Source organism: Pseudarthrobacter leeuwenhoeki (assembly GCF_055412885.1).
On the sequence record NZ_JBVAYY010000009.1, the window covers coordinates 110,116 to 166,900 of the forward strand.

The window sequence follows — 56,785 nt, forward strand, 5'->3', positions numbered from 1 at the left end:
GCGGGTGCTCAGGTAGTCCAGTACTGTGCCGTCGTAGTGGTCGGGCAGTGACGGGTCCAGCTGGTAGCTGCGCCACTTCACCTCCACAGTCTCGCGGTGCGGGAAGGCCGCCAGTGCGGTTTCAAAGCGGCGTTTGCCGATGTAGCACCAGGGGCAGGCGACGTCGGACCAGATCTCAATCTTCATGCCTGCCACAACCCCGACGCGGCCGGCTCCATTCCCCGGGGGGCTGTCTGCTTGGTCACGGGATCGGCCGGAGCGGGCGTTCCAGAACGAAGTCGTGCTCCACAGTGTTCCCGAGCGTGAAGGACTTGGTGCCGACCTGGCGGAAGCCTGACTTCGCATAGAACCGGATGGCCCGGGCGTTCTGGTTGTTCACGCCCAGCCAGAGCCCGCGGGCGCCGGCCCCCGCGGCAGCGGCGATGCTCGCCTGCATCAGCTCCGCTGCAGCGCCCATGCCGTGGTGGTCAGGGTGGACGTAGCACTTGCTCAGTTCCGTGCACGGCAGTTCAGCCAGGACCGCGGCCACGTCCGGGTCCCGGGTGGCCCGGGCGACCAAGAGGCTGTAGCCCAGCAGCTCGCCGCCGGCGTCGATCACCAGGACGGTGACGTCAGGATCGGCGAGATAGGCGCGGAAGTTCGACTCGCTGAGCGTGGTGGCGATGTGCGCAGCGATATCTGCGGGTGGCGAGCCCGGCGGACAGGCCAGCGGGAAGGTCACGGCCGCCAGCGCGGCCAGCCTGCCGGCGTCGTCTGCGGTTGCCGTTCGGATTACGTGCGTCATGCCAGAACCCTAATCTGAGGAGGGGGCCGTCTTCGCTTCATGAAGTGTTGTGGCGGCAGGCCGCAGCAGCGCGGGAAATTTCACAGGGCCATTCTCCCTCCCCGGCGGCGCTGCGATGCTCCCGCCCAGTTACTTTCGACCGCACCACTCCGCGCCCTCGGGATCCTGCGGTCTCATGGGCCGATGCGGGGCCAGACACCGAGTAACTGGGCTGGAGCGTCGGCGGCCGGGAAGGCCGCCGGCAGCTCCTGCTAGTCGGCAAAGCCCGCACCCGCGCCGGGCTGCCCCGTTCCGCCGGGCTGGCCCCCATCAATGTGATGGTGCACCCCGGACTGGTTGGGCCGGCGGGATCGGCCTGCCCGGCCCGGCGGAACATGCCACCGGGATGCCGGTGATGCCGCCGATCATTCTGTGCGGGTGTCATAATCGCCGGGTCCGGCGGGGGCCCGTGATAGCAATGGGACTAATGAAAGCATATTTCCGCCCGCTGGCCGAGCCGGGGCACCCATGAGCGCCAACGTCCCGGCGAACGTGCCGCGCGGCTGGATCCTGCTGGCCGCCATCGGGCTCATCGCACTGAACATGCGCGGCCCGTTCGTGGCCGTGGCGTCAGTGGTCGGCCCGATGCAGGCGGACCTCGGCTTCTCCCCGGTGGAACTGGGTCTCCTGACCGGCATCCCGGTGCTGTGCTTCGCCCTTGCCGCGCCGCTCGCCTCGCTGACCGGACGCAAGCTCGGCGCGGAAGTCGCTATCATGCTCACCCTGCTGGGGGTCCTGCTGGGCGTGATGGTGCGGTCGGCGGGCAATGGTGCGGTCGTCATGCTGGGCACGGTGATTCTCGGTGTCGCCATCACGATCGGCAACATCGTCGTACCGCTGATCATCCGGCGCGACTTCGCCCCCGCCCGGCAGGGCACGGCGATGGGCATCTACACCGCCGCCCTGAACATCGGCTCCTTTGTCACCGCCATGGTGATGGCGCCGCTTGCCGCTCTGTTCGGCTGGCGGCTTGCCCTGGCCGCCTGCGGGCTCTTCGCCGTCGCGGCACTCCTGGTCTGGGTGCTCGCCTTCGGCAGCCGGGCGTTCCGGCCGGAACCAATTCCGGCCCCGGAGCCGGCCCGCGCCGGGATTAAGCGGGCGTCGCGCTGGATTACGGTCGGGCTGACCGCAGGATTCGCCGGACAGGCGTTCTCCTACTACGGTGTGACCGCCTGGCTGCCCAGCATCCTTGCGGACGAACTCGGCATGACGGCCGCGGAAGCAGGCGCCGGCTCCTCGCTGTTCCAGATCCTCGCCATCGTGGGCGGCCTGGGCGTTCCGCTCGCGGCCCGTTTCGCCAGCACGACGACGGTGGGACTCACCCTGGGGCTGTTGTGGTTGACCGTTCCGGTGGGCCTGCTGCTGGCGCCGGAGCTGTGGTGGCTGTGGTCCTCGTTGGGCGGCATCGCCCAGGGCGGCGGTATTACGCTCATCTTCATCGCCATCATCCGGCTGGCCCGGGACCAGGCCTCGGCCAGCCGGATGTCCGCCGTCGTGCAGGGTGTGGGCTACTCGTTCGGCGCCCTGGCGCCAACCCTGCTCGGTTATGTTAACGGGGTCTCGGAATCGTGGACCGGGCCGCTGCTGATGGTGCTCGGCTCAGTCGCGATGTTCATCCTCGGGACTGCGCTTTCCCTCCGCCACGTCCCCAAGGCGCACTGACCTACGCAACCGGCGGCGCCATCTCATTTTCCCTATCCGGGCTGGATGAGGACGCGGTCATTCGGCGTCGCACGCCACCGTTCGTCCCGGTCCGTACGCTGGATACTTCGCGACGGCGGGCGATGATCCGGTCCACCGCGAGCGGCACTCCCACGGCCAAGCCGACTGTCAAGAAAATGAGCGCCAATTCCGCTCTGCCGTTCCTTACCCCGACATACGTTATGAAGGCCGTGGTGAGGTCCAGCTCCGTGGTTACGCGAAGCTGCGAACCGATGTCGCGTTCCTGCTGCGTAGCCTGAGCAAGCGCGGAAATCCGATTCACGATCTGATCGCGCTCAGCCGCCACGTCTTCGGCGGACTCCCCGACAACCTCGACCGTTATTACAGGGCGGCTGTAGCTCACCTGCCACTGACCTCCCGAATTGGGGAGGTAGACCTGGTGCCCTTTACGGACACCCGATGCGTAGAGCGGGGCCGAAGTGCTACGCGGATGAACGTTCCGGTCTTCTGCATTGAAGCGATGGCTGACGATCGACGCGAAGGGGACTATTTGGAGCGGGTCGGCCTGAAAGACGTTGCTTTCAATGGGCAATGGCGCCATAAAGCGCACATCCGTTTTGGAGTAGTAGACGCCCGTTTCCTCGTGGGCCACGACCAGGACCGGCAACATCAGGACCACTATGGCCAAGGAAAAGTACCAACGCCGCATCATCCTCGTCCGACCACGCGCTACGCCGCGTCGAAGCTGATTGCGGATTCTCATTGCTGTTCGTCCGTCGCCGGGGCAGCACTTCGCCGGACGTTTGCATAGGCGCCGCAAAGGCCTGCGACCAGGAAAAGCGAGCCGCAAGCCTGCGGGAAGCTAAAGGCATCGAAGAAGGCGAAACTCAAGCTGCCCGCCACCATGGAGGCGACCAGGGCCAGCCCCATGGCTCGCATCGGCTCGCCTGTGCCGAGACGACGGGCGGAAATAGCCACAGTCACGGCGGAGACGATGACGGCCAAGAAGCTGACGAGACCGACGAGTCCGATTTCGATGCTGGTGCCCAGATACTGGTTATCCAGGATTCGATAGGCGGGCAGGAACGTCCCGAATCCGCGCCCGAACCAAGGACTGACAAGCAGGAAGGATATTGCGTCGTCATAGCTGTCGGTTCGGGATGCGACGCTCGAGTCACTGGCGGAGAACATCCCCACTATGGTGCCGGCCATCCCTGGAACGGCCACATACACTGCTACCGCACCCAACGCCATGACGAATCCGCCGGCCCGTCGGACTGCAGGCGACCACGACGGAATCAGAATCAAAAGAACAGCGGCCAAGGAAATGAAAGCTGACCTGCTGACGGACAAAACGGCGGAAAGGGCTATTGTCGCGACCGGAAACCAGCGTAGGAAGGCAGACCGGGACCGATCGTAGATGGCGGCGGTCAGGCAGAAAGGCAACATCATTGCCAGCACGACGGCGTACTCCAGGGGGTGGGTGGCTGTCGCGGCCGCACGCACGAAACCGCCCCTGTCTCCAATGCCGACATTCCCGGTTGCCGACAATCCAGGAATCTGCCACGTGTCCACAAAGTTCAAGCCAGTAAAGAACTGTGCAAGCCCTAACCCGGCGTAGAGGCCGGCGAACAAGGTCAGCCTTCTCACGAGGACCATAAAACGGTCCTCGCGGGTAATCCCGTCGTTTGCGATGAGCAGGATGCCAGCCAGCGCTCCGACCATAATGAGTCCCGAGTCAGCGACGCTGATATCCGATGAAGGCAAAGCTACCAAGGCCGATTTTGAGTAGCTTGCCACGCACGCGCCGACGAAGATGAGGGCCGCGGTGCGAACCCACTGGATACTTTGTGGCCCGTCGAGGGTGGGGCCTTGGATACGATGCCACGCCCACCATAACAACGCCACAATTGCCAGTAGATAGGCCGGCGAACCCGCACTACCAAGCGCTGCGATCCCCTGGTCGGTAGGAACCACGAACAGCAAAATGGCGTACCACGTGATGACGGTGACTGCATCAGGGCCGCTGGATGGGCGGAGTTTGGCGATGACCGACTCGTGACGCCCCAGCCTTGGCGTGGACACGGCAGCCACGTCTATTTGTTCGGTGCCATGGTCGGGACTTTGTTCGGTGCCATGGTCGGGACTTCTTCTTCAGGTTCAATCTCCGGGGCCGGATCGTCGCCCGGGGAAGGGCCATCCTGGGGCTGATCATCCTCACCCAGGTCCTTGCGTCGCCGCCGCTGTGTACCGGTGCGGGACGAAATTAGGCGGTCGAGCAGTCCGGTCGCCAGCACGGTGACGCAAACACCCAAAGCCAGGGCGGCCAAGACAGCCCGGAGCTGAGCCTTCCCGTCAATTTGGGGCTCGCTCTCCCGGACAATCGTCATGGCGGTAATGCGGGATGAGGATGGAACATTCAATTGGTCCTGCATGATCTCAAGGTTCTGGGGTACCACCTTCAGTACGTCGTCGAGTACCTGAAGGCTGCTTGCCGGGCTCTCACCTTCCGATGTGATCAGGATGATGGGTCCAGAGGACGCGATGTCCTTCTCTGCAACATAGCCTGTTCCGGCGTGACCTTTCAGGATCTTTTCCTGGACAGATCCTGAACCAAGCCTCACGTTGAGCACGCTGAGCGCTTGATCAAGGCCTCCCAAAAACAGGTAAGGGTTTCCTCCGGGAGTGACCAGGGACTCCGGTGGTATGAGCACCACCCGCGCAGTCCCTTTGTAAACTGGCGGCACGACCGAGGACAACAACAGTGCAGCGCCAGCAGTCAGCAATAACCCGATGACGACAAAGTACCAGCGTCGCAGGAGACCGTTGCCCAAATCACGCAACAGCACGGTCACCTCTGACTTCGGGCGTGATGCATACTCGGACTGGTCGCTTCGCCACTGGGTCGGACCTGAATTCCATTTGTTGCCTCCGTTGAAGTGCACGAGCCTGACGAGCGGGCTGGTGCATTCGGGTTGTCACATCCTAACGGCGGGCAGCTTGGCGTTACAGTAGTCACACTGAAGTCAAGTAGTCCGTCTTAGATTGCAGGTATTGGGACCAAGAAGGACTAGTTCACCAACGGTGGCGAACAAGCCCACCGCCTGCTGAGGTGACACTTAAGGCCCATGTTCGCGAGGAACATGGGCCTTAACTGTCATCTCGACGCCGTTGTCGAGTCCCCGAGGGGGTCTTCCGTCGCTGGGCCACCGCCCCGGATTTCGGGGGTGCCTGTTGCGAAGGGCATGGCAGCCCAGCAGACGGAAATCTGTACCTTGCGGAGTGCTCCTGTACCGGACTTAGGCCGGGGTGAGGGCGTGATCCTCGGTGGGGACGTCGCCGCCGTCGCGCGCTTCATGCAGGTACCGGTCGTAAGCCGGAAGTGTCAGGAAGGCCGGGAAAGCCGCGGTGAGCGTGACTTCCTCGAAGATGTCCCGGGCATCGGCGAAGCGGTCGCCTTCGAAGCGTTCGAGCTTGGCGAACTCCTCGTCCAGCATGTCCTCGACCCATTCGCGGGTGATGACGTCGCCCTGGTCCGTGATGGCCCGGGCGAAGATCCACTGCCACAGCTGCGAGCGGGAGATCTCCGCGGTGGCGGCGTCCTCCATCAGGTTGTGGATGGCCACGGCGCCGTTGCCGCGGAGCCAGGACTCGATGTAGCGGATGCCGACCTCGAGGTTGTTCCGGATGCCCTGCTCGGTGATGGTTCCGGTGGTGGAGGCGATGTCGAGCAGGGCCCGGTCGTCCGGGGTGACATCCTCGCGGAGCCGGTCGAGCTGGTTCGGGCGGTCGCCGAGGACGCCGTCGAACACCTCGCGGCAGACCGGAACCAGGTCCGGGTGGGCCACCCAGGAGCCGTCGAAGCCGTCGCCGGCCTCGCGGGTCTTGTCCGCGCGGACCTTCTCGATGGCGATCGCGTTGGCTTCGGCGTCCTTGCGGTTGGGGACGGCCGCGGCCATTCCGCCGATCGCCATGGCGCCGCGCTTGTGGCAGGCCCGCACCAGCTGTTCGGTGTAGGCGCGCATGAACGGCTGGGTCATGGTCACCTGGCTGCGGTCCGGCAGGACGTAGCGGGGGCCTCGGGTGCGGAAGTTCTTGATCAGCGAGAAGATGTAGTCCCAGCGGCCGGCGTTCAGGCCTGCGGCGTGGTCGCGCAGTTCGTAGAGGATCTCCTCCATTTCGAACGCGGCCGTGATGGTTTCGATCAGCACGGTGGCCCGGATGGTGCCCTGCGGGATGCCGAGCAGGTCCTGGGCGAGGACGAAGATGTCGTTCCACAGGCGGGCCTCGAGGTGGTTCTCGATCTTCGGCAGGTAGAAGTACGGGCCCTTGCCCTGGGCGATCAGCCGGCGGGCGTTGTGGAAGAAGTACAGGCCGAAGTCGACGATGCCGCCGGCGATCGGGGCGCCGTCAATGAGCATGTGCTTTTCCGGCAGGTGCCAGCCGCGGGGCCGGACCACGATCGTGGGCAGCTCCTCGGCGGGGCGGAGCTTGTATTCCTTGCCCTCCGGGGAGGTGAAGTCGATCCGGCGCTCCAGGGCATCGGTGAGGTTGAGCTGGCCCTGGATAACGTTGCGCCACGACGGGGTGGAGGAGTCCTCCATGTCCGCGAGCCACACCTTGGCGCCGGAGTTCAGCGCGTTGATGGTCATCTTCTTGTCCACCGGGCCGGTGATCTCGACGCGGCGGTCCTCAAGGCCCGGAGCCGGGGGAGTAACGCGCCAGTTCGGATCGTTCCGGACGGACTCGGTCTCGCGGAGGAACCGCGGGTCCTGGCCTTTGCCGATCTGCTGGCGGCGGTCCCGGCGGGCCTGCAACAGTTCCATCCGCCGTCCCTTGGTCGCCTTGTGCAACTTGGCAACGAACGCCAAGGCGTCAGGAGTCAGGACCTCGCTCTGCCGGCAGATCGGCTGGGCGGTCAACGTAACCCCGTTGATGGTGAAGTTGTCAGTGAAGCTGTTCATTTCAATCTCTCCTCGGAGAAGTAAATGCTCGACGGCGGGTGCGGTTTGCGCTGGTGTGGTGAATACGAGGCCGAAGGTGCCGGCATTGCGGCAGCCTGCGTAAAAGGGGCCCTATGTCCGGGCCCGTCCCCGCTCAGCGAGGTCGGACCCGGACATGGGGAATAGCAGGCCGAGCAATGCCGGACCGAAGGCCGGACGTAAGCCGCGCCGGCGGACGCAAGCGCCGCCGTCGTGCCTTCGGGTGAGCGGAATCAACCGCTCACCCTGGGCTGAATCTTTAGTGGAACTGGCCTTCTTCGGTGGATCCCGCCAGAGCCAGGGTGGATGCGTTCGGGTTGAGCGCGGTTGCGATCTCGTCGAAGTAGCCGGTGCCGACTTCGCGCTGGTGCTTGGTCGCGGTGTAGCCGCGGGATTCGGAGGCGAATTCCTTCTCCTGCAGCTCGACGTAGGCGCTCATGCCTTCACGGGCGTAACCGTGGGCGAGGTCGAACATCGAGTAGTTCAGGGCGTGGAAGCCGGCCAGGGTGATGAACTGGAAGGTGAAGCCCATGGCGCCGAGTTCGCGCTGGAACTTGGCGATCGTGGCGTCGTCGAGGTGCTTCTTCCAGTTGAACGACGGGGAGCAGTTGTAGGAAAGCATCTGGTCCGGGAAGTCTGCCTTGACGGATTCAGCGAACTTGCGGGCCAGCTCCAGGTCAGGGGTGCCCGTTTCCATCCAGATGAGGTCGGAGTACGGTGCGTAGGCCTTGGCGCGGGCGATGCAGGGTTCGATCCCGTTGCGGACCTTGTAGAAGCCCTCCGCGGTGCGCTCGCCGGTGACGAATTCCTGGTCGCGCTCGTCGACGTCGGAGGTGATCAGGGTGGCTGCCTCGGCATCGGTGCGGGCGATGATGACGGACGGGGTACCCGCGACGTCGGCGGCCAGGCGGGCCGCGTTCAAGGTACGGACGTGCTGCTGGGTGGGGATCAGGACCTTGCCGCCGAGGTGGCCGCACTTCTTCTCCGAAGCGAGCTGATCTTCCCAGTGCACGCCCGAGGCGCCGGCCTGGATCATGGACTTCATCAGCTCGTAGGCGTTGAGCGGGCCACCGAAGCCGGCCTCGGCGTCGGCGACGATCGGGACCATCCAGTCCTCGACGGTCTGGATGCCCTCGGAGAATTCAATCTGGTCGGCGCGGAGCAGGGCGTTGTTAATGCGGCGGACCACGGTCGGAACCGAGTTGGCCGGGTACAGGGACTGGTCCGGGTAGGTGTGGCCGGAGTTGTTGGCATCAGCGGCAACCTGCCAGCCGGAGAGGTAGATGGCGCGGAGTCCGGCCTTGACCTGCTGCACGGCCTGGTTGCCGGTCAGTGCGCCGAGAGCGTTGGTGTATTTGCCTTCCTTGTGCTCTGTGGTCAGCTGCTTCCACAGCTTCTCGGAGCCGCGGCGGGCCAGGGTGTGCTCCTCGGAGACGCGGCCGCGGAGGCGGACGACGTCGGAGGCCTTGTAGTCGCGGGTGATACCTGCCCAGCGCGGGTTGGCAGCCCACTCGAGCTCCAGTGCGGCGGCCTGCTCTTCGGGCGTCTGGGCGGGCTCAAATGCTGCAGTCATCTTTGTCTCCTTGGTGAGGTCCGGGGCCGGCCCGGCTGCTTCTTCACAGTTCGGTCCGGCTGATCCCGGGCGGTGTAACTTTTTCCGTAAGACCTACTTTTCTATACTTTCAATCAGCTTTCTAGAGGAAAAGAGTGGAAAGAAATGCACTTCTTCGCGTATTCTCAATAAATGCACCCCGCCAGTTGGAATCGCCCCGCCTCCGCCGCCTCGCCCGCTGTCCCGGAGGTGGACGTCATCAGCATGGGCCGCCGCGTCCGCCACCTCCGCAAGGCCGCCGGACTCACGCTCGATGACCTGAGCGCTACGGTGGGCACCGCCCCCAGCCAGCTGAGCCTGATCGAGAACGGCAAGCGCGAGCCCAAACTCGGCCTGCTCCAGCAGCTTGCCGCGGCACTCGGCGTCAGCATCGACGAGCTGCTGGGCGCGGAGCCGCCCAACCGCCGCGCCGCCCTGGAGATCGAGCTGGAACGCTACCAGCGCAGCCCCATCTACGAGTCCCTCAAGCTGCCCAAGATCCGTATCAGCTCGCGGCTCCCGATGGATGTGCTGGAGTCCATGGTGGGGCTGCAGCACGAGCTGGAACGCCGGCTGAACGAGCAGGTCGCGACGCCGGAGGAGGCCCGCCGCGCGAACGGGGAACTGCGCGCCATGATGCGCGAGCGGAACAACTACTTCCCGGAGTACGAGGCCGAAGCGCAGAAGGTCTTGGCCTCCGTGGGGCACACGAGCGGCCCGCTGTCCCATCACGTCATCGCGGACATCGCCGGGCACCTCGGGTTCAGCCTCCACCACGTGGGCGATCTGCCGCACTCCACCCGTTCGGTGACCGACCTTAAGAACCGCCGGATTTATCTCACGCAGAACGCGCGCAGCGACCACGACCCGCGTTCGGTGCTGCTGCAGGCGCTGGGCCACTACGTTCTGGGGCACCAGACCCCCACCAACTACGGTGACTTCCTGATGCAGCGGGTGGCCACAAACTACTTCGCCGCCGCGCTCCTCCTCCCGGAGCAGGCGACCGTGGAGTTCCTGCAGCAGGCCAAGCAGGCCAGGGAGATCGCAGTGGAGGACATCCGGGATGCCTTCGCGGTGTCCTACGAGACCGCCGCGCACCGCTTCACCAACCTCGCCACCCAGCACCTGGACCTGCGGACGCACTTCCAGAAGACCCATAAGAGCGGCATCATCTACAAGGCCTACGAGAACGACGGCGTGACGTTCCCGCAGGACCATACCGGCGCCATCGAGGGCCAGCCGTCCTGCAAGAACTGGACGTCCCGGATGGTCTTCGACGTGCCGGACAAGTTCAGCGCGTACAACCAGTACACCGACACCCCGGCCGGGACCTTTTGGTGCACGGCGCGGACCGAGCGCTCCGCCAACGGCGAATTTTCCTTGTCCGTAGGGGTTCCCTACGCGCAGGTGAAGTGGTTCCGCGGCCGGGACACCACGGAGCGGTCCAAGTCGACCTGCCCGGACGAAAGCTGCTGCCGGCGCCCGCCGGCGGCCCTGACCTCGGAATGGGCCGGCAACGCCTGGCCCTCGGCGCGGGCCCACTCGCACCTGCTCGCCGCGATGCCGCCGGGCGCCTTCCCCGGTGTGGACGAGACTGAGGTCTACTCGTTCCTGCAGGCGCACTCGGGGAGCTGACAAGGGCGCGCCCGCGGCCCGGGAGTTTCCGGTAAACCGCGCGGTCTCCGACGAGTTGCTCCCTGCGACGGCGTCAAAGTGCGGGCGTCTCCGGCGCCTCCGGCACCTCCGGCACCTCCGGTCGCTCCGACGTTGCGGTTAGCGCGGGCCGCCCTGCCAGAGCGCGTCGAACGGCGCTCCCGAGGCCAGCCGGTTCCGGATCCCGGCGGTCACAAAAGCTTTGGCTGTCCGGGCTGCCTCCAGAGGCGTCGCGCCTTTGGCCAGCTCGGCCGTCACAGCGGCGGCCAGCGAGCAGCCGGCACCGGAGACTGCCACTTCGCCCACCTTCGGGGCAGACAGGACTTCCAGCGTCTCACCGTCGTAGTAGACGTCGACGGCGTCGGGGCCGGCCAGGCGCACTCCGCCTTTGGCGAGCACCGTGGCTCCGCTGAGCTCGTGGATCCGGACGGCGGCGGCCTTGAGCGACTCGAGGTCGGTGATTTCCAGTCCGGAGAGGGACTCGGCCTCGAAGTGGTTCGGCGTGACAAACGTGGCCAGCGGCAGGATCTGCGCTTTGAGGGCCTGGTCCGTGTCCAGCGCGTGGCCCGGCTCCTGGCCCTTGCAGATCAGCACCGGATCCAGCACCACGTTCCTGAACGCAGCGCCGGCCAGCGCCGAGGCGACCGTCGAAATCGTCGCCGGGCTGCCCAGCATGCCGATCTTCACGGTATCCAGCACGGACGGTGCGCCGGACCCGGCACCATAGGCCGCCGTCGTCGCCTCGAACTGGTCGGCGATGACCTGCTGGTCGATCGGGACGAAGCGGTGGTTCCAGTTGTCCTGCGGATCGAAGGAGACGATGCACGTCAGGTTGGCGATGCCAAAGACGCCAAGTTCCTGGAAGGTCTTCAGGTCAGCCTGTGCGCCGGCGCCGCCGGTCGCTTCGGAACCGGCGATGGTCAGGGCGACGGCGGGCGTGGCCGCGTCGGGGGCGGTGCCGGAAACAGCCGGGGCGGCGGGGTCAAAAGAGGTGGGAGTCATGGACCTATCCTGCCATTCCAGGAAAACCCGCCGCATTGTGCACATGACCAATATGAACACAACCCACGTGCCCCGGATCACCGCGAATAACGTGGCGGACGGCGTTGCTTTCTTGCGGCGCCGGATCCAGGAAGGTTCATTGATGAGCACCCAGCTGTCCGAATCGGCGCAGACGAGAAAAGCCGTCAGCAATATTCTCAAAGGCTCCGCCGGCAACCTCGTCGAGTGGTACGACCTCTACGTTTACACAGTCTTCGCGGCCTATTTCCAGTCGCATTTCTTCAATTCCAAGGACGAGCTCCAGGCGGGCCTTGAAGCCATGGCCGTCTTCTCGACGTCGTTCCTGATGCGCCCGGTTGGTGCCTGGTTCTTCGGCCGCTACGCCGACCGCAAGGGACGCAAGGCAGCGCTGACCCTGAGCGTGACGATGATGTCCGCCGGTTCCTTCGCCATCGCCATCCTGCCGACGACGCAGCAGATCGGCGTCTGGGCTCTGCTCCTGCTGATCCTGGTCCGGCTCATCCAGGGCTTCTCCGTCGGCGGCGAATACGGCACGAGCGCCACCTACATGTCAGAGGCCGCCACCTCCAAGCGCCGCGGCTTCTTCTCCAGCTTCCAGTACGTCACGCTGATCGGCGGCCAGATGCTGGCCTTGCTGGTCCTGGTCATCCTGCAGAACACCATGGACAAGTCCACCTTGACCGAGTGGGGCTGGCGGATCCCGTTCGCGATCGGCGGCGTGGCCGCGCTGGTGGTTCTGTGGCTGCGGCGGTCGATGGAGGAAACCGTGTCTGCGGAGCAGGTCGAGGCCGCCAAGGTTCCGGCCGTGGCCGGCGTTGCCCAGCCGGGCACCATGAAGCTGCTCATCACCGAGTACTGGAAGCCGCTGCTGATCTGCATTGGCGTCACACTCGGCGGCACCGTGGCTTTCTACACGTACACCAACTTCATCCTGAAGTTCATGAACGATACATCCGGCATCGCCAAGACCGAGACCTCGGTGATTAACTTCTGGGCGCTGTTGATCTTTATGTTGCTGCAGCCGGTGTACGGCCTTATCTCCGACAAGGTCGGGCGCAAGCCGCTCCTGCTCTGGTTCGGCATCACCGGTGTCCTGTTCACCTGGCCGTTGCTCTCCACCCTGGCCGGCACCAAGGATCCCTTCACCGCATTCCTGCTGATGATGGGTGGCCTGCTGATCGTCGGCGGCTACACCTCCATCAACGCCCTCGTGAAGGCGGAGCTGTTCCCGGCTTCCATCCGGGCCCTCGGCGTCGGCCTCGGCTACGCGATCGCGAACTCGCTGTTCGGCGGCACGGTTCCGCTGCTGGGTGCGGCGTTCCAGAAGGCCGAGCGCGTGGACCTGTTCTTCACCTACGTCACCGTGGCCATCGCCATCTCGCTGGTGGTCTACATCTTCGCGCTGAAGAACAAGAAGTCCACACACCTGGACCACGAGCAGGGCCACGCATGGGAGCCCTCTGCCGCCCGGGCTGTGCCGGCCGACGGCCGCAAGGACGACGACAAGGACCTCGTCGGCTCGCGCCGCTAGCTCCGCAGGCTGCCAAACCGGCGGTGAGCACGACGGCGGGTTGCCGGCTCCGGGACTACGGTCCGGCAGCCGGCGGCCCGCCGTCGTCGTCCGGGGGCCGGTTGCCCGGTCGATCCCCGGGAGGCGCGGCGGGCGAATCCGGCGGTTGCGACAGACTCCGGGGGTGAACATTGCGTTGCCAACGCCACCGGAATCATCAGGCAGGTAAAAGACCGCCGCAGGCTGATCCTCCTCCAGGCCAGGTCTTTCACCGGGCCTGCCGGTACTTCGGCGCTGCGTTCGGACGCAACCCACCGGATCATCGCCTTGCCGGGCGAAACCGCTGTCCTTGGGGTAACCGGCAGCCAGGCCGAAATACCAGCGGGGCCGCGTGCCTGCAGCGGGGCGGGGGCCTGCAGCCGGGAGGCAGGCCCCCGCTGCCGCTCCAACAACAGTTCCCGGCTCCGGGTGAGAGAATGGGAGCCGGTTCCGGCACCAGTTCTCCGGACCCGTCCAGTGCTAATACAGCCGGCTGCCCAGCGTGGTCCTCCCCCCGAGGATCCGGGACGCCGAGCGAACCACTATGAATGGAATACCCATGCCTACCGCCCAGACGTTTCCGGCCGCAGCGCCGCCAAAGTTCGCCTCAATTGGTTCCTCCTCCTTCGCCATCCTGCTGGCCGTCATGGCCGTGGTGCTGATTCTGTCCAACATCGGGGCATCGAAGGGGGTCGCGATCGGCCCGGTCATCACCGACGGCGGCTTCTTCCTCTTCCCGCTGGCCTACATCCTCGGGGACGTCATCAGCGAGGTCTACGGGTTCAAGGTGGCCCGCAAGGCCATCATCACCGCCTTCGCGCTGTCCGTCTTTGCATCACTCTGCTACTGGATCATCATCGCCTTGCCGGGCTTTGACGACGACTTCGGGGTTGCCAAGCAGGCCGCGCTGGAAGGCGCGCTGGGCCCGGTCCCGCAGATTGTGCTGGCCTCCCTGCTGGCGTTCCTGGCCGGGCAGACCATTAACGCGTGGATCCTCGTGAAGATGAAGGCACGCACGGGGGAGAAGTCCCTCTGGGCACGCATCATGGGGTCCTCCGTCGCCGGCGAGTTCGTGGACACCCTGATCTTCTGCAGCATCGCCGCCTCTGTCATCGGCATTACCGACGGCGGCACGTTCGTGAACTACGTCGTCGTGGGCTTCCTTTACAAGACCCTCGTGGAGTTCCTCTTCGTCCCGGTCACCGCGGCCGCGATCGGCTGGATCAAGAAGCGCGAACCGAGCTACGGGGCGTAGGCGGGGCTCTGAACCGAGTTCTCGGCGATTTCGGATGCATCCGGCGACTTCGACGGCGAGCGGCAGCCCGGGATGCGGCCCTGGAGGCGGGACTCCCCTAGGAGTAGTACTGCCCCAGGGTCTCGGCCTTGAACTCGAAGAAGGTGCCGGCCTCGATGGCGAGACGGGCGTCGTCGACCATCTTCACCACGAAGCGCTCGTTGTGGATCGAGATCAGTGTGGCGGAGACCATTTCCTTGGCCTTGAACAGGTGGTGGATGTAGGCCCGGGAGTAGTTCAGGCAGGCGTAGCAGTCGCAGCCTTCCTGCAACGGGCCGAAGTCGCGCTTGTACATGGCGCCGGAGAGGTTGTACCGGCCGGTGGGGTGGTAGAACGCCGAATTCCGGGCCACCCGGGTCGGTGAGACACAGTCGAAGGTGTCCGCGCCGTTTTCAATCGCGGTGAAGATATCGTCCGGCTCGGAGATGCCCAACAGATGCCGGGGCTTGTTCTCGGGCAGTTCCTCGTTGCACCAGCGCACGATCGTGCCCAGGTTCTCCTTCTCCAGGGCCCCGCCGATGCCGAAGCCGTCGAAGTTCATCGCGCCGAGGTCGCGGCAGGCCTTGCGGCGCAGGTCTTCGTACTGGGCGCCCTGGATCACACCGAAGAGCGCCTGGTAGGGCTTGCCCACACGCCCGGACGTGAGCCGGAAGTGCTCGGTGACGCAGCGCTCCGCCCAGCGCCGGGTGCGTTCCAGGGATTCCTCCTGGTAGCCGCGGGAGTTTTGCAGCGTGGTGAGCTCGTCGAACGCGAACATGATGTCAGCGCCGATCTGGTGCTGGACGTTCATCGAGATTTCGGGGCTGAACCGGTGCCGGTCGCCGTTGAGGTGGCTCTTGAACCACACGCCTTCCTCATCCACATGGGCCAGGCGTTCCTTGCCGGGGGCAACGGCGTCGTCGGGGACGGCGGTGTCCGCAACAGGCGCAGTTTTCATGTTGATGACCTTCTTGAACCCCGAGCCCAGGCTCATCACCTGGAACCCCCCGGAGTCCGTGAACGTGGGCCCGCGCCAGTTCATGAAGGCACCCAGCCCGCCGGCCTCGTCCAGGATGTCCGCGCCCGGCTGCAGGTACAGGTGGTAGGCGTTGGCCAGCACTGCCTGCGCGCCAAGCTCGGCGACGGATTCCGGGAGGACCGATTTGACCGTAGCCTTGGTGCCGACCGCGATGAAGGCCGGGGTCTGGATCTCGCCGTGCGGTGTGGTGATGGTGCCGGTGCGGCCGAGGAACTCCCCGCCGTTGGCGAGGACCTGGGCCTCCGACGGTGGGCAGCTTTCGCTCAGGCGTTTGCCCACACGGAAGGAAAACTCGGACTGCCGGGCCGGCAGGGGCGATGACACGGGTGTTTCAGGATTGGCTGGCACCGTTCAAGTGTGCCAGCTAACAGCCTCCAACCCTTAGTGCAGCGGATCGGATGTGGGGTAGTTCTCAGCCCGCCACGTGTCCCAGGAGTTGCGGATGGACTCCAGCTGGTGCGCCCCGAGGTCATAGGTGGAGACGATGACCAGGGATCCGCCCTCAGGCCTGATGTCCTTGGTGGCCGGCTGGTCCGCCACGATCACCAGGCCTTCGCCGTGTTCCGCGTAGTGGTGGACCGTGAGCCCCACCTGGTGGGTGCTGCGGAACCAGACCTTGCCGGAGACTTCCTCGCCCGTGGCCAGGGTCAGCGAGTACGGGTCGCCGGGCTTGGGGACGTCGGACAGGCCCAGCTTTTCGATTGCGGACCCATCGTTCCCGGGGACGAAGAAGACCAAGGTCCGGCGGTTGCCGTGCGGATGCCGTTCGAGGGCGAAGCGGAGCTGCTGGATGAAGGTCAGCCAGCCCTGGGTGATGTCCTCATCCCAGGCGGCCCACTCGGAATTGTGGTCCACCGCGGCCCGCGTGACGCTGACTTCCGTGCCGGACGGGACCGGTTTCAGGGTGAAGACGTCCCCGCCGTCGACCACCAGGGAGGTGTGGTCGGCGCCTTCGATGACATTGGGGCTGAAATAGATCTCATTGATCTCGGACACCTGGTCGTCGGCTTCCCAGCCGTGCCACTGGGCAACCTTGGCGGGCTCGCGCAGCATTGTCCAGACCTGCTGCGCGTCGGAGTTGATCACAACGCTCAGATTGTTCGTCATGGGGTGAATCTACAACGCCCGGCCGGAAGGGGGTAGGGGCCAAACGCCTCAGGAACGGACGGACTCAAGTTCGTTGCCGATCCGGCGGTCCAGCTCCGGGGCGCCGATGGTCTCCGAGCCGCCGTGGGCACGCAGGAAGAGCAGCGCCTCAAGCCGCAGGAGCCGCCATTCGCGTTCGGCATCCGGATTCGAGTTGTCGATCGAGCGGAAAATCTCCTTGTCGTACAGGTTCGGTTCGTTGAGCGAGCGCTGGCGCACCTTGGCGTTGATCCGGGCCTTGAACGGGTCCGTCTCCATGGCATCGGGGGAGCGGAGGAACTTCTCGTACACAGCGGCACGTTCCTCCTGGCCGACCTGGCGGCAGATGTAGCTGGACAGGGAAAGAGAGGCCTCCACCGATGCCCAGCGGCCGCGGTTGCCGTCGAAGGGCAGCACATTGAGCAGGTCGGCAACGGCGAGAGCGTTTTCGGCGTCCTTGAGGATGATGAACAGCTCCTGCGCGAGGTCACTGAGGTCCTTGAGGCAGCTGCCGGACTTCGTGTTGATGCCCTTGGCCAGCCGTTCGCTGAGCAGCAGCACTCCTGCCGAGCCCGGGTGGGCCTCGGCCACGGACTGAACCACGGACTCGGGCGTGCGCTCAAGGGCAGGGATCAGTGCCAGGTCCTCGTCAGTGGGGCCACTCACCACCGGCGGAACAGGCGGCAGGGGAGGGAGGACGACGGCGGGAGCGGCGGCGCCGCCGGCCTCCGCGTTCCTGTCCTGCCCGGCTGCGCCGCGCTGGACGCTGCCCGCGCCGGCGGCGGGTTCGCCGGGCTGCAGAGCGGAGCCGGCATCCCCAAGGGTGGTTGCCTCAGCCTCGGCGGGGGCGCCGAGTATCAGGACGGTGGAGGACGCCGCGATCCGGAGCCCGCCGCCTCCCGTGAGGGTCGCCACAACCACGGCGGGGGTGCCGAAATCGTCGGTTTCGATGTCCACACGCTGGATTTCGGCGGAGCGGTTGCCGTCGGGCAAGAGCAGATGATCGCCGCTCTGCAGAGATCCAGCCTGCTGTTCGATATGGTGCGGGGCGGCCGGGGGGTGGGTCATTGCAGTCCTTAAATTCTTTTGCGGTCCGCCCACCAGTCTACAAAGGCGCGCGCCGGAAGTCGGGGACGCCGCCTCCGTGGGTCAGTTCCCGACGCCGGCGAAGGCCAGGGCCTGGCGGATCAGGGCACCGCGGCCGCCGCTGAACTCCAGCTGGACATCCGAGCTCATGACTTCCTGCGGGGTCATCCAGGTCAATTCCAGCGCGTCCTGCCGCGGCGAGCATTCGCCGGTGACGGGGATGACGTAGGCCAGGGCGACGGCGTGCTGGCGGTCGTCGGTGAATCCGGTGTGGGACGGGGACGGGAAGTATTCGGCCACCGTGAACGGCACCGGGCTGATCGGCAGCTGCGGGAAGGCCAGCGGGCCGAGGTCCTTCTCCATATGGCGCAGCAGGGCCGCGCGGATGGTCTCGCGGTACAGCACCCGGCCGGAAACCAGGGAGCGGACCATCGTGCCGTCCTCCTCGGCCTGCAGGAGCGTGCCAACCTCGTTCACAAACCCGAGCGGATCCAGCCGGACCGGGACGGCCTCGACGTAGACCATGGGCAACCGGCCGCGCGCCTCGAACAAATCTTCGTCGGTGAGCCAGCCTGGATTCGGGTCAGGAGTGCGAACGTTCATGGTTAAGTTCTACCCCATCCCTGCTGCTGGGGCGTGATCACACTCACCCGGCGGACGGCGCCGCCGAAATCCAGAGGGGCGGGTGGGCGGCGCTGCCGCCGGCATCGGGGTTGGCCACGTGCAGGGTGGGGACGGCCGCTTCCTCAATCACCGCGGCCTCGTTCCCTGCCTCGCTCAGACGCCCGCGGAGGACGGTCAGGTCGCCGGCGTATTCGAAGCCCAGTCCGGCGCGCCCGGCCCCGGTGCCTGCACCGACCATGAGGATACCGCCGTTCTTAGCTGTGAAGGCTTCGGATTCGGCAGTGTCAGCGTCGGCGTTGCCGACGCCGCTGCCCGGGAGCGGGCGGGGCAGGGCGCCGATGTCGCGCAGGGTCCGGGTCGCTGCCACGGCGTCCTCGGAGAACCAGACCCCGACGACGGAGATGCCCGGGTCCGCTGCCGCGGACCCGCCCCGGCTGCCGTCCGTGGTGCGTGTGGCCGGGTCGGCGAGGAAACTGAACCCGTCCGCGGCCGTGATGCGGCAGGACGGGCCGTGGTCCGCGTCGATGAGTTCTGCGTTGGTGCCGGCCGCTGTGGTGCCGGCGGCCGCCCCGGCTTCGTTGGTCCGCCGGGCGAATTCCAGCAGGTCCCCCACCTCGACGCCGAGAGATGTGGTGCCGTCCTCGGCGGAGCCCTGCTCGACAACGTGGAGGGCGAGCCGGCCGGAGCCGGCGTCGAACTCCCGCCAAGTGGGTTCGTCGACGGTTTTGACCATGCCCAGTCCGGTGAGCAGCCGCTCCCATTCGTCAAGACGGGAGGTGAAATGGATCGGGCGGACACGCAGCATCGTTGCTCCTGAAGGTAGTGACGGGTTCCGGCTCTCAGGAACATCGTCCCACCAAACCGGTGTCCGTGGTCAGTACGGAGCAGACAAATCGGTGACCGTAATCCGTGCGGAGCAGAATGGTGCCATGGCTATTGAACTTAAGGAACTGCTGGTCAGAGATGCCGCCGAGTGGCGCGCGTGGCTGGAGCAGCACCACGCGGAGAGCCCCGGGGTGTGGCTGGTGCTGCACAAGAAGGGCGGCGCGGTGACGGAGCTGGACTATGAGGCCGCCCTGCAGGAGGCGCTGTGTTTCGGCTGGATCGACGGACAGGGCCGGCGGCGGGATGAAGAGAGTTCGTTCCAGCGGATGACCCGCCGGGGACCAAGAAGTCTGTGGTCCGCCCGGAATGTGGAGCGGATCGGCCGCCTTGAGGCAGCCGGCAGGATGGCGCCGGCCGGCCGCGCCGCCGTCGACAGCGCCAAAGTGGACGGCCGCTGGGAGGCTGCCTACTCCGGCGCGGCGACGGCGGACGTGCCTGAGGACCTGGCCGCGGCCATCGCCGCCGAGCCGCGGGCGCAGGCGATGTTCGACGTCCTGACCTCGGTGAACAGGTACGCCCTGATTTACCGGGTCACCGCGGTCAAACAGGCCGCCACCAGGGCGAAGAAGATCGCGGGATTCGTTGAGATGCTCGCCCGGAACGAAACGCCGTACCTGCAGCACAGGCGGCCGCCGGGCCCGTGACCGCCCCGGCCCCTGATCCCGGCGGTCCGTCCTTAGAACCCGACGCCCATGGCCTGCGCGACCACCACGGCAGACGCTGAGGACCACGCCTGCGGATGGCACGACGCCGGATAGGGCACCGCGTGGCCGGCCTCCTCGGCAGTGATGCCGGCGAACAGTTCCGGCAGACGGTGTCCGAAGGAGCCGGACGCTGCCAGCAGGCCCTCGGCGATGGTCCGGGCCTCGTCGAGGAACCCCTCGGCGAGCAGCCCCCGGACCGCAATCGCGGTGTCGTGGCTCCAGACCGAACCGCAGTGGTAGCTGAACGGCCAGAAACCGGCGGCGCGCCGGGAAATCGTGTGCAGGCCGTAGCCGGAGAACAGCTCGGGGCTGAGCAACCGGTCCGCCACGAGCCGGGCCTCCGAGGCGTCCAGAATTCCGGTGCCGAGCAGGTGTCCCATGTTGGAGCCCGGGATATCCAGCGGCTCGCCGTGCCCGTCCAGGGCCATCGCGGGGAAGGGGCCGTCGTCGTCCTCGACCCAGAAGCGCGCGCGGAAATTCTGTTGCAGCGTCTCGGCAAAGTCCCGCAGCGCCTGGGCCCCGGGCTCGCCATAGGCATCAAAGAGGTCGGCGGTGTCCACGGCGGCCTGGTAGGCGTAGCCCTGCACCTCGGAGAGCGCGATCGGGCCGTCGGCCTGCCGGCCGTCGCGGAACTGCATCGCGTCACCGGAGTCCTTCCAGCCCTGGTTGCTGAGCCCGTGGCCGGTAGTGTCCTGGTAGCTCAGGAACCCGCTGTTCGTGCTTCCGGGCGCGCCTGCTGCGGCCAGCAGCCATTCCACCGCCCGGGCCGCGTTGGGCAGGAGCGCGCGGACCGCGGCGTCGTCCAGGCCGGCCTGGCCAAGTTCGGCCAGCAGGCACAGCCACAGCGGGGTGGAATCCACGGCGCCGTAGTACACCGGGGGCAGGCGCAGGCCCTGGCTCTCCAGGACAAGTTCCTTGGCCCGGAGCTCATGCAGGATCTTCCCGGGTTCCTCGGCGGCACCCGGGTCCTCCTGCGTGCCCTGGAACGCTGCCAGGGTGCGGAGCGTTCCAGCGGCGAGGCCGGCATCGAGCGGCAGGAGCAGCCGCGCGGCCCAGAGCGAATCGCGTCCGAACAGCGTGAAGTACCAGGGCGCCCCGGCGGCCGCGAACGGCGCTCCGGGCAGTGTCCGGGTCGCCAGGCGGAGGCCGGCGAGCTCATCGAGCGCGTTGTCCAGCAGCAGGCCCAGGGCGCCGGACGGCTCGGCGCGGACCCGGCGCGAGGCGGGCGGCGGGGCTGCCACCACGGCGTTCTCGCTGTCGGCCAGGACGGCCTGCCATTCCACGTTGAACGGGCGGCCGCGTCCGGCCTTGCCCCGCCAGAGGAGACGCTGGCCGGAAGCGACGCTGCCGGGGGCGGCGACGGTCAGGGTCCGTGCACCGTCGCGCCAGCGCAGGGTGGAATCGTCCGCGGAGAACGGCGCCGAGGGCTCCCGGAAGCGGCTGAGCCGGATCGCGGCCATGTCGGTGAAGTCCGCGGCGAGCTGGATTTCAATTTCCACGTCGAGTGCCTCGAGGGAGGCGCTCAGTTGCAGTGAGTGCCGGACGACGCCGGGCGTGACCGTCCAGGTCTGGAGAATTTCAACGGCAGGGTCCTCTGTGGGCCCCGGAATGCCGCGGACCAGCCCCCGCACGCGCAACACACCGCCGGCCTCCGCCTCCACCGTGGCGGGTTCAGGCTCCAGGCCGTTCACCCGCACCTCTGCCCGGGACAGCATCCGGGTGTCCCCGTGCAGCAGGCCGGTGAACCAGCCGCCGCCCGCGGCACCGTGGCCGCTGGCGAGCCGCCCCTCGGCATCGAGCCACAACTGGGTGGGGGCGGCAACGGAGCAGTGCTGGCGGTGGAGCGCTGGCTGAACAGTCATGCGCCCCACCCTATGCCGGGAGCCGGACCGGCTCAACGGACCCCGCAGGGCCCTCCTTTGATGGGGGGCAGGCGGGGGGCAGGCGGACGGAAACGGAGGAGGAACAACGGGACGGGCGCGCCGCCCCGCGGCGGCTACTCCGCGGGCAGGTCTTCCATCGGGAATGCCACTGCTTCGCCGACGACGCGGAGGCACAGCTCCGTGCCCGGGCGGGCGATTGAGGCGTTCCAGTGCCGGATGGTGATGATTTCGCCGCCGCCGGGGTAGCGGTGGTCCGCCACGGCCCCTTCCGCGAGGACGGGCGGGACGGCGAGCTTGAGCCGCACGGTGGTTTCGGGCCCGAAGTAATCGGTGTCCACCACGACGCCGCGGATGGGGCCGTCCTCCGCGATCCGGATCTGTTCCGGCCGCAGCATGAGCTGGACCCGCCCCTGCGCCGGGGGCCGGCGCACGGGGATGCCGCCCAAAGAACACGTGGCGAGGGAGCCTTCCATCCAGGCGTCGAGGATGACGGCGTCGCCCAGGAACTCCGCGGTGGCGCGGTCCGCGGGGCGCGTGTAGACGATGAACGGGTTGCCGATCTGCGCGAGCCGTCCGCCGCGCATCACCGCCACCTGGTCCGCAAACGACAGCGCCTCGCCCTGGTCATGGGTGACCAGGATGGTGGTGACCCCCGCGTCATGGAGCACCTTGCCCACCGCGCGGCGGGTGGCCACGCGCAGACCCGCGTCCAGGGCGGAGAACGGCTCGTCCAGCAGCATCAGTTCCGGCTCGCGGGCGAGGGCGCGGGCCAGGGCCACCCGCTGCTGCTGCCCGCCGGAGAGCTGATGCGGCCGGCGCTTGGCCATGGCAGGGTTCAGGGAGACCATGTCCAGCAGCTCGGCCACCCGGGCCTTCACGCCGCGGTGCCCGCCGGGGAGCTTGGCGGCGTTGAGGCCGAAGGAGATGTTCTGCCCGACGCTCAGATGCGGGAACAGGGCGCCGTCCTGCGCCACGTAACCCACGTGGCGCTTGTGCGCCGGCACCCAGACGCCGCCGCCGGCCACCTTGGCGCCGTTGAGCGAGATGCTGCCGGTGTCAGGGTGCTCAAACCCGGCGATCAGCCGCAGCAGGGTTGTCTTGCCGGAGCCGGAGGGTCCCACGATCGCCGTTGTGCCGCCCTTGGCCACCGACAGGTTGACACCCATGAGGACGGCCTGGGGGCCGAAGTTTTTGGTGACGGCGTCGATTTCCAGGTGGTTGTTGGTGCTGGTGGCCACGGAGGCGGCGACCCGCGGTTCCGGGAACCGGGAAGGGCTGTACTGGGTCACTGTCCCGCTGCTTTCTTGGACTGCTGGAAGAGGAGGTAGGTCATCGGCGCCGAAATCAGGATCATGAGCAGGGCGTAGGGCGCGGCGCCGGCGTAGTCGATTTCGCTGCTTTTGCTCCAGAACTCGGTGGCGAGCGTCCGGGTGCCGTTGGGGGAGAGCAGCAGCGTCGCGGTCAGTTCGTTCACGATGGCCAGGAACACCAGCGCGGCGCCACCCGCGGCGGCCGGGGCGGTGAGCCGCAGCGTGACGCGGAGGAAGGCCAGCAGCGGCGGCTTGCCGAGCGCCTGGGCGGCCTCGTCGAGTTCCTTTGGCGCCTGGCTCAGGCCGGAACGGATGTTGACCAGCGCGCGCGGCAGGAACAGCAGTACGTAGGCCGCGACCAGCAGCGCCGAGGTCTGGTACAGGCTCGGCGCCGTCTTGATGCTGACCGTCACGAACGCCAGGCCCACCACGATGCCGGGCATGGAGCTCGTGATGTAGTTGGACAGCTCCAGGGTCTTGCTGAACCAGCTGGGGTGCCGCACGGCCAGATACGCCATCGGGAACGCCACGACGGTGGTGGCGAGGGCGCCGGCGAGGCCGTACATCAGGGTCTGCAGCAGGGCCGGCAGGAACTCGTCGGCGGCCCAGATGTCCGGGCCGCCGGCGATGATCCAGCGCAGCACGAAGGTCAGCGGCAGCCCGAAAGCCAGTGCGGTGAGCGTGATCAGGAACAGCTGGGCCGGGAGCTGGTAGGCGCGCAGCGGAAGGCGCAGGGCGCGGGCCTGGGCGCCGGAGCCGATCTTGGCGTAGCGGGCACTGCCGCGGCTGCGCACTTCCACCAGCAGCAGGATCAGGCACAGGAACACGAGCACGCTGGCCAGCATGTTCCCGGCGGTGCCGTTGAAGGTGGACTGGTATTGCACCATGATCGCGGTGGTGAAGGTGTCGAACCGGATCATCGCGAAGGCGCCGTACTCGGCCAGCAGGTGCAGGGAGACGAGGAGCGCGCCCCCGGTCATCGCGATCCGCAGCTGCGGCAGCACCACACGGAAGAAGGTGCGCCACGCGCCGAGGCCCAGGGACGCGGCGGACTGTTCGATGGCCGGGTCCAGCCGGCTGAGCGTGGCGGCGGCCGGGATGTAGACGAGCGGGAAATAGGACAGCGTCGCGACCAGCACGCCGGACCACAGGCCCTCGAGCGACGGTACCGCGGAGACCCAGGCGTAGCTGTTGACGAAGGCGGGGACGGCAAGGGGGGCCGCGAGCAGCACGGCCCACCCTTTGTGCCCCCTGAGCTGGGTGCGTTCCACCAGCCAGGCCCCGCCCACGCCGAGGATGAGGCACAGCGGCACGGTGACGAGCATCAGCAGCACGGTGTTGAGCAGCAGCTCGCCGACGCGTGCCCGGAAGATCAGGTCCACGGCAGTGTCCCAGCCGGTGGCGGCCGTCATGACGATGACGTAGCCCAGGGGAATCAGTGCGAACAGGGCGATCAGGACCGCCAGGACGGCAACAATGGAAACGCCGAAAGGCGGGCGGGGGCCCTTGCCCCTGCCCGCCGTCGTCGTGCCCCCGGGTGTTACGGGAGCCGCCTGCGTGGTTGTCACGTGGTTAGAGCAGTCCTGCCTTGGTCATCAGCTCGGTGACCTTGGCGGAGTTCAACTTGGCCGGATCCACCGTGGGTGCCTGCAGTTCCGCGAGCGGGACGAGCTTTTCGTTGGCCGGGACGTCGGAGGCGATGGCGTACTCGAAGGAGGTGCCCTTCTGCAGGACTTCCTGGCCCTTCTTGCCGGTGATGTACTTGACGAAGGCCTGGGCTGCCGCCGCGTTCTTCGAGGAATTCAGCACGCCGCCGCCGGAGACGGACACGAATGCGCCAGGGTCCTGGTTCTTGAAGTAGTACGGGGTGACGTTCTTGGAGTTCTCGCCGGTCTTGGCCTGATCGCCGTAGTAGTAGTAGTGGTAGATCAGGGCGGCGTCGACCTCACCGGCGTTGACCGCCTTCATGGCGGTGCTGTTGCCCTTGTAGGCCTTGGAGTTTTCCTTCATGCCCTGGAGCCATTCCTCGGTGGCGGCTTCGCCCTTGAGTTCCAGCAGGGCGGAGACGATCGCCTGGAAGTCGGCACCGGACGGCGAGGCCGCCCACTTGCCCTGCCACTCCGGCTTGGCCAGGTCCAGCATGGACGTGGGCAGCCGGTCTTCGCTCAGCTTGGTCTTGTCGTACACCAGCACGGTGGAGCGGGCTGCGATGCCGGTCCACTTGTTGGTGGAGGGACGGAACTCGGCGGGCACTTGGTCGATGGTGGCCTTGTCGACGTCGGCGAAGAGGCCGGCGTTTTCCACCTGGGCCATGGCCGGGGAGTTTTCGGTGAGGAAGACATCGGCCGGCGAGGCCTGGCCTTCCTGGATGATCTGGTTGGACATCTCGGTGTCGGAACCCTGGCGCATGGTGACCTTGACGCCGGTTTCCGCGCTGAACGCGTCCACCCATTCCTTGGTCAGGGACTCGTGCTGGGCGTTGTAGACCGTGATTTCACCGGAGATCTTGCCGTCGGCGGCGGCGCTGCCGCTGGGCGCGGCGGAAGTGCCGCCGCAGGCGGACAGGCCGAGAGTGGCGGTGGCGGCAAGTGCGATCCCTGCCAGCGCGTTCTTGCGGATCTTCATGGGTCTGCTTTCTGAAAGGAAGGTCGTTGGAACCCCAGCCCCCCTGTGAGCGGAGGAAGTTAGGGCATGCTCACTACGAAAAACTGTAGGTTAGCCAACCCTAAGCAACCAAGCCGAAGACGCCTTAAGTGATGAGGATCACCTCAATTACGAAACTATTGCGTGCCTTAATTCCGGGCGGCGATTGCGGCGGCCGCTTCCAGCACCATCCATGCCTGCAGCTGGGTGGACAGTTCGACGGCGGTGCCCGCCGGGCAGGTGTCCCGCGCCGGCAGTTCGGGGCGGGTGGAGAACAGGATCCGGCCGCCTTGCCGGGCGAGCGGGTCCCCAGCCGGCAGCATGCGGCGGCCCTCCCAGAAGGCCTCGGCGGTGTCGGTGACGAGCGTCGCGGCCGTCTCCCGGGTCGCGGCGGGAAGCCGCCCGTCAACGGCCGCGAGTGCCAGGTACCTGGCGAGGATGCCGGTGAACAGGCCGCCGTCGCCGGTGCCCTCGCAGCGCAGCACCGAGGTGCTGCGTCCGGTCAGGGGTGCGGGGAGGGTGAGGCTGCGTGCCACCGACGCCACGAGGGAGGCTGCCCGGGCCAGGTTGGCCCCACCGCCGAGCTCCAGCAGCGCGCCGAGGACCGGGCCCTGGTTGTAGGTGTAGATGGCGCTTTCCAGCACCACCGCGCCGCCGGGGGCAATCCGGAGGCCGTCACGGTACAGGCCCAGTTCGGGGTCGAAAAGCCGGGCGTCCAGCCAGTCCAGCAGGGCCTGTGCCTTGGCCGCCTGGCCGGTGCGCGCGTAGTGGAGCGCCACCGGCGCCGTGGCCGGGGTGTTCTTGAAATCCCGTTTCTTGCTCCAGAAGGTGCCGCCCCCGAGGTCGTCCGTGGAGGCGGAATCGAACTGCAGCGTGAGGCTCTGCAGGACCCTGGCGTTGCGGCGGCGTCCGGCCTCTTTGCGGCTGTCCCTGGCGAGGTTCTCCAGCCGCAGCGTGGACAGCGCCAGCCAGGCCATGTCGTCGTAATAGTTGTTAACAACGGTGAGGAAGTTCCGGAGCCGGATCCCGGTGACGAGCCGGGAGGCGAGCCGGCCGGCGCTGGGCCGGTTCCCGCCGTCAAAACGGTTTCCGGGCCGGCCGTCCGTGCCGAGTTCGCGGCGCCCGGTGTCCACCAGGGCGTCCACGTAGTGGGCCTGCCACCAGTAGTGCCAGGGCCGTGCCAGGTTCTTGAACCGGCCCGAGGGCCGCACGACCGCGGCGATGTGGGTTCCCGGCAGGAAAAAGAGCCGCTGCCCGAACACCCTGGTCACCGAGCGGGCGGCTTCGTCGGCCCGGAAAGACCAGTTGGGGGCAGCAGAGTTCTCGGCCGGGGTCATGGTTCCAGCCTAGTAGCGGCAGGGCGAAGGTGCGGAATGCCCGCATTCCAGTTAACATTCACTAACTAATGTTCGCGGTACGTCCGTGACGCCGCGCACGGTGTCGCGGCAGGCCCGGGCACCGGTTCCACATCAAGGAGGATGCATGGACATCAAAGGTACTGTTGCGCTGATTACGGGCGGAGCCTCCGGACTGGGGGCCGCGACGGCGCGGCGCCTGTTCGACGCCGGCGCCTCGGTGGTCCTGGTGGACCTGCCAGGCTCCGCCGGCGCCGACTTCGCCGCCGAGCTGAACACCGGGAGCCACGGCCAGGTGGAGGCCCCCGGGGCCGGCAGCCCGGTGAAGCCGGGGAACAGGGCGGTCTTTGTTCCCGCCGACGTCACCAGCGAGGACCAGGTGCAGGCCGCCGTCGACGCCGCCGTCGCCCTTGGTCCGCTGCGGATCGTGGTCAACTGTGCCGGGATCGCCACCCCCGGCAAGGTGCTGGGCCGGGACGGCGTGCTGCCGCTGGAAAACTTCAACCGGGTCATCCAGATCAACATCGTGGGCACTTTCAACGTCATCCGCCTTGCTGCGGCCGCGATGACGGCCACCGAGCCGGCCGTGACCGAGCTCGGCGGGCCGGAGCGCGGCGTCATCATCAATACCGCCTCCGTCGCCGCATTTGACGGCCAGATAGGGCAGCCGGCCTACGCCGCCTCCAAGGGCGCGGTGCACGCGATGACGCTGCCGATCGCCCGCGAACTGGCGCGCTCGCTGGTCCGTGTGGTCACCATCGCGCCGGGCATCTTCGAGACGCCCATGATGGCCGGACTGCCGCAGGAAGCCCAGGACTCCCTCGGCCGGCAGGTGCCGCACCCGTCCCGGCTGGGCCGGCCGGCCGAGTACGCAAACCTCGCGGCGCACATTGTGGAGAATGCCATGCTCAACGGCGAGACCATCCGCCTCGACGGCGCCATCCGGATGGGGCCGAAATGACACCGGCCGGGCTCGCCCCTTCCCCCGCTCCCGCTGATTCCGTCGCGGGGCTGCCGACCGCCGATTTCTTCGACTTCGAGTCGATGCTCAACCCTCGTGAACAGGCAAAGCTGGCCGAACTGCGGGTGTTCCTGGCCCGCGAGGTGGCTCCCTTCGCCGGCGAGTGGTGGAACAAGGCTGAGTTCCCCGCGCATATCCTGCCGAAGCTGGCGGCGCTGGAGCTCAGCGCCCCGGCCCAGCGCGGCTACAGCAACCTGTTTGCCGGGCTGGTCATTGCCGAGATGACCCGGGTGGACACCTCGCTGGCGACCTTCTTCCTGGTCCACCACGACCTCTTCGTCGAATCGCTCTACGGCTTCGGCTCCGAGGAGCAAAAGGCGCGCCTGCTCGAGAACGCCGCCAGCCTCCGGACCACCGGCGCGTTCGCGCTGACCGAACCGGAGCATGGCTCCGACGTGGCCGGCGGCATGGAGACCGTCGCCCGGCGTGTTCGGGGCGGGGCGCCCGACGGCGGTGACACCTGGGTGCTCAACGGCGCCAAGCGCTGGATCGGCAACGGGACGTTCTGCGACTACATGCTCGTGTGGGCCCGTGACGAGGACGGCGGTGGAATCCGCGGCTTCATCGTGGACGCGACTCTGCCGGGCGTGAGCCGGAGCAGGATCGAGAACAAGATCGCGCTGCGCACGGTGCAGAACGCGGACATCGTCTTCAAGGATGTCCGCGTGGCCGAGTCAGACCGCTTCGCCGGGATCAACAGCTTCGAGGACACTAACGAACTGCTGCGCGGCTCGCGGATCATGGTCGCCTGGCAGGGTGTTGGCCAGCAGCTGGCGGCGTTCGACGTCGCCCGGCAGTACGCCGTCGAACGCCAGCAGTTCGGGCGGCCGCTGGCGAAATTCCAGCTGGTCCAGCAGCAGCTGGTCACGATGCTCGGCAATGCCGTGGCGAGTATGGGCATGATGGTCCGGATCGCGCAGCTGCAGGACCAGGGCGCCGCGGATATGCCGCAGGTGGCACTGGCGAAGGCCTATGTCAGCGCCCGGATGCGGGAGACCGTGGGGATGGGCCGGTCCCTGCTGGGCGGCAACGGGATCGTCACCGACTACCGGATGGCCAAGATCTTCGCCGACGCCGAGGCGATCTACACCTACGAGGGCTCGTTCGAGATCAACACGCTGATCGTGGGCCGGGCCGTGACCGGGGTCTCCGCGATCGTCTAGACGCGGTCTAAAACAGTGCGGGCTCTTTCTCGCCGGCCTCGATCCGGTAGTCCAGGCTGTTGTTCTTCACCGGCATGGGGCAGGTGCCGTAGGGCGTGAAGGCGCTCGGGTAGTTGATCGCCCGGTTGAAGTCCAGGGTCACGGTCCGGTTCCCCAGGGAGTCGACGCGCGGCCGGGCGGTAGAGAGCTTCCGCCACTCGGCCGTTGCCAGTTCCGGCGGGGCTGCTCCGTTGGTCTCGTCGTGGAACGTGACCGTCAGCGCGCCGAGCTTTTCCTCCTCGGCCTGCAGGTGGAACTCATGGTCCTTGCCGGGGAGCCGGAACACCAGTTCGCCGACGGACCGGTGGACCCCGTCGACCAGCGGGTTGGCGGTGCCGATCGGGACAGCGACCGGCTCCGGATAGGGGTGGAAGCTGGCCTCGACCACCAGGTCCGGCCGGTAATCGAAGGCGGGGACGCCGTCGAACCCGGTGAACACCGGCGACGTCGAATCCCGGGTGCGCAGGGCGTACTTGTCGGCCCGCATGGCGAGTTCCACCAGGACCTGCCGGCCGTCCGTGCCCCCGTACTGGACCCACAGCAGTGATTCCTCATTGGCCAGGGCCGCACTGATGGTGCCGTCCACGGGCCCGCCGGTCTCCACGAGGGTCAGCCCCTCCGCCGCCGCGGCGGTGAGGAACGCCGTCGTGCCGTCCGTGGACCAGAGCCCGGGGACGGATTCGACGGCGGCCGGCCGGTCGTCCAGCCACTGGAAGGACGTCAGGGTCAGCCAGCCGTAGTCGCTGGCCAGGGCCGCGTTGCGGCTGTTCCGGAAGCGCTGCCAGCGGGCGAGCCGGGCGTCAGGATCGGGGTGTGTGGTGCTCACGGGTTCCTCCCACGCGGTGAACGGCTTGGCTACAATCCTAGGCCCCGCCCCGGCAGCGGGCTACCTGGCCGGGACGGGGACCGGGGTCAGTTCCAGATGGCGTCCGCGTATTCCGGGTGGTCCACGAACGGGTTGCGGTTGCCCTGCCACTGCTCGTAGATGCGCTGGTTGCGGCGCTGTTCGAAGGTGTCCGGCGGATCGATCCGGTTCCACTCCAGCAGCACGCTCATCCTCCCCATGTAGGGGGCCGCACCGTTGTTGACGAGGTTGTTCATTTCCAGATCCGCAAAGCCGTCACCGCCCTCGTAACGGACAGTCATGTACATGATCATCCGGGCCACGTCGCCCTTGACGGCGTTACGCGGCTCCCAGGAATCGGCGTCGGTGTAGTTGCCCGGCGCCTCGGTGGACTGGGTTCCGCCCAGATCGAAGTCTTTGTTGCCGCGGGCGGAGTTAACCGTGACGTCGGTGGGCCGCAGGTGATGCACATCCGTTCCCGGTCCCGTGGCCGTGCCGAAATCCCCGTGCGACTTGGCCCAGACATGTTCCCGGTTCCAGTCATCCACGCCGCCGCCGTTGGTGGCCTTGGACTGCGAGCGTCCCGTGTACAGCAGGATCACGTTGTTGCTGTTGGCCGGGTCCTGGTCTGTGTCCTTCAGGGCGTCCCAGACCCGGTCGTAGCTGATCTTCTGCTGCACGGAGATGATCTGGTGCAGGCTGCTTTCCAGGGCGGGGCCGGTCTTGCCGGCGGCCGAAGCGTAGTAGTCACCGGCTGTGGGGGCTGGCGTCGGTGTGGGCGTCGGTGTGGGCGTGGGTGTGGGCGTGGGTGTGGGCGTCGGCGGAGCCGACAGCGCCATGCTGCTGGGGCTCTTCAGCCCGGCATGCGAGAAGTAGGCCGTCAGCTGTCCCGCGACGTCGATCTTCTTGCCCATCAGGGACGGGGTGCTCTGCAGCCCAAACCCGGAGCGATACTCCGTGGTGACCTGGACGTAGAGCATCTTCGCCGTGTTCGTCTCGGCCGCCGAGTCAGCAACTGCAACCGCCGTGTCCGCGGTGAAGCCGTTGCGAAGAACAGCGGTGGCCGACGTCGGCTGGCCCACGATGTAGCCGGTCACCGCCGCCGTCGAGCCGTTCTGGGTGGCGATGGCTTGGGCCACCGTGAGCGGGGCGGCGGCCTGTGAACCGGGCGCCATGGCCGACTGCGCCACGAGACCGGCGAACAACAAGCTGAGGGCCAGTACGGCGGCGAGCAGGGGGTTCCGGTGCGGCGCGGCGCCCCCAGGGACCGGACTCGCGGCGGCCCGGACGGCCGGGATCGTGGCTGGATTCATGAAGGGCTCCTTGACGCGGGGCGATCAGCAACAATCGCATAGAAATTTGACAGGTTTTGTCAAGACACTTCAAGGTATGTCAGTGCTTTGCGGTGTGGAAGGCCCGGGGCGGGGCGGGAGGCGGGATTGGTCCTTAATTCGGCGGCTGTTCACCGCCAGTCCAGCTGCCGCCTGCCGTGTGCCCCAGGCCCGCCGCCACTAACTGCGCTGCGGTGTGGCGGGCGGCGGTGGCCGCCGCCGGGTCGGCGTCAAGCACCCCGCTGGCGAGGCCGCCGTCGAGGACCAGGGTCAGGCTCCGGGCGAGCCGGTCCGGATCCGGGGCGCCGGCCTGGACGGCCAGGTCCCGGATCCAGGCCCTGACGTGCTCCTTGTGGGCCACCGTCCGTTCGTGGATGCGGGTCCCGGAGGCCGACTCGGCGGCGGCATTGATGAAGGCACAGCCGCGGTAGCCGTCGCGGCGGCACGCGCTGGCCAGGGCGTCGAACAGCCCCACGAGCTGCGCCGCGGGTTCAGGTCCGGCGGCTTCCGCCGCGGCATGGAGCTGCCCGGTCCAGACGCCGTCAACCTTCTCCAGGTAGGCCAGGATCAGGTCATCCTTGGCCGGGAAGTACTTGTAGAACGTGGCCTTCGCGACGCCGGACTCGGCGATGATCGTGTCGATGCCGGCGGCCCGGAGCCCGTGGGCGTAGAAGAGCCGGAAGGCCGTCGCCAGGATCTTGTCCCGGGCCTGCCCGGCTGGCGTGCGGACGGCCCGTGGTGTCGTGGCGGCGGTGGGCGTCATGGCTCCATGGTACCCAGACAAGTCTGTCTATGTATGGCCCTCCGGACAGCAGCCGGCGGCGGCAGGACTCACCGGCGCTCGCTGTCGAACATGGCCATCTGGGCGGCATCGTAGCGCGTGCCTGCGGCAGCGCCCGCGGGCACGGAAGTCCCGCCGGTTGCCGCCGCCGGTGGCCGTCCAGTGGCCCGACATGAGGCCGCGGGACATGTGCGGCGTGCGCGCGGCGCAGGGTGTCGGCGAGGAAGTTTTTGATGGACACCGGCCGGGTGTCGATGCCGGTCCAGCCGCCGTGTGGGTCCCGGAGGAGGCCGAACTTGACGCTGATCTGCGCATCCTCACGGCGGCGGCCGCGGATGGCCTCGCGGAGCAGGAGCTCGTTATGGCCCATGCCGTAGAAGTCGGCCGTGTCGAGCAGGGTGTCGCCCGCGTCGAGGGCCGCCTGGATGGTGGCGACGCTCCGGCCATTGTCAGCGGCGCAGATCCGGGCCATGCCGGGGCAGCACCTTGCTTCCTTGCCGTAGACAGGTCTGTCTGATATTCTCGTGGCCGCCAGCAGACAAACCTGTCTACCCCATCCGTCGAGAAGTGTTGAGAAGTGAGGGCACCATGAGGATTGCCGTACTGGGAACCGGAACTGTTGGCCCCACGATCGCCGGGGCACTGTCCGCGCTCGGGCATGAGGTCGTGATCGGCACGCGCGATCCCAAGGCGACGCTTGCCCGGGCCGAGCCCGGCGCGACGGGCGGCGCACCCTTCGCGGCATGGCACGCGGCGCACAGCCGCATCGACGTCGCCGCGTTCGCGGAGGCCGCCGCCCGCGCGGACCTGGTCGTCAACGCCACCAACGGCGCTGGCTCCCTCGAGGCGCTCACCGCGGCGGGGGCAGAAAACCTGGCCGGCAAGGTGCTCATGGACATCGCGAACCCGCTGGACTTCTCCCAGGGTTTTCCGCCGTCGCTGAACCCGGTGAACACCGACAGCCTCGGTGAGCAGATCCAGCGGGCCTTCCCGGAAGCCAGGGTGGTCAAGACCCTCAACACGATGTCCGCCAGCGTGATGGTGGATCCGGCGAGTGTGGCCGGGGGTGACCACTCCGTCTTCGTGTCCGGAGACGACGCGGCCGCCAAGGAGATCGTGAGCGGGCTGCTCGCGGGCTTCGGGCACCGGGACATCATCGACCTGGGCGACATCACCACCGCCCGCGGCGCCGAAATGATCCTGACGGTCTGGCTGCGGGTCTGGGGTGCGCTGGGCACCGCAGCGTTTAACTTCAAAATCGCCCGGTAGGGACCCGGACACTATCTGAGACAGATTCCCCGCCGGCCGCGGCTGCGGGTAGCATCCTTTAGGAAGAAAGTAACCCGGCTCACAGTATCCAGCGCAGTGTACGGGCCAAGTCCTCTCGAAAGATTGTTTCCATGGCTGACACTGCAACGAATCCCGGCACCGATCTCGCCTCCGAACTGCGCGCCGACGTCCGCCGGGTGTCCACCCTCCTCGGCGAATCCCTGGTCCGCCAGCACGGGGCCGAACTCCTGGGCCTGGTGGAGCAGGTGCGCCTGCTGACCAAGGAGTCCAAGGAAGCAGCCCGTGGCGGTGCGGATGCCACCGGGCCGTGGAGCTCGCACGACGTCGCCAAACAAGTCCGTGAGCTGCTCGGCTCCCTGCCCCTTGAGCAGGCGACCGACCTGGTCCGCGCCTTCGCGTTCTACTTCCACCTGGCCAACGCCGCCGAGCAGGTGCACCGGGTCCGCGGACTGCGCGCCCGGCAGGAAAAGGACGGCTGGCTGGCCAAGGCTGTCACCGACATCGCCGGCCAGGCCGGCCCCTCGGTGCTGCAGCAAGTGGTGAACGAACTCGACGTCCGGCCCATCTTCACCGCGCACCCCACCGAGGCTTCCCGCCGTTCCGTGCTGGACAAGGTCCGCAGGCTCTCCGACATCCTCGCCGAGAGCACCGCGGAGGGCACATCCGCACGCCGCCGCCAGGACCGCCAGCTCGCCGAGGTGATCGACCAGATGTGGCAGACGGACGAACTCCGCCAGGTCCGGCCCACCCCGGTGGATGAGGCCCGGAACGCGATCTACTACCTCACCGGAATCCTGGGCGACGCCTTGCCGGAGATGCTCTCGGACCTCTCCGAAATGCTCAGCGAACACGGTGTCACCCTCCCCGTGGAGAAGGCGCCGATCCGCTTCGGCTCCTGGATCGGCGGCGACCGGGACGGCAACCCCAACGTCACCGCAGTAGTCACCCGCGAAATCCTGCAGATCCAGAACCAGCATGCCGTGCGGATCAGCATCGGCCTGATCGACGGGCTGATCTCCATCCTGTCCAACTCGACGGCGCTCGCGGGGGCGGACCAGGAGCTGCTGGACTCGATCGACGTCGACCTCAACAACCTCCCGGGCCTGGACCGCCGCGTCCTGGAACTGAACGCCCAGGAGCCCTACCGGCTCAAACTCACCTGCATTAAGGCCAAGCTGCTCAACACCGGCCGGCGCGTGACGGCCGGATCGGCGCACGAGCCGGGCCGCGACTACACCGCCACCGCGGAGCTCCTCGCCGAGCTGGGCCTGCTGGAGCGCTCGCTGCGCAACCACCACGCAGCGCTCGCCGCCGACGGCGCCCTGGCCCGGGTCCGGCGCGCCATCGCTTCCTTCGGCCTGCACCTGGCCACCCTCGACATCCGCGAACACGCGGACCACCACCACGATGCCGTGGGGCAGCTGATGGACCGCCTCGGCGGGCCGGGCCTCCGGTACGCGGAGCTCAGCCGTACCGAGCGGCTCGAGGTGCTCGGGTCCGAGCTCGCCTCCCGCCGCCCGCTGTCCGGCCGCCCGATCGAGCTCGACGGCGTCGCCGACGCCACCTATGACGTCTTCCGCGAAATCCGGCGGGCCCTGCGCACCTTCGGCCCGGACGTCATCGAGACGTACATCATCTCGATGACCCGCGGGGCGGACGACGTCCTGGCCGCGGCGGTGCTGGCCCGCGAGGCCGGCCTGGTCAGCCTCTTCGGTGCGGCACCGTATGCCAGGATCGGCTTCGCCCCGCTCCTGGAAACCGTGGAGGAGCTGCGGGCCTCGGCCGAGATCGTGGACCAGCTCCTCTCCGATTCCTCCTACCGCGAGCTGGTCCGGCTGCGCGGCGACGTCCAGGAAATCATGCTCGGCTACTCGGACTCCAACAAGGAATCCGGCGTGATGACCAGCCAGTGGGAAATCCACAAGACCCAGCGCAAACTCCGCGACGTCGCGGCGAAGCACGGCGTCCGGGTGCGCCTGTTCCACGGCCGCGGCGGTTCCGTGGGCCGCGGCGGCGGGCCGACCTACGACGCCATCATGGCCCAGCCGAACGGGGTGCTGGAAGGCGAGATCAAGTTCACCGAACAGGGCGAGGTCATCTCGGACAAGTACTCGCTGCCCGAACTCGCCCGCGAGAATCTGGAACTGTCGCTCGCGGCGGTCATGCAGGGCTCCGCGCTGCACCGCACGCCGCGCACCTCGGAGGACCAGCGCGAACGCTACGGCCACGTGATGGAGACCATTTCCGACGCCGCCTTCGCCCGGTACCGGACCCTGATTGATGACCCGGACCTGCCGGCCTACTTCATGGCGTCCACCCCGGTGGAACAGCTGGGGTCCCTCAACATCGGCTCCCGGCCGTCCAAGCGGCCCGATTCCGGCGCGGGCCTCGAGGGTCTGCGGGCCATCCCGTGGGTGTTCGGCTGGACGCAGTCCCGGCAGATCGTCCCGGGCTGGTTCGGCGTCGGCTCCGGGCTCAAGGCCGCCCGCGAGGCCGGCCACTCGGCCCAACTGGTGGAGATGATGGAGGGCTGGCACTTCTTCCGTTCGGTGCTCTCCAACGTGGAAATGACGCTGGCGAAAACGGACATGGATATCGCCGGCTACTACGTCTCCACCCTGGTTCCCGAGGAGCTCCACCGCCTGTTCCACACCATCCGGGCCGAATACGAGCTGACCGTCACCGAGATCCAGAGCCTGACCGGCGAGGACCTGCTGCTCGACGCGCAGCCCACCCTGAAGCGCTCCCTGGAGATCCGGGACCAGTACCTCGATCCGATCAGCTACCTCCAGGTGGAACTGCTGCGCCGGGTCCGCTCCGAGGCCGCCGGGGAGAGCATGCCCAACGGCGAGATCGACGAGCGTCTCCAGCGCGCCATGTTGATCACGGTCAACGGCGTGGCAGCGGGCCTGCGCAACACCGGGTAAATCCGGTGCGCGGGCCGGCCGCCCGTCCCGCTAGGGTTGTTCCATGCCGTCGTTCCAGACCAGACTGAAGATCACCGGGCTCAAGCCGGGCAACCCGCCGGAGTCCGTGATGGCCGCGGCCGTCGAAGCACTGGAGACGCGGCACCACGTTGAGTCGAACCAGCTGGACCTGGCCGGCGGGGTTCCGCAACTGAACCTGCGCTTCCTGGTCGAGCCCACCTCCTACAGCAGCGAGAACCGCCAGGCGCTGGAGTCGGCGGCGATGATGCGCGACGCCGTCGAACGCGTTGCGGTGACCGGTCATGTGATGGTGCTCCGCCGCAACCGGGGCCGCTGGGCGCCCGTCTAGGCGGGTGCCGCCCGCCTCAGAAGTCCAGTTCCTCTTCGGGTCCGTCGACGACCGGCGAACGGTTCCCCCGCCGCCGCGTGACGACCACGCCCAGGATGACGCCGAGCAGGATTCCGAGGCCGACGCCGATCAGGGAGCTCGCCCAGAACGGCAGTCCGGTGGCCGCCCCGGTGACATAGCCCAGACCCACGGACCAGACGGACCAGAGGAGGCCGCCGAGGGCCGCGCAGAGGCTGAACCCGCGGGTGGAGACGTTGGCGATGCCGGCGGCAGCAGTCGTCGCCAGCCGTCCGCCCGGGATGAAGCGGAGTCCGATGATCGCCCCGTAGGTGGTGGACCGGCCGGCTTTCCCGATGGCGATGTGCACGGCCTGATGGAATGCGCGGCCCCACCGCCAGCGGTCCAGGGCATAACTCAGGCGCCGCTTAAAGAGCTGGAACACCAGGATGTCGCCAAGCCACGACGCTGCCGTGGCGAGGAGCACCACCAGGAAGGCGTTGGCGCGCCCGACGGCGGACAGGGCGCCGCCGGTGATCACCAGCATTTCGGAAGGGATGGGCGGGAAAATGGCATCGCCCATAACAACCGGGATGATCCACCAATAGATCGTGTCCCGCCAGCCGTCCGCGCTGCCGAAGTCCATGGGCACAAGTTACCGCATTTCCGGCCTGGCGCCCGCCCGTGACGTGAGCGAGCTGCCCCGGCAGCGGGACTGTGCCCGGTCGAATTCAGCTCCCGGCGGGGCTTAGCGGGCTTCGCTGAGCTCCAGCCCGCTGCGGTACTCTGCCGGCCTGCCGGTGATGGGGTCAACGAACCGGATCCCGCGCGCGAGCAGCTGGAGCGGCTTCGAATAATCATCCGGCGCCTTGTCCAGCAGTTGCGGGTAGAAGGCGTCGTTGACGATCCCCAGCCCCAGGGAGGCCATGTGCACGCGAAGCTGGTGGGTCTTGCCCGAGTGCGGCTCAAGCCGGTACAGCGCACGGCGCCCAGTGTCGCCGTCGGCCGCGCCGGGGGAGACATCGCCGCCGGGCGTTGCCGGGCCGGGACCGTCAAAGGTCCGCCGCCGTTCGATCCGGGTCTCGGTGTTGGGTTCGCCGTCAATCACCTCGGCGAGCAGGTAGCTGCGGGACTTCGTCATCCGGTTCCTGACCACGACGGGGAAGTCGGCGGCGGGGTGCCCGGGCGCCGGCTCGGCGGCGGCCACACACTCGTATTCCTTCTGGACCTGGCGCTTCTCAAAGAGCACCTGGTACCTGCCCCGGGTCTCGGGATTCGTGGACAGCAGCAGGATCCCGGCGGTCATGCGGTCCAGCCGGTGCATGGGAATAAGGTCCGGCAGGCCCAGCTGGTTCCGGAGCCGCACCAGCGCGGACTCCTGGATGTAGGTGCCGCCGGGCGTGGTGGGCAGGAAATGCGGCTTGTCGACGACGAGGAGGTGCTCGTCCTGGTGCAGGATGTTCAGTTCCACCGGGATCCGGACCTCCGGCGGCAGCGTGCGGTAGTACCAGATGAAGGTGTGGTTCCGCAGCGGGGTGGCGCGGTCCAGGGGAATGCCGGCCTCGCCCACGATCTCGCCGGCGTCGAAACGGTCCTCGATGCCCTGGGGGTCGATATGGCCCCAGCGGTGCATCATGTAGTCCATCGCGGTGTCCCAGGGCCCCTCGTCCGGGAGGCGGAGGCGGGTCGCATTGACGCCGTCGCGCACGGGCAGGGGGGATTGCATCACCGGTCCATTCTACTTTGCCGGGCCCGACGCGCCGTTCCGGGTCCGCCTCGGAGAGCTGCGCCGCATGCTTCCGGCGACCTCGGCGCACCCGACCGGCGGTGATCGAAGACCCGGCCGCGACGGGGGCCTCGCTGGACCCGATCCGGCCCCGCATCCTGAGCGCCCCCGCGGGCGCAGGCACCGCCTCGTCGTCGCGCCTCACCCGACCTTGAGGACCGGGTGACTAGGCCGGTCCCGTCAGCGGCTGGCACGTCGGGCACCAGTAGATGTCCCGCTCTTCCGTGCCGGTGGCCTTGGCGAGGACTCCGCGCCGCACCGGTGTCCGGCACTTCAGGCACGGCTGGTGTTCGCGCCGGTAGACCCAGTAGCCGGGCAATCCGGAGGTCCGGCCCACGGCAGCGCCGCGCTGGTTCAGGACGGTGGTCCGGCGCCCGGCTCCCAGGTTGGCCTCCAGCAGCACTTTGGCGTCGGTGATCATGGCCGCCACGTCAGGCACTGCCGAGACGGGCGCCGCCGGGTGCACGCCGGAGAGGAAGCAGGCCTCGCAGCGGTAGATGTTGCCGATCCCCGCGAGGTTCCGCTGGTCCAGCAGTGCGACGCCGATCGGGACGTCCGGCGCGGCACCGATCCGCCGCTCCGCCTCGGCCAGGTCCCAGTCGGGACCCAGCAGATCGGGGCCGAGGTGCCCGAGAACGGATTCTTCCTCGGACGTGCGGACGACCTCGAGGATGCCGAGGGAGAACCCGACGGCGTCTGCCGCCGCGGTGCGCAGCACGCAGCGCGCGGTGAACCCCGGCTTCCGCCAGCGGCCGCCCGGGGGGTAAACCTGCCATGCGCCTTCCATCTTCAGATGGGAATGGATCGTCAGCCGGTCCGGTTCCGCGGGGCTGCCGCCACCTGCCCGGGCCGGGCCCTCCAGCCGCATGAGCAGGTGTTTGCCCCGCGGGACCACCTCGGTCACGGTCCAGCCGCCCAGTTTGAGGGTGGCGAACCGGGGTACCCGGAAGTCGGAGGAGATGAGCTGCTGGCCCGCCAGCGCAGCATGCAACTGGGCGGCTGCGCGGAACACCGAATCGCCTTCAGGCACGGATCCTCAGTCCCTTTGGCGTGGAGTACGCGCCGGCGTGGGCCAGGGCGGCGGCGATGGGCGTGTCGAGAATGCCGTGGCCGTTGACCTTCTCCATGATGAGTTTGTCCACCGCACCCCGGGTGACCACGCTGACCAGGGCGGAACCTGCCGGGGCCAGGTCCGCCGGGTCCTCGCTGAAGGCCAGCAGCGTCTTGCCGCCGCGTTCCACATACAGGACCAGGGCGCCGTCGACCAGCACCACCAGGGCGCCGGCCTTCCGGCCCGGACGGTGTCCGGTTCCCGCCTCGACGTTCAGGGCAGGCCAGGGAAGGGCGGCGCCGTAGGGGTTGGCAGGGTCCGTCGCGGCCAGGGCCAGGGCCACGGGGTCGGGTTTGTGGAGCTGGGTGTCCTCGGCGTAGGAACGCAGCCGGTCTACGGTCGCGGGGACGGCGAACTGTGCCGCGCCAAGGTGCTCGATGAAGTAGCCGCGGCGGCACCGGCCGGCTTCCTCCAGCCGGGCCAGGACCTTGTACATCAGGCCGAAACCGCCCAGGATGTTCTCGGCCATGACCGAACCGCGGGTGAGAACGCCATACCGGTCCAGCAGGAGTTCCGCCGTGGCCCGGGCGTGGATGGTGGCATCCAGTTCGGGGGCGGGCAGCGCAGACCAGCGGCCGGCGGCCAGCGGGGGAGTAGCTGCCGCGCCGCCCGCGGAGCCGTACCGGCCCCCGGTCAGCCCGGGGGATCCGAGCAAACCGGTCCCGTGGGCGCGCCCCAGCCGGCTCAACCGGGGGGCCCGGGCCCGGGGGGCGCGGGCGACCTGCCGGTGCGCGGTGTGGCCGCCGGCGATCATGGCCCGGACCGGGGCGAAGGTATCGCCGGTGATCCGCCCCGCCCAGGCGAGGTCCCAGAGCGCGGAGACGACGTCCTGGTCGCTGAGCACCGAGTCCATGCCGCCGGCAACGTCTGTCAGCTGCCGGAAGAAGTAGCCGCCGCCGTTGTCGCGCAGGTGGTCCAGCAGCCGCTGCTGCGCGTCGCCGGGCTCGAAGTCGATGGCCGGGTTCAGGGTCAGCTCGGCCGAGTCGGCCAGGTGCAGGCTGACCCAGCCGTCGTTGCCGGGGAGCGCGCCAGCACCGGACCAGAGCACTTCGCCGGCAGCCATGAGCTCATCGAGCATGGCGGGCTGGTAGTCGGACACACGGCTGGCCAGGATCAGGGGTTCCCAGGCGGAGGCCGGAATGGGCACACCGGACAACTGGTCGACGGCGGTGATGATCCCGTCCAGTCCGCGCAGCGCCGACTGCCCGCGCTTGCCCGGGACCCGGACGTTCTGCCAGGCCGGCAGGAAGCGGCCGTACGCGGCGGCATCCACGGGCTCGACCTCGGCACGCAGGGCGGCGAGCGAGCGGCGGCGGAGCTTGCGCAGGACTTCGGCATCGCACCATTCGCTGATGCCCGCCAGGGAAGGTGCCGTGGGCGCATAGGTGCCCGGGGTCCCGCCGCCGGCGCTGAGGGCAGGGCCGCCGTCGCCGTTGCCGCCGCCGGCTTCCGGAACCGGAGCCGGTGCCGGCGGGGCGGCGTGCGGGCGGAACTCGCCTTCCACCACGCGTCCGTCCGCGGCGAGCCGCTTCAGCGCGGTGCCGACGACGGCGACGCCCAGTCCCAGCCGGGCGGCGGCCTCCGCGGAGGTGAACGGGCCGTGGGTGCGGGCATAGCGCGAGACGAGGTCGCCCAACGGATCAGCGACCGGCTCGATGAAGGCCAGGGGTACACCCATCGGCAGCGGGACTCCGAGGGCGTCGCGCAGGCGGGCGGCGTCCTCCACCGCGGCGTAGCGCTCGGTGCCGCCGACGTTGACCTTGATGGCGCGGTTGGCGCGCTGGAGCGCCACCAGATGCGTGGTGGCATCGGCGACGGGGGCCGCGCTCCCGGCCGCCGGTTCGGTTTCCGGAGCTTCGGCAAGCCCGGCCGCGACCAGCCCTGCCTCAGCCTCCGGCGCCGTCCCGGCCGCCGGTTCAAGCCGGGCTGCGACGTCCTCCGGGGTCAGCGGGCCCAGCAGGCGCAGCAGGTCCGCGACCCCTTCCATTCCGCGCACCTTCCGGTCCGGGGCGAGGCGCTGCAGCTCCCGCTCGGTGGCGTCAATGACTTTGGCGTCGAGCAGTTCGCGCAGCTCGACCCGGCCGAGGAGCTCGTTGAGCAGGGTCGAATCCAGCGCCAGAGCGGCGGCCCGGCGCTCGGCCAGCGGCGAATCGCCCTCGTAGAGGAACTGCGCGACGTAGCCGAAGAGCAGGGACTTGGCGAAGGGCGAGGGCTGCTGCGTGGTGGTCTGCATGATCCGCAGCTCGCGGCGCTCAATGGACGCGGCGATGTCCTTCAGCGCCGGAAGGTCGTAGACATCCTGCAGGCATTCGCGGACGGTCTCGAGGACGATCGGGAACGTGGGGTACTTCCGCGCGACGTCCAGCAGCTGGGCGGAGCGCTGGCGCTGCTGCCACAGGGGCTGCCGTTTGCCCGGGGTCTGCCGGGGGAGCAGCAGGGCCCGCGCGGCGCACTCACGGAACCGGGAAGCGAAGAGGGCGCTGCCGCCGACCTCCGTGGTCACGATCTGTTCGAGTTCCTCCGGGTCGAACAGGAACAGCTCGGCCCCGGGCGGCTCGTCCTCCATCATGGGCACGCGCAGCACAATGCCGTCGTCCGCGGCCATCGCGGAGCCGTCCATCCCGTAGCGCTGATGCAGCCGCTGCCCGACGGCGAGGGCCCACGGCGCGTGCACCGGCATGCCGAACGGGCTGTGCAGCACCACCCGCCAGTCGCCGAGTTCGTCGTGGAAGCGCTCCACCACGAGGGTGGTGTCGCTGGGGACCACTTCGGTGGCCAGCTTCTGCTCCGCGAGGTACTGGATCAGGTTGTTGGCGGCGAAATCGTCCAGGCCGCTGGCCTTGCAGCGTTCCATGGCCGGACCGACGTCGGACGCGGAGAGTTCGCGCACGAACGCGCCCAGGGCTCGGCCGAGGTCCACCGGGCGGCCGAGGGAGTCGCCCTTCCAGAACGGGAGTTTCCCGGGCTGGCCGAAGGCGGGGGAGACCAGCACCCGGTCATGGGTGATGTCCTCGATCTTCCAGCTGGTGGCGCCGAGGGCGAACACGTCACCGACCCGGGATTCGTAGACCATTTCCTCGTCGAGTTCGCCGACCCGGCGACCGCCCTTGGCTGCGGCGGCGGCCGGGCTGGCCGCCCGGCCCCCGCCGCTGGCGGAGCCCGGAGAGCCGGAGGAACCGGTCCCTTCCGTCTCGGTGCCGATGATGTAGACGCCGAAGAGCCCGCGGTCCGGGATGGTGCCCCCGGAGGTGACGGCCAGCCGCTGGGCGCCGGGGCGGCCCTCGATGGTGCCGGCGTTGCGGTCCCAGATGATCCGGGGGCGCAGTTCCGCGAATTCGTCGGAGGGGTAGCGGCCGGCGAGCAGGTCCAGGGTGGCCTCGAAGGCGGAGCGGGGGAGGGAGGCGAACGGCGCCGACCGGCGCACCGTCGAGAACCACTCCTCCACATCGATGGAGCCCAGCGCCGTGGCCGCGACCGTCTGCTGGGCGAGGATATCCAGCGGATTCGCGGGGACGTAGAGCCGTTCGATCTTGCCGGCGAGCATCCGCTCCACCGTGATGGTGGTGTGCACCAGGTCTGCGCGGTGCTTGGGGAACAGGACGCCCTGGGAGATCTCACCGACCTGGTGCCCGGCGCGGCCCACCCGCTGCAGCCCGCTGGCCACGGAGGGCGGGGATTCCACCTGCACGACGAGGTCCACGGCACCCATATCGATGCCCAGCTCCAGGGAGGATGTGGCCACGACGCAGCGCAGCCGGCCGGATTTCAGGTCGTCCTCGATCAGGGCCCGCTGGTCCTTCGAGACCGAACCGTGGTGGGCCCGGGCCAGGACCGGATCGGCCCCGGCGGTGCTGCCGGCCTGGGCCATCATGTGCGCCGGAGTCGCGGTGGACGCCGGTGGTGCGGTGGAACTTGGCCGCGCCGGAGCTCCGCCTGCCGGTGCTCCGCCTGCCGGCGCTCCTGCCGGCACGGGCTCGAAGCCGGGCGCCCCGGCCCCAGACTCGTCCCAGCTGCCGCCTGCGGCCATCAGCTGCCGTTCGGCGTAGATCTCGTTGAGCCGGGCGGTAAGGCGTTCGGCGAGCCGGCGCGAATTGGCGAACACAATGGTGGACTGGTTGGCCAGCACCAGGTCCACAATCTTTTCCTCCACGTGTGGCCAGATTGATGCCTGCGGCTGCAGCCCGGACGCCGGACCTGAGTCGAACGCGCCGGCCGAGCCCTGCAGATCTGACATGTCCTCCACCGGGACGGAAACCGTCAGGTCCCAGGTCTTTTTCGAGGGCGGGGCAACGATTTCCACCGGAGCGGAGCCGGCGAGAAACTGCGCCACCAGCTCCTTGGGCTCAACGGTGGCCGAGAGTCCGATCCGCTGGGCGGGTATCGGGAGCAGGGCGTCGAGGCGTTCCAGTGACACGGCCAGATGGGCGCCGCGTTTGGTGCCCGCGACGGCGTGGACCTCATCGACGATGATGGTGTCCACCTCGCTCAGGGTCTCCCGCGCCTTGGAAGTGAGCATCAGGAAGAGCGACTCGGGCGTGGTGATGAGGATGTCCGGCGGGTTGCTCAGCAGCGAGCGGCGGTCCGACGCCGGGGTGTCACCGGAACGGACGCCCACGGTGATCAGCGGTGCGGGCAGGTCCAGGCGTTTGGCGGTCTGGGTGATGCCGATCAGCGGGGCGCGCAGATTGCGTTCGACGTCGACGCCGAGCGCCTTGAGCGGCGAGATGTACAGCACCCTGGTTTTGCGTTTGGGCGCCTTTCGCCGGGCGCCTTTCGCGGTGTCCAGGCCGGGGAGTTCCTCGGGCTCGGCGGGGGCTGCGAGGAGCAGCCGGTCGAGCGCCCAGAGAAAGGCCGCCAGCGTTTTGCCGGAACCGGTGGGGGCGACCACGAGCGCGTGGGCGCCGGAGGAAATCGCGTTCCAGGCGCCGCTCTGGGCAGGGGTGGGCGCGCTGAATGCACCCAGGAACCAATCCCGGGTCGGCCGGCTGAACCGGTTCATGGCTTCGGCCGCACGTGTGCCGCCGGCGAGCTCCTGCCCCTTCATTCCTCCATCATGCCTTAACCCACCGACAGGAGATGGCGGGCGGTAATCCGGACGGTGTCACCCCCCGTGAGGTGAGACTTTGTGCCCATGATCCGGACAGGCATGGGCGGGAAATCTCACCTCGACGTCAGGGAGGTTACTGGGCCTGGAAAGCGCCGATGGTGAGCAGGTTAATGCCGGCGTTGGTGCAGGCGCCCCGGGGCTGGGCGAGGAACAGCGAGGCGGTTTCTTCGGGCGGGTAGATGCGGAAGCCTGCCGCCGGTACGACCGTGCAGTCCGGGTAGTTGCGGGCCTGCGTGTAGCGCAGCGTGGCGGCGCCGGCCTGGCCCGGTTCGAGCAGAACCTCGGCGGCCGGTGTGGACTCGTCGCGGGCTGCGGCGGCGCCGAGCGGGGCGCCATTGGCGTCGGCGGTGAGGGAGACGCCGGCAAAGCCCTTCAGCAGGCACGGCTCGGTGCCGGAATTCGTGAAGATCAGCTTCATGTAGACGCTGCCGGCTGCACCGCCGCCGGTGGAATCGATGGTGCCCGTCAGCCCGGCGGCCTTGCACAGTCCGGGGCTGTCCGGCACGGACACTGGCGGCGCGGGCGCTGCCGGTGCGGGCGCTGCCGGCGCGGGGGCCAGCGAGGGTGCGCCGTTGGGTGCGCCGTTGGCCGCGCCGGTGGCGGGGGTCTGGCTGGCGGAGGAGGCAGGGGAGGACGCCGGGGTGCTGGACGTCTGCGCCTGCGGCGTGCCGCTGCCGCAGCCTGCAAGGAGAAGCGCTGCCGCGGCTGCCGCCGTCGTGAATACAAGTCTGGTGTTGATTCGCTGAGCCGTCATGGCACCACTGTCACGTCCGATGTGGCCTGAGTCAACGGCGCCACGACGGCGCGGCCCGATTGATGCCCGGATTGTGATTTCCGGGCATCGACTGAGGTCAGCTGCTCCTTGGGCCCACGCCGCCCACCAAACCGGCCCGGCGGCGGGCCCGTCCCTCGGCGGGGTGTTCGGACCAGCCGGTTTGACCGGCCTCGCAGTTCTGAAGGGCCGGGAAGTGCAGGGTCTTCCCCGCGGCGTCGGGCGGTTTCACCGAAAGCACCAGGATTCCGGCTCCCCGGCAAAAAGAGACACCCCGGTCCGAGGACCGGGGTGTCTCCACTGCCGATGTGGTGTCAGTTCACCGTATCAATTATCGTGTCGGCTGGCTGGGCGTTGACCGTGTCAGCTGGCGGCGCCGGCGGTGGCGGCTGCCCCGGCGAGCCGGATCCAGGTGTCCACCACGGTGTCGGGGTTCAGCGAGACGGAGTCGATGCCTTCCTCCACCAGCCATTCGGCGAAGTCCGCGTGGTCGCTGGGCCCCTGGCCGCAGATGCCCACGTACTTGCCACGCGCCTTGCAGGCCTTAATGGCCATGCTCAGGAGCTTCTTGACGGCCAGGTTGCGCTCGTCGAAGCCGGCCGCGACGATGGCGGAGTCACGGTCCAGGCCAAGGGTCAGCTGGGTCATGTCATTGGAGCCGATGGAGAAGCCGTCGAAGTAGTCCAGGAATTCGTCGGCCAGCAGCGCGTTGGACGGCAGCTCGCACATCATGATGACCTCGAGGCCGTTTTCGCCGCGGCGCAGTCCGTTCTCGGCGAGCAGGTCGATGACGCCGCTGGCCTCGTCCAAGGTGCGCACGAACGGGATCATCAGCTTGACGTTGGTCAGGCCCATCTCGTTGCGGACGAAGGACAGGGCCTCGCACTCCAGGTCGAAGCAGTCCCGGAAGGACGGCTCCAGGTACCGGGAGGCGCCGCGGAAGCCGAGCATCGGGTTCTCTTCATGCGGCTCGTAGGCGGGCCCGCCGATGAGGTTGGCGTACTCGTTGGACTTGAAGTCGGACATCCGCACAATCACCGGCTCCGGCGCGAACGCCGCGGCGATGGTCGCCACCCCTTCGGCCAGGCGCTTGATGTAATAGTCGCGCGGGCTGGCGTAGGCGGCGATCCGCTCCCGGATTTCCGCGATGACGTCGTCCGGCTGCTCGTCCAGGTTCAGCAGCGCCTTGGGGTGGATGCCGATCTGCCGGTTGATGATGAATTCCAGCCGGGCCAGGCCAACTCCGTGGTTGGGCAGTTGCGCGAAGGTGAAGGCCTGCTCGGGGGTGCCGACGTTCATCATGACCTTGACCGGGGCCTCGGGCAGCTGGGTGATCTCGGTTTCCTCGACGATGAAGTCCAGAAGGCCCTCGTAGATGACGCCGGTCTCGCCGTCGGCGCAGGAGACGGTCACCTCGAGCCCATCGGAGAGCACGTCGGTGGCGCTCCCGGTGCCGACGACGGCGGGAATGCCCAGTTCCCGGGCGATGATGGCCGCGTGGCAGGTGCGTCCGCCGCGGTTGGTCACGATCGCGGAGGCGCGCTTCATGATCGGTTCCCAGTCCGGGTCGGTCATGTCCGCGACGAGGACGTCACCGGTCTTGAACGCGGCCATCTGGTCAATCGACGTGAGGATGCGGACGCTGCCGGCGCCGATGCGCTGGCCGATGGCGCGGCCCTCGACCAGGACTTTGCCGGACCCGTTGAGGCGGAAGCGGCTCAGGCTGCCGGAGGTCCTGCGCGACTGCACGGTTTCCGGTCGTGCCTGGAGAATGTACAGGCCGCCGTCGATCCCGTCCTTGCCCCATTCGATGTCCATCGGGCGTTTGTAGTGTTTCTCGATGGCGACGGCGTGGCGGGCGAGCTGCTCGACGTCGTCGTCCGTGAGGCTGAAACGGTTCCGCAGGGAGGCCTCCACCGGCACGAAGTCAATGGTGTGGCCGATTTCGCGGTTGCTCGTGTAGGTCATCTGAAGCGCTTTTTCGCCCAGTCCGCGCTTGAGGATGGCCGGGCGGCCCGCCTCCAGGGCGGGCTTGTAGACGTAGAACTCGTCCGGGTTGACGGCGCCCTGGACGACGGCCTCGCCGAGGCCGTAGGAGGAGGTGACGAAGACGGCGTCCTGGAACCCGGACTCGGTGTCCATGGTGAACATGACACCGGAGGCGCCGACGTCGGAACGAACCATGCGCTGGACGCCCGCAGAGAGCGCGACTTCGGCGTGCTCGAACTTGTGGTGTACCCGGTAGGCGATGGCGCGGTCGTTGTAGAGGGACGCGAAGACGTCCTTGATGGCCACCAGGATGTTCTCGATCCCGCGGACGTTCAGGAAGGTTTCCTGCTGCCCGGCGAAGGATGCATCAGGGAGATCTTCCGCCGTCGCGCTGGAGCGGACGGCCCAGGAGAGGTCCTCGGAGCCGCCGTGCTTGTCCACCAGCTTCTGGTACGAGGCGCGGATCTGCGCTTCAAAGTCCGGCAGGAAGGGCGTCTCGCGCATCAGCCCGCGGATTTCCTTGCCCGCAGCGGCCAGGGCAGTCACGTCGTCAGTGTCCAGGCCGACCAGCCGGTCGGCGATTTTCTGGTCCAGGCCGGAGTCGGCGAGGAAGCTGCGGTAGGCATCGGCTGTCGTGGCGAAGCCGTCAGGCACCTGGACGCCCGCAGACGTCAGGTTCTGCACCATCTCGCCGAGGGAGGCGTTTTTGCCGCCCACCCGGTCCAGGTCCTTGAGACCGAGTTCTGAGAACCACAGGATGTCTGTCGTCATGGTTGCTGCTCCTTTGCAGATGGTGGCATAGGGTATCGCCGCCCCGCGTGGGGCGATCGCCGGTTAGTGGGCGCAAGTCCTGTCATAGTGACAGGTCCAGGCCGGTGTTTCCACATGATGTGGTCCGCGCAACATTTGCGGACCCGCTGCAATTAGTGCTTGAGGTTCATCTTTAGGAGGATGGTGGCTGCCATTTCCTCCACGGAGACGCTGGCTGAATTGAGGTAGGGAATCCCGTGGGACACGTAAAGCTGCTCGGCGCTGCGCAGCTCAAAGCCGCACTGCCGCAGCGACGCGTAGGGCGAGCCCCGGCGGCGTTCCGTGCGGACCTGGCTCAGGCGCAGGGGATTGGTGGTGAGGCCGAAACACTTTGAGACAAACGGCCGCAGCGGCTTGGGAAGCCCTTCGCGTTCAAAGTCCTCGTCCACGAGCGGGAAGTTCGCAGCGAAGATGCCGTGCTGCAATGCCAGGTACATGGTGGTGGGGGTTTTGCCGCAGCGCGACGGGGCCACCAGAATGACCTGGGCCTTTTCGAGCGCGCGCAGGCTCTGGCCGTCGTCGTGCTCCATGGCGTATTCGACGGCGGCCATCCGGGTCTGGTAGCGGGCTGCGTTGCCCAGTCCGTGGGCCCGGCCCGGTTCCCCGCTGGCTGCGGTTCCCAGGGCGTGTTCCAACTGCCCGACGTGGGTCCCGATGAGATCCACGATGATCCCGTTGCAGGTGCCGAGGGTCTGGCGGATGTCGCTGCCCACAGCGGTGGAGAAGACGATCGGCTGCAGGCCGGTGGCGGCACGGTGGTCGATCACCTTGACCACGGCCCGGGCCTGGTTGGCGGTGGTGATGAAGGGGACCGTGATGCGGTCAAATTCGGTCGCTGGGAACTGCGTCAGCAGGGTGTTGCCCAGCGTTTCTGCGGTGATGCCCGTACTGTCCGAAAGGAAGTAGACCGGGCGGGGAGCGTCATTGGTCATGAACGCATTGTGCACCAGTGCGGGCTCAGTGTTCTTCAACGACGCCCGTGCCGCGCGCCCGGCACGGGCTGGACAGCGGGGAGTAGGCTGTGTCCCACGTCACCAAAGGAGCCCCAATGAGCTACAAATACCGGACTGTCAGCGTCCGCGGCACGGACCTGGTCGGAACCATTGCCCGCAGGCACGGGGGTGCGCCCGAAATCTACGAAACCTCGAAGGACCCGAGCACTTCCGTCGTTCCCGTGTTTTTTCCGGAAACCGGAGAGATCCGATTCTTCGACCGGTCGGTGCTGGAGGACGTGGTGAGCCCGGCCGGCTAGCAGTTCTCTGGCGAGTACTGGCGAGGGAATCCGGAAGCGGGGCGCCGGATTAGGTACAGTAACGCCGAATTTACACGTGAAATCGGGGCGAATTGCCCGCCGGCGCTAAGCCGTTTAACCTGACGTTGGGATCTGGCCCGGGTATCTTTCCGGGGAGAGGCCATATCGGCGTTCCGATCGCGTCGAATTCCGCAAAGGGCTGGCTCCATGGTGACAAAGCAAAGGGCCACTGGCATGGAAAACCTCTAGATTCCGGGAATCTCATGACGCTGGATCACGGCTGGTCACGGTAAGTGTGGCGGGCCAGGCGCCCGGAACTGGCACTCCCCCGGGACCCAGGCAAAGCACTAGGGAATGGGCTCTGACGCAACGAAACCCCGCCAGCCGCGATGGGCTGACGGGGTGGCGTCCGCCATTTACCCTCTCCGCCCTTTTCTAGACAGAAAGAGAAACTAAGAAAGCTTAGCACCATGCCGCCTCATCCGTTTGTACAGGCGATTCGAGGGGCAGGCTACGACCTCCAGGGCGGGGAGCGAGGGCCTGAAGGGGGCTGGGCGTAGGGTGGACGTTAGACAAAAGGAGCACTTCATGAAAAAAATTCTCATGGTATTGACCAGCGTATCCGAGATCGGCGATACGGGAGAGAAGACCGGCTACAACGTGGCCGAGGCTGCACATCCCTGGAAGGTCTTCAAGGATTCCGGGCATTTCGTCGACTTCGCGTCCATCAAGGGCGGCCAGCCCCCGCGCGACGAGGTGGACTCAGAAGATCCCATCCAGGTCGCCTTCACGGAGGACGAGGCCACGCGCGCCGGTCTCTACAACACTGCCCGCGTCGACGTCGTTGATCCCGACCAGTACGACGCCGTCTACCTCGTGGGCGGCCACGGCACCATGTGGGACTTCCCGGACAGCGAAGGCCTGCAAAACCTGGTGGCCAGCGTCTACAACGCCGGCGGCCTGGTGGGCGCGGTCTGCCACGGGCCGGCCGGCCTGCTGAACGTGGAATTGAAAAACGGGCTTCGCCTCGTCGAGGGCCGGAAGGTGGCCGCCTTCACCAATGACGAGGAGGTTGCCGCAGGGAAGGACAAGGTCATCCCGTTCTTTTTGGCAGACCGACTTGAGGAACAGGGCGCCACCCACGTCTCCGCTGATGTCTTTGAGGAGAAGGTCGTGGTTGACGAACGGCTGGTGACCGGCCAGAACCCGGCCTCAGCCGCCGGCGTGGCCAAGGAGATGGAGAAGCTCTTCGCAGAGCTCATCCACCAGGAAAAGGCCGAGGAACAGCACGACGCGGAGGCTCTGCGCGCCGAAAAGGACGCCGAGAAAGACGCCAAGAAGGCTGCCGCAGAAGCGGAGCACTAACACCAGCAGTGCACTGAAAACTGGCGGCCGCCCCGACGACGGGGCGGCCGCCAGTTGTCGTACGTGCGCAACCATGTGGTGAGAACATCGCAGGCGAGCTCGAGGTTTCCCATTTGGCAGTGCTGGTCGGCCTGCTCGGCTCGGGTAAACATGCGCGTCGTGACGCTGCGGGCGGCCGTAAGCGCTTGAGCCTGCGCTTTGGTCAGTGCTGGCGGTTGGAAGGCGTCGTGCTCGCCGCACATCAGCAGCACATCCTGGATCACCCGTCCGCTGTCCAGATGCTCGGCGTTCATGACCAGGAACCACTCGGCGGCGTCGGCCGGATCGTCGCTGTCGAGCATGTAAAGGACCTGATTGACCACAACGCGCAGGGTCGGGAACAGCCGGGCACGGGTGCGCACGCTCCAGCGCGTGAAGCGCCGGTGCCGCACCATCGTGCGGACCCGGCTGCGCACTACGGGTGGGACCCTGTGCAGCCAGTCGTACACCGGCGGCCAAGCCACGACACTGTAAATGCGAGGCTCGCGTCCTGCGGCACGCAATGCCCAGTACCCACCCATCGAGATGCCGACCAGGGCGGCCCGATCAAGGCGGAAGTGGTCCAACACCGCCCCGACCGGCTTTTCCCAGTCGTGGTCAAAGGTGAGCCCGTTCAACGTCCGCGCACCACCTTCGATCAAGGAATCGAACCCGCCGTGCAGCAGCACCGTCTCGCCAGTTGGTGTCCCGGCCGCCGGAAGCGAATAGGCCGGCAGCGCCGCGCCGGCATAGGGGATCTCGTGACGGACGATGACAGCATCTGCGACTGCGGTGTCGAACAGCTTCAGATAACGGCGGTAGCGATTCGTTTTCTCCGCCGATCGTGGCGGCGTGAAGAATTCCGCGATCCTCGCATAACCTGCCGCATGCCGAGGCCGGGCCTCGGCTGCCACCCGGCCCGACAAGGCCTCGAACACGGTGACACAGTCATCCATCGACCGCACGTGTGCCGCGGCGTCGACTAGCTCATGGCGGGCAGCGAAGCCCAGCGAATATGCCCGGTTGAGTTGGTAGTTGACGAAGTCCCGTCGATGGAACCGTTCGAACCCCACTGGCAACGCCACAAGCTCGGGATCGCTCATTTCGCCAGCGTACTCCTGCAGTGGCGGGCGCAGTGGGTGCTCTGAGCCAATTCATGGGCAAAACAAAGGCAAAACAAAACCCCCACTTCCCTTTGTTTATAAGGGAAGCAGGGGTCTTGCCACTTGGCGGTGACGGTGGGATTTGAACCCACGTTGGCTTTCACCAAACAACATTTCGAGTGTTGCACCTTCGGCCGCTCGGACACGTCACCAACCTGACTAGGCTACCGGAGCAACGCGCTGATCCACAAAACGGCGCCCCGACAGACCGCGAATGCCCGCCCCGTCAGACCGCGAACCGCGGCGCGCCCGGACTGCCGGCACTTCCCCGCGCATGGACAGGGGACTAGATTCGTGAGCAACATGACTGACTCAGACCAACAGCCCGCACAGAACGCCACAGCCACCGCATACTGGACCGTCGGCCCCGAGAAGGGGGAGCTCCGGCGCGAGGACCTCCCCACCCCCGGCCCCGGCGAAGCGCTCGTCCGCACCCTGTACTCGGGCATCAGCAAAGGCACCGAACTCGTCGTCCACAACTCCCGCGTCCCGGAACGTGTGGCTGAGGAAATGGCCGCCCCGAACCAGGAAGGTTCTTTCCCGTTCCCGGTGAAATTCGGCTACCTCTCCGTCGGTGTGGTCGAGGACGGCCCGGCTGGCTGGCTGGGCAGGACTGTTTTCTGCCTGTACCCGCACCAGGACCGCTACGTCGTCGCGGTCGAGAAACTCACCGTGGTTCCGGATGATGTCCCCGCCCGACGCGCCGTGCTGACCGGCACCGTGGAGACCGCGATCAACGGGATCTGGGAGGCCGGGCCCCGACTCGGCGACCGCGTCGCCGTGATCGGCGCCGGCCTGGTCGGCGGCATGGTGGCCAAGCTCCTGGGCACGTTCCCGCTCGGACGGCTGCAGCTGGTGGATATCGACCCGGCCAAGCGGGCGTTCGCTGAAACCCTTGGCGTCGAATTCAGCCACCCGGCCGAGGCCCTGCCGGATTGCGACATCGTGATCCACTGCTCCGCGTCGGAGGCGGGCCTGGCGCGCGCCCTGCAGCTCGCGGGCGATGACGGCGACGTCATCGAAATGTCCTGGTACGCCGACCGCAAAGTCACTGTCCCGCTCGGCGAAGACTTCCACGCCCGCCGGCTGTCCATCCGCGCCAGCCAGGTTGGTGTCGTGGCCCGCGCCCGCCGCCACCGGCGCACCAACGCCGACCGGCTCCGGCTCGCCGTCTCCCTGCTGAGCGATCCCGGGTTCGACGCCTTCCTCACCGGTTCCTCCCCCCTGGGAGAGCTGCCCGACGTCGTCCAGCGGCTCTCCGACGGCGCGCTGGACGCGCTCTGCCACGTCATCGACTACCCGGCCAGCGACGATATTGTCCGGAAAGCTCCCGCCACCGAATCCGCCCCCACAGAAGCCACGAGGTAAATCCGTGTTCAGCCTGACCGTCCGCCGCAACTTCATGATCGCCCACAGCCTCCCGCGCCCAGTCTTCGGCCCCGCCCAGGGCATGCACGGCGCCACCTTTGTCACAGAAGTGACCTTCCGCCGTCAGACCCTGAACGAGGACTCGATCGTCCTGGACATCGGCGAGGCCGGCGCGGTGCTGGATTCCATCCTCGAAGGCCTGAACTTCAAGAACCTCGACGAGCACCCCGACTTCGCGGGAAAACTCAGCACCACCGAGGCCCTGGCCCAGTACGTCGCCGACGCCCTGGCAGCGAAGATCCGCACCGGCGCGGACGGGCGCGCGCTGGCCGGACTGGACGTCACCCTGCGCGAAACCCCCGACGCGTGGGCCAGCTACTCGCTCGACTTCGAGGCCAGCTAGGAACGCTGGCGCCACTGGGGAACACCGCGCAGCCGCCGGGTGCTCCGCAGGAAAAGCCGTCCGCGGAAGATTCCCCTGCCGCTCAAGCTGGTGGACAATGACCCCATGACGCCCGAGCCCCTGACCACGCAGCCCCCGACGGTGAACGCGCCGCCGGCCCGGACCCTCACCCGGCAGCGGCTCCGCGCCTGGGCGTGGCACAAACAGGGCCTGGACGGCTCGCTGGCCGGCTGCACCGCGGAGCAGGTGTTCGCCCGGGCGGGCTGGGCGCGCTCCGTCGGCGGCGCCAACCCCTACCTGACGCTTTTTGCCCGCGCCGGCATCCGCCGCGAACAAGTGGATGCCGACGTCCTGGCGCACCGAATCCTCGAACTCCCGGCGGCGCGCGGCTGCACCTACGTGCTGGGCCGGGACGACTTCGCCTGGGCGCTGACGCTCGGGTGCGACGCCGCCGAGGCGGCCGTCAGAGTGGTCGGCAGGCTCGGCGTGGACCGCGGCGAAATCACCTTGCTGGAGGAACAGGTGCTGCACACGCTCACCGAGGCCGCCGTCCCGATGGATCCCCGGCAGCTTAAAGAGGAACTCGGCGAATCCGTGCGGAGCCTCGGCGAGGAAGGCAAGCGGAAGGGCGCCACCACCACGCTGCCCACGGCCCTTGGCATCCTGCAGTCCCAGGGGCGGATCCGCCGCGTCCCGGCCACCGGCCGCCTCGACCAGCAGCGCTACGCCTACGAACTGTGGAACCTGCCGCCCAGCCCGCTCGACGATGACCAGGCCCGTATCGAACTGGTCCGCCGCTACCTGGGCTGGACCGGAGGGGCCACGTTCAAACAGTCGCAGTGGTTCACGGCCTTCACGGTGGCCCAGAGCAAGGAAGCGCTGGCTGCGGCCGGCGCGGTGGAGGTTCCCACCGCCGCCGGGGAGATGCTGTGGATGCTGCCCGACGACGTCGAGCAGCTCGCCGGCTTCCAGGAACCGGACGAGGAGCAGATCCAACTGCTCGCCGGAACGGACTCCCTCGCGCTGCTGCGCCGGAATGCCGCCGAACTGCTGGCCGAGGAGGACCGGCACGCGAACACCCCGGGTTCGCTGGCGCTGCAGGCGGATCTCCCGGACCATCCCATTCTCGACCGCGGCCGGATCATCGGGCTCTGGCAGTACGATCCCGGCAAGGAACGGATCGTGCCCTGGGTGTTCCAGGCCCCCACACCGGCGGTGACCCGGCGGATCGCCGAAGTCGAGGACTGGATCCGGGAGGACCTCGGTGACTTCCGGGCCTTCAGCCTCGATTCACCGGCCACCCGGCAAAAGCGGATCGATAACCTGGCGGCAGCCGCAACAGGCTCCGCCGCCGTCAGCTAGCGCCGTCAGCTAGCGCCTTCAGCCAGCGCCGGGAGTCAGCGCCGGGAGTCACCAGACGGGGGGAGCGGCGATGGCCAGGTCTCAGGCGCCGCGGTGCCCGGCAAAGAAGTCCTGCAGCAGCGCCGCGCATTCCTGCTCCCTGACCCCGCCGTACACTTCCACCCAGTGGTTGAGCCGGCGCTCGCGGAGGATGTCGAACACGGAGCCGGCGGCCCCGGCCTTCTCGTCCCAGGCACCGAACACCACCCGCGGAATCCGGGCCAGCACCACGGCCCCGGCGCACATGGCGCAGGGCTCCAGCGTCACCACCAGCGTGCAGTCCGCCAGCCGCCAGCCGTCACCGGCGCCCCCACCCTGTGCGCTGGATTCCTGCAGCCGAGCCGCAGCCTCGCGGATGGCCACCACCTCCGCGTGCGCCGTCGGGTCCCCGAGGGCCTCCCGTTCGTTGCGCCCGCTGCCGAGCACGGTGCCGTCGGGCCCGATGACGACGGCGCCGATCGGCACGTCCGCCGTGGCCAGCGCGGCACGCGCCTCGGTCAGGGCAAGGCCCATCCATTTGGCATGGCGGGGCTCGGGGGAAGTCATGGCTCAATGATAGTTTCGATGACTAAGCAAGCTGGGCAGTGAAGCTGCCGAAGACAACAATCGGGAGATGCCGTGAACACCGGGTCGGAGAGCTGGCTAACGCAGCATTGGGGAAAATGGGTGGTGCCCTACGCGGCGCTTTGGGCCACCATGGCCATTGGCGGCGTCGTAGTGCTGGTCCTGACGCTGTTGGGTGCCGAGGTCTATGAGGACGTGGTGGATGACGCCGGCCTGGCGAACCTGGACAAGCCCACCTTGGGGTGGATGGAACAGCTCCGCAGCCCCGGCCTCGACTCGTTCGTCACGGCATTCACCAACGTCGGCGGCGGGGTCGGGATGCCCATCCTGGCCAGCATCCTCACCGCGTGGCTCATCTGGACCAGCCGTACCTGGCGGCCCTTGATCCTGATCGGAGGTGCCGCAGCAGTCTCCGTGACCGCTACATCGCTGGGCAAGACACTGGTCGGCAGAACCCGCCCGGACCACTCCGACGCCGTCCCGCCCTACGAATCCTCGCCGTCGTTTCCGAGCGGCCACACGCTCAACACCACGGTAGTGATCGGGCTCGTGGTCTACCTGGCTTGTCTGCAGATCCAGGGCAGCGTAGCGCGGGTAAGCCTGATAGTGGCGGGTGCGTCCTTCATCTTCGCGATGGGCATGAGCAGGGTCTATCTGGGCCACCACTGGATGACCGATGTGATCATCGGATGGGTGCTGGGGCTGGCCTGGGTCGGCATCGTGA

The 56,785-nt window shown here is 67.8% G+C and carries 46 protein-coding genes, 1 tRNA gene and 1 pseudogene (2 of these 48 running past the window's edge); 16 read left to right on the forward strand and 32 right to left on the reverse strand.

Features of this window, described 5'->3' with window-relative positions; all coding sequences use genetic code 11:
- Positions 1 to 186, reverse strand: partial view of a DsbA family oxidoreductase gene (locus ACZYX4_RS09990; protein WP_463875420.1) — the start only. The gene continues 534 nt to the left of window position 1, outside the view; the window shows 186 of its 720 coding nt (coding positions 1-186); the start codon lies at positions 184 to 186; the stop codon falls past the left edge of the window.
- A 55-nt stretch (positions 187 to 241) separates the two neighbouring features.
- Positions 242 to 784, reverse strand: coding sequence for an N-acetyltransferase family protein (locus ACZYX4_RS09995; protein ID WP_463875421.1), 543 nt, complete (start codon positions 782 to 784; stop codon positions 242 to 244).
- A 507-nt stretch (positions 785 to 1,291) separates the two neighbouring features.
- Here ACZYX4_RS09995 and ACZYX4_RS10000 point away from each other — a divergent pair.
- Complete coding sequence (locus tag ACZYX4_RS10000; protein WP_463875422.1) at positions 1,292 to 2,485, forward strand: MFS transporter; 1,194 nt, start codon at positions 1,292 to 1,294, stop codon at positions 2,483 to 2,485.
- 1 nt (position 2,486) lies between these two features.
- Here the strand turns inward: ACZYX4_RS10000 and ACZYX4_RS10005 are convergent, their stop codons facing one another.
- The 5 genes from ACZYX4_RS10005 to aceA all read right to left on the reverse strand — a co-directional run bounded on the left by ACZYX4_RS10005 (position 2,487) and on the right by aceA (position 9,040).
- Positions 2,487 to 3,164 (reverse strand): hypothetical protein, encoded by a 678-nt coding sequence (locus ACZYX4_RS10005; RefSeq protein WP_463875423.1) that lies wholly within the window; start codon positions 3,162 to 3,164, stop codon positions 2,487 to 2,489.
- A gap of 80 nt (positions 3,165 to 3,244) precedes the next feature.
- The gene (locus ACZYX4_RS10010) at positions 3,245 to 4,579 is read right to left on the reverse strand and encodes an O-antigen ligase family protein (protein ID WP_463875424.1); all 1,335 of its coding nucleotides are present in this window, start codon (positions 4,577 to 4,579) and stop codon (positions 3,245 to 3,247) included.
- 2 nt (positions 4,580 to 4,581) lie between these two features.
- Entirely contained in the window at positions 4,582 to 5,340 is a 759-nt protein-coding gene (locus ACZYX4_RS10015) for a hypothetical protein (protein WP_463875425.1), read from the reverse strand.
- Positions 5,341 to 5,784: 444 nt separating this feature from the next.
- Positions 5,785 to 7,449, reverse strand: a complete 1,665-nt coding sequence (gene aceB / locus ACZYX4_RS10020; RefSeq protein ID WP_463875426.1) for a malate synthase A — start codon at positions 7,447 to 7,449, stop codon at positions 5,785 to 5,787.
- Between the two features lie 277 nt (positions 7,450 to 7,726).
- The gene (aceA, locus tag ACZYX4_RS10025; RefSeq protein ID WP_463875427.1) at positions 7,727 to 9,040 is read right to left on the reverse strand and encodes an isocitrate lyase; all 1,314 of its coding nucleotides are present in this window, start codon (positions 9,038 to 9,040) and stop codon (positions 7,727 to 7,729) included.
- Positions 9,041 to 9,211: 171 nt separating this feature from the next.
- Between aceA and ACZYX4_RS10030 the strand changes: the two genes are divergently transcribed.
- Positions 9,212 to 10,693 (forward strand): helix-turn-helix domain-containing protein, encoded by a 1,482-nt coding sequence (locus tag ACZYX4_RS10030; RefSeq protein WP_463875428.1) that lies wholly within the window; start codon positions 9,212 to 9,214, stop codon positions 10,691 to 10,693.
- Between the two features lie 138 nt (positions 10,694 to 10,831).
- Here ACZYX4_RS10030 and ACZYX4_RS10035 read toward each other — a convergent pair whose 3' ends face one another.
- Positions 10,832 to 11,713: a hydroxymethylpyrimidine/phosphomethylpyrimidine kinase gene (locus ACZYX4_RS10035; protein WP_463875429.1), complete on the reverse strand. Its 882-nt coding sequence runs from the start codon at positions 11,711 to 11,713 to the stop codon at positions 10,832 to 10,834.
- A 142-nt stretch (positions 11,714 to 11,855) separates the two neighbouring features.
- Here ACZYX4_RS10035 and ACZYX4_RS10040 point away from each other — a divergent pair, with 142 nt between their 5' ends.
- Complete coding sequence (locus ACZYX4_RS10040) at positions 11,856 to 13,265, forward strand: MFS transporter (protein ID WP_463875430.1); 1,410 nt, start codon at positions 11,856 to 11,858, stop codon at positions 13,263 to 13,265.
- A gap of 577 nt (positions 13,266 to 13,842) precedes the next feature.
- On the forward strand, positions 13,843 to 14,538 hold the full coding sequence (locus ACZYX4_RS10045) for a queuosine precursor transporter (protein ID WP_463875431.1): 696 nt from the start codon (positions 13,843 to 13,845) through the stop codon (positions 14,536 to 14,538).
- 97 nt (positions 14,539 to 14,635) lie between these two features.
- Here the strand turns inward: ACZYX4_RS10045 and tgt are convergent, their stop codons facing one another.
- From tgt to ACZYX4_RS10070, 5 genes are all read right to left on the reverse strand, one after another.
- Entirely contained in the window at positions 14,636 to 15,943 is a 1,308-nt protein-coding gene (gene tgt, locus ACZYX4_RS10050; protein WP_463875432.1) for a tRNA guanosine(34) transglycosylase Tgt, read from the reverse strand.
- 33 nt (positions 15,944 to 15,976) lie between these two features.
- A complete protein-coding gene (locus ACZYX4_RS10055) occupies positions 15,977 to 16,702 on the reverse strand; it encodes an SRPBCC family protein (protein ID WP_463875433.1) in 726 nt (241 codons plus the stop codon).
- Between the two features lie 48 nt (positions 16,703 to 16,750).
- Complete coding sequence (locus tag ACZYX4_RS10060; RefSeq protein ID WP_463875434.1) at positions 16,751 to 17,788, reverse strand: DUF6707 family protein; 1,038 nt, start codon at positions 17,786 to 17,788, stop codon at positions 16,751 to 16,753.
- An 81-nt stretch (positions 17,789 to 17,869) separates the two neighbouring features.
- Complete coding sequence (locus ACZYX4_RS10065; protein ID WP_463875435.1) at positions 17,870 to 18,409, reverse strand: NUDIX hydrolase family protein; 540 nt, start codon at positions 18,407 to 18,409, stop codon at positions 17,870 to 17,872.
- 43 nt (positions 18,410 to 18,452) lie between these two features.
- The gene (locus ACZYX4_RS10070) at positions 18,453 to 19,235 is read right to left on the reverse strand and encodes a VOC family protein (protein WP_463875436.1); all 783 of its coding nucleotides are present in this window, start codon (positions 19,233 to 19,235) and stop codon (positions 18,453 to 18,455) included.
- A gap of 124 nt (positions 19,236 to 19,359) precedes the next feature.
- Between ACZYX4_RS10070 and ACZYX4_RS10075 the strand changes: the two genes are divergently transcribed.
- Complete coding sequence (locus ACZYX4_RS10075; RefSeq protein ID WP_463875437.1) at positions 19,360 to 19,959, forward strand: YdeI/OmpD-associated family protein; 600 nt, start codon at positions 19,360 to 19,362, stop codon at positions 19,957 to 19,959.
- Between the two features lie 32 nt (positions 19,960 to 19,991).
- Here ACZYX4_RS10075 and ACZYX4_RS10080 read toward each other — a convergent pair whose 3' ends face one another.
- From ACZYX4_RS10080 to ACZYX4_RS10100, 5 genes are all read right to left on the reverse strand, one after another.
- On the reverse strand, positions 19,992 to 21,881 hold the full coding sequence (locus ACZYX4_RS10080; RefSeq protein WP_463875438.1) for a glycogen debranching N-terminal domain-containing protein: 1,890 nt from the start codon (positions 21,879 to 21,881) through the stop codon (positions 19,992 to 19,994).
- Positions 21,882 to 22,015: 134 nt separating this feature from the next.
- Positions 22,016 to 23,191, reverse strand: coding sequence for an ABC transporter ATP-binding protein (locus ACZYX4_RS10085; protein ID WP_463875439.1), 1,176 nt, complete (start codon positions 23,189 to 23,191; stop codon positions 22,016 to 22,018).
- Positions 23,188 to 24,780, reverse strand: coding sequence for an ABC transporter permease (locus tag ACZYX4_RS10090; RefSeq protein ID WP_463875440.1), 1,593 nt, complete (start codon positions 24,778 to 24,780; stop codon positions 23,188 to 23,190). The genes ACZYX4_RS10085 and ACZYX4_RS10090 overlap by 4 nt, the downstream gene beginning before the upstream one ends.
- A gap of 4 nt (positions 24,781 to 24,784) precedes the next feature.
- A complete protein-coding gene (locus tag ACZYX4_RS10095; RefSeq protein WP_463875442.1) occupies positions 24,785 to 25,837 on the reverse strand; it encodes an iron ABC transporter substrate-binding protein in 1,053 nt (350 codons plus the stop codon).
- Positions 25,838 to 26,004: 167 nt separating this feature from the next.
- Positions 26,005 to 27,192, reverse strand: a complete 1,188-nt coding sequence (locus ACZYX4_RS10100; protein ID WP_463875444.1) for a glycoside hydrolase family 76 protein — start codon at positions 27,190 to 27,192, stop codon at positions 26,005 to 26,007.
- A 145-nt stretch (positions 27,193 to 27,337) separates the two neighbouring features.
- Between ACZYX4_RS10100 and ACZYX4_RS10105 the strand changes: the two genes are divergently transcribed.
- Both ACZYX4_RS10105 and ACZYX4_RS10110 read left to right on the forward strand, forming a co-directional pair.
- Entirely contained in the window at positions 27,338 to 28,171 is an 834-nt protein-coding gene (locus tag ACZYX4_RS10105) for an SDR family NAD(P)-dependent oxidoreductase (protein ID WP_463875446.1), read from the forward strand.
- Complete coding sequence (locus ACZYX4_RS10110; RefSeq protein WP_463875448.1) at positions 28,168 to 29,394, forward strand: acyl-CoA dehydrogenase family protein; 1,227 nt, start codon at positions 28,168 to 28,170, stop codon at positions 29,392 to 29,394. Before ACZYX4_RS10105 ends, ACZYX4_RS10110 begins: the two co-directional genes overlap by 4 nt.
- 7 nt (positions 29,395 to 29,401) lie before the next feature.
- Here the strand turns inward: ACZYX4_RS10110 and ACZYX4_RS10115 are convergent, their stop codons facing one another.
- From ACZYX4_RS10115 to ACZYX4_RS10130, 4 genes and pseudogenes are all read right to left on the reverse strand, one after another.
- Positions 29,402 to 30,259 (reverse strand): DUF1684 domain-containing protein, encoded by an 858-nt coding sequence (locus ACZYX4_RS10115; protein ID WP_463875450.1) that lies wholly within the window; start codon positions 30,257 to 30,259, stop codon positions 29,402 to 29,404.
- Between the two features lie 86 nt (positions 30,260 to 30,345).
- Positions 30,346 to 31,590: an endonuclease gene (locus ACZYX4_RS10120; protein ID WP_463875452.1), complete on the reverse strand. Its 1,245-nt coding sequence runs from the start codon at positions 31,588 to 31,590 to the stop codon at positions 30,346 to 30,348.
- A 133-nt stretch (positions 31,591 to 31,723) separates the two neighbouring features.
- Positions 31,724 to 32,371: a TetR/AcrR family transcriptional regulator gene (locus ACZYX4_RS10125; RefSeq protein WP_463875454.1), complete on the reverse strand. Its 648-nt coding sequence runs from the start codon at positions 32,369 to 32,371 to the stop codon at positions 31,724 to 31,726.
- 355 nt (positions 32,372 to 32,726) lie between these two features.
- A pseudogene (locus ACZYX4_RS10130) lies at positions 32,727 to 32,861 on the reverse strand (aldo/keto reductase); the annotation flags it as partial.
- Positions 32,862 to 32,977: 116 nt separating this feature from the next.
- On the opposite strand from ACZYX4_RS10130, the gene ACZYX4_RS10135 reads away from it, so the two are divergent.
- From ACZYX4_RS10135 to ACZYX4_RS10145, 3 genes are all read left to right on the forward strand, one after another.
- On the forward strand, positions 32,978 to 33,658 hold the full coding sequence (locus ACZYX4_RS10135) for an NADPH-dependent F420 reductase (protein WP_463875456.1): 681 nt from the start codon (positions 32,978 to 32,980) through the stop codon (positions 33,656 to 33,658).
- Between the two features lie 131 nt (positions 33,659 to 33,789).
- Positions 33,790 to 36,606: a phosphoenolpyruvate carboxylase gene (gene ppc / locus ACZYX4_RS10140; RefSeq protein WP_463875458.1), complete on the forward strand. Its 2,817-nt coding sequence runs from the start codon at positions 33,790 to 33,792 to the stop codon at positions 36,604 to 36,606.
- A gap of 43 nt (positions 36,607 to 36,649) precedes the next feature.
- A complete protein-coding gene (locus ACZYX4_RS10145; RefSeq protein ID WP_463875460.1) occupies positions 36,650 to 36,955 on the forward strand; it encodes a hypothetical protein in 306 nt (101 codons plus the stop codon).
- Between the two features lie 16 nt (positions 36,956 to 36,971).
- Here the strand turns inward: ACZYX4_RS10145 and ACZYX4_RS10150 are convergent, their stop codons facing one another.
- From ACZYX4_RS10150 to ACZYX4_RS10180, 7 genes are all read right to left on the reverse strand, one after another.
- Entirely contained in the window at positions 36,972 to 37,598 is a 627-nt protein-coding gene (locus ACZYX4_RS10150; protein WP_463875462.1) for a DedA family protein, read from the reverse strand.
- A gap of 102 nt (positions 37,599 to 37,700) precedes the next feature.
- A complete protein-coding gene (locus tag ACZYX4_RS10155; RefSeq protein ID WP_463875575.1) occupies positions 37,701 to 38,678 on the reverse strand; it encodes an RluA family pseudouridine synthase in 978 nt (325 codons plus the stop codon).
- Between the two features lie 226 nt (positions 38,679 to 38,904).
- Positions 38,905 to 39,768, reverse strand: coding sequence for a DNA-formamidopyrimidine glycosylase family protein (locus tag ACZYX4_RS10160; protein WP_463875464.1), 864 nt, complete (start codon positions 39,766 to 39,768; stop codon positions 38,905 to 38,907).
- A complete protein-coding gene (locus tag ACZYX4_RS10165) occupies positions 39,761 to 44,893 on the reverse strand; it encodes a DNA glycosylase AlkZ-like family protein (protein WP_463875466.1) in 5,133 nt (1,710 codons plus the stop codon). The genes ACZYX4_RS10160 and ACZYX4_RS10165 overlap by 8 nt, the downstream gene beginning before the upstream one ends.
- A 136-nt stretch (positions 44,894 to 45,029) precedes the next feature.
- A complete protein-coding gene (locus tag ACZYX4_RS10170; protein WP_463875467.1) occupies positions 45,030 to 45,710 on the reverse strand; it encodes a DUF4232 domain-containing protein in 681 nt (226 codons plus the stop codon).
- Positions 45,711 to 46,091: 381 nt separating this feature from the next.
- On the reverse strand, positions 46,092 to 48,488 hold the full coding sequence (gene ppsA, locus ACZYX4_RS10175) for a phosphoenolpyruvate synthase (protein WP_463875469.1): 2,397 nt from the start codon (positions 48,486 to 48,488) through the stop codon (positions 46,092 to 46,094).
- Positions 48,489 to 48,640: 152 nt separating this feature from the next.
- Positions 48,641 to 49,459, reverse strand: coding sequence for a pyruvate, water dikinase regulatory protein (locus ACZYX4_RS10180; RefSeq protein WP_463875471.1), 819 nt, complete (start codon positions 49,457 to 49,459; stop codon positions 48,641 to 48,643).
- A 116-nt stretch (positions 49,460 to 49,575) separates the two neighbouring features.
- Here ACZYX4_RS10180 and ACZYX4_RS10185 point away from each other — a divergent pair, with 116 nt between their 5' ends.
- Both ACZYX4_RS10185 and ACZYX4_RS10190 read left to right on the forward strand, forming a co-directional pair.
- Positions 49,576 to 49,779, forward strand: a complete 204-nt coding sequence (locus ACZYX4_RS10185) for a hypothetical protein (RefSeq protein ID WP_463875473.1) — start codon at positions 49,576 to 49,578, stop codon at positions 49,777 to 49,779.
- A 588-nt stretch (positions 49,780 to 50,367) separates the two neighbouring features.
- Entirely contained in the window at positions 50,368 to 51,144 is a 777-nt protein-coding gene (locus ACZYX4_RS10190; protein ID WP_463875475.1) for a type 1 glutamine amidotransferase domain-containing protein, read from the forward strand.
- Here the strand turns inward: ACZYX4_RS10190 and ACZYX4_RS10195 are convergent.
- Together ACZYX4_RS10195 and ACZYX4_RS10200 are read right to left on the reverse strand one after the other, a co-directional pair.
- Entirely contained in the window at positions 51,141 to 52,265 is a 1,125-nt protein-coding gene (locus ACZYX4_RS10195) for an alpha/beta hydrolase family protein (protein WP_463875477.1), read from the reverse strand. The two genes, ACZYX4_RS10190 and ACZYX4_RS10195, sit on opposite strands and share 4 nt — an antisense overlap.
- Before the next feature lie 124 nt (positions 52,266 to 52,389).
- A tRNA-Ser gene (locus tag ACZYX4_RS10200) sits at positions 52,390 to 52,477 on the reverse strand.
- 151 nt (positions 52,478 to 52,628) lie between these two features.
- Between ACZYX4_RS10200 and ACZYX4_RS10205 the strand changes: the two genes are divergently transcribed.
- The 3 genes from ACZYX4_RS10205 to ACZYX4_RS10215 all read left to right on the forward strand — a co-directional run bounded on the left by ACZYX4_RS10205 (position 52,629) and on the right by ACZYX4_RS10215 (position 55,458).
- Positions 52,629 to 53,693 (forward strand): zinc-dependent alcohol dehydrogenase, encoded by a 1,065-nt coding sequence (locus ACZYX4_RS10205; RefSeq protein WP_463875479.1) that lies wholly within the window; start codon positions 52,629 to 52,631, stop codon positions 53,691 to 53,693.
- 4 nt (positions 53,694 to 53,697) lie between these two features.
- Positions 53,698 to 54,096, forward strand: a complete 399-nt coding sequence (locus tag ACZYX4_RS10210; RefSeq protein ID WP_463875481.1) for a 6-pyruvoyl trahydropterin synthase family protein — start codon at positions 53,698 to 53,700, stop codon at positions 54,094 to 54,096.
- A gap of 105 nt (positions 54,097 to 54,201) precedes the next feature.
- Entirely contained in the window at positions 54,202 to 55,458 is a 1,257-nt protein-coding gene (locus tag ACZYX4_RS10215) for a DNA glycosylase AlkZ-like family protein (RefSeq protein ID WP_463875483.1), read from the forward strand.
- 81 nt (positions 55,459 to 55,539) lie between these two features.
- On the opposite strand, the gene ACZYX4_RS10220 is transcribed toward ACZYX4_RS10215, so the two are convergent.
- Positions 55,540 to 56,043 (reverse strand): nucleoside deaminase, encoded by a 504-nt coding sequence (locus ACZYX4_RS10220; protein ID WP_463875485.1) that lies wholly within the window; start codon positions 56,041 to 56,043, stop codon positions 55,540 to 55,542.
- 120 nt (positions 56,044 to 56,163) lie between these two features.
- On the opposite strand from ACZYX4_RS10220, the gene ACZYX4_RS10225 reads away from it, so the two are divergent.
- Positions 56,164 to 56,785, forward strand: the 5' portion of a protein-coding gene (locus ACZYX4_RS10225; protein ID WP_463875487.1) for a phosphatase PAP2 family protein. It continues 173 nt past the right edge of the window; only the first 622 of its 795 coding nucleotides appear in the window; it begins with the start codon at positions 56,164 to 56,166; its stop codon lies off the right edge, out of view.

What these genes read in the sequence shown, in the direction of transcription:
- ACZYX4_RS09995 (WP_463875421.1), bottom strand. Translation starts at nt 784, where the DNA reads ATGACGCACGTAATCCGAACGGCAACCGCAGACGACGCCGGCAGGCTG.
- ACZYX4_RS10000 (WP_463875422.1), top strand. Translation starts at nt 1,292, where the DNA reads ATGAGCGCCAACGTCCCGGCGAACGTGCCGCGCGGCTGGATCCTGCTG.
- aceB (WP_463875426.1), bottom strand. Translation starts at nt 7,449, where the DNA reads ATGAACAGCTTCACTGACAACTTCACCATCAACGGGGTTACGTTGACC.
- aceA (WP_463875427.1), bottom strand. Translation starts at nt 9,040, where the DNA reads ATGACTGCAGCATTTGAGCCCGCCCAGACGCCCGAAGAGCAGGCCGCC.
- ACZYX4_RS10030 (WP_463875428.1), top strand. Translation starts at nt 9,212, where the DNA reads ATGCACCCCGCCAGTTGGAATCGCCCCGCCTCCGCCGCCTCGCCCGCT.
- ACZYX4_RS10035 (WP_463875429.1), bottom strand. Translation starts at nt 11,713, where the DNA reads ATGACTCCCACCTCTTTTGACCCCGCCGCCCCGGCTGTTTCCGGCACC.
- ACZYX4_RS10040 (WP_463875430.1), top strand. Translation starts at nt 11,856, where the DNA reads ATGAGCACCCAGCTGTCCGAATCGGCGCAGACGAGAAAAGCCGTCAGC.
- ACZYX4_RS10045 (WP_463875431.1), top strand. Translation starts at nt 13,843, where the DNA reads ATGCCTACCGCCCAGACGTTTCCGGCCGCAGCGCCGCCAAAGTTCGCC.
- ACZYX4_RS10055 (WP_463875433.1), bottom strand. Translation starts at nt 16,702, where the DNA reads ATGACGAACAATCTGAGCGTTGTGATCAACTCCGACGCGCAGCAGGTC.
- ACZYX4_RS10060 (WP_463875434.1), bottom strand. Translation starts at nt 17,788, where the DNA reads ATGACCCACCCCCCGGCCGCCCCGCACCATATCGAACAGCAGGCTGGA.
- ACZYX4_RS10065 (WP_463875435.1), bottom strand. Translation starts at nt 18,409, where the DNA reads ATGAACGTTCGCACTCCTGACCCGAATCCAGGCTGGCTCACCGACGAA.
- ACZYX4_RS10070 (WP_463875436.1), bottom strand. Translation starts at nt 19,235, where the DNA reads ATGCTGCGTGTCCGCCCGATCCATTTCACCTCCCGTCTTGACGAATGG.
- ACZYX4_RS10075 (WP_463875437.1), top strand. Translation starts at nt 19,360, where the DNA reads ATGGCTATTGAACTTAAGGAACTGCTGGTCAGAGATGCCGCCGAGTGG.
- ACZYX4_RS10080 (WP_463875438.1), bottom strand. Translation starts at nt 21,881, where the DNA reads ATGACTGTTCAGCCAGCGCTCCACCGCCAGCACTGCTCCGTTGCCGCC.
- ACZYX4_RS10095 (WP_463875442.1), bottom strand. Translation starts at nt 25,837, where the DNA reads ATGAAGATCCGCAAGAACGCGCTGGCAGGGATCGCACTTGCCGCCACC.
- ACZYX4_RS10100 (WP_463875444.1), bottom strand. Translation starts at nt 27,192, where the DNA reads ATGACCCCGGCCGAGAACTCTGCTGCCCCCAACTGGTCTTTCCGGGCC.
- ACZYX4_RS10105 (WP_463875446.1), top strand. Translation starts at nt 27,338, where the DNA reads ATGGACATCAAAGGTACTGTTGCGCTGATTACGGGCGGAGCCTCCGGA.
- ACZYX4_RS10110 (WP_463875448.1), top strand. Translation starts at nt 28,168, where the DNA reads ATGACACCGGCCGGGCTCGCCCCTTCCCCCGCTCCCGCTGATTCCGTC.
- ACZYX4_RS10120 (WP_463875452.1), bottom strand. Translation starts at nt 31,590, where the DNA reads ATGAATCCAGCCACGATCCCGGCCGTCCGGGCCGCCGCGAGTCCGGTC.
- ACZYX4_RS10125 (WP_463875454.1), bottom strand. Translation starts at nt 32,371, where the DNA reads ATGACGCCCACCGCCGCCACGACACCACGGGCCGTCCGCACGCCAGCC.
- ACZYX4_RS10135 (WP_463875456.1), top strand. Translation starts at nt 32,978, where the DNA reads ATGAGGATTGCCGTACTGGGAACCGGAACTGTTGGCCCCACGATCGCC.
- ppc (WP_463875458.1), top strand. Translation starts at nt 33,790, where the DNA reads ATGGCTGACACTGCAACGAATCCCGGCACCGATCTCGCCTCCGAACTG.
- ACZYX4_RS10145 (WP_463875460.1), top strand. Translation starts at nt 36,650, where the DNA reads ATGCCGTCGTTCCAGACCAGACTGAAGATCACCGGGCTCAAGCCGGGC.
- ACZYX4_RS10150 (WP_463875462.1), bottom strand. Translation starts at nt 37,598, where the DNA reads ATGGACTTCGGCAGCGCGGACGGCTGGCGGGACACGATCTATTGGTGG.
- ACZYX4_RS10155 (WP_463875575.1), bottom strand. Translation starts at nt 38,678, where the DNA reads ATGCAATCCCCCCTGCCCGTGCGCGACGGCGTCAATGCGACCCGCCTC.
- ACZYX4_RS10165 (WP_463875466.1), bottom strand. Translation starts at nt 44,893, where the DNA reads ATGAAGGGGCAGGAGCTCGCCGGCGGCACACGTGCGGCCGAAGCCATG.
- ACZYX4_RS10170 (WP_463875467.1), bottom strand. Translation starts at nt 45,710, where the DNA reads ATGACGGCTCAGCGAATCAACACCAGACTTGTATTCACGACGGCGGCA.
- ppsA (WP_463875469.1), bottom strand. Translation starts at nt 48,488, where the DNA reads ATGACGACAGACATCCTGTGGTTCTCAGAACTCGGTCTCAAGGACCTG.
- ACZYX4_RS10180 (WP_463875471.1), bottom strand. Translation starts at nt 49,459, where the DNA reads ATGACCAATGACGCTCCCCGCCCGGTCTACTTCCTTTCGGACAGTACG.
- ACZYX4_RS10185 (WP_463875473.1), top strand. Translation starts at nt 49,576, where the DNA reads ATGAGCTACAAATACCGGACTGTCAGCGTCCGCGGCACGGACCTGGTC.
- ACZYX4_RS10190 (WP_463875475.1), top strand. Translation starts at nt 50,368, where the DNA reads ATGAAAAAAATTCTCATGGTATTGACCAGCGTATCCGAGATCGGCGAT.
- ACZYX4_RS10195 (WP_463875477.1), bottom strand. Translation starts at nt 52,265, where the DNA reads ATGAGCGATCCCGAGCTTGTGGCGTTGCCAGTGGGGTTCGAACGGTTC.
- ACZYX4_RS10205 (WP_463875479.1), top strand. Translation starts at nt 52,629, where the DNA reads ATGACTGACTCAGACCAACAGCCCGCACAGAACGCCACAGCCACCGCA.
- ACZYX4_RS10215 (WP_463875483.1), top strand. Translation starts at nt 54,202, where the DNA reads ATGACGCCCGAGCCCCTGACCACGCAGCCCCCGACGGTGAACGCGCCG.
- ACZYX4_RS10220 (WP_463875485.1), bottom strand. Translation starts at nt 56,043, where the DNA reads ATGACTTCCCCCGAGCCCCGCCATGCCAAATGGATGGGCCTTGCCCTG.